This is a genomic window from Streptomyces sp. NPDC050546 (assembly GCF_044457425.1).
GTDB lineage: Bacteria > Actinomycetota > Actinomycetes > Streptomycetales > Streptomycetaceae > Streptomyces.
This window is the reverse complement of record NZ_JBITGX010000008.1, coordinates 282,326-337,973: the sequence shown is the minus strand read 5'-3', so window position 1 is coordinate 337,973 and position 55,648 is coordinate 282,326. Positions and strand designations below refer to the sequence as shown.

The 55,648-nt window shown below is 70.8% G+C and carries 50 protein-coding genes and 3 pseudogenes (1 of these 53 only partly in view); 21 read left to right on the top strand and 32 right to left on the bottom strand.

All coding sequences use genetic code 11. The features are described from left to right. From ACIBK5_RS21980 to ACIBK5_RS21950, 7 genes and pseudogenes are all read right to left on the bottom strand, one after another. Positions 1 to 52, bottom strand: partial view of a gas vesicle protein gene (locus ACIBK5_RS21980; protein ID WP_399021561.1) — the beginning only. It extends 311 nt beyond the left edge of the window; 52 of the gene's 363 nt are visible here — the first part of the coding sequence; its start codon is at positions 50 to 52; its stop codon lies off the left edge, out of view. Then, positions 49 to 300: a gas vesicle protein GvpG gene (locus ACIBK5_RS21975; RefSeq protein ID WP_399021560.1), complete on the bottom strand. Its 252-nt coding sequence runs from the start codon at positions 298 to 300 to the stop codon at positions 49 to 51. The genes ACIBK5_RS21980 and ACIBK5_RS21975 overlap by 4 nt, the downstream gene beginning before the upstream one ends. A gap of 11 nt (positions 301 to 311) precedes the next feature. After that, positions 312 to 1,031 carry a GvpL/GvpF family gas vesicle protein gene (locus ACIBK5_RS21970; RefSeq protein ID WP_399021559.1) on the bottom strand — a complete coding sequence of 240 codons (720 nt, stop codon included), beginning with the start codon at positions 1,029 to 1,031 and terminating at the stop codon, positions 312 to 314. Continuing rightward, entirely contained in the window at positions 1,028 to 1,411 is a 384-nt protein-coding gene (gene gvpJ / locus ACIBK5_RS21965) for a gas vesicle protein GvpJ (protein WP_221298611.1), read from the bottom strand. The genes ACIBK5_RS21970 and gvpJ overlap by 4 nt, the downstream gene beginning before the upstream one ends. A 135-nt stretch (positions 1,412 to 1,546) precedes the next feature. Further along, on the bottom strand, positions 1,547 to 1,843 hold the full coding sequence (locus tag ACIBK5_RS21960; RefSeq protein ID WP_399021558.1) for a gas vesicle protein: 297 nt from the start codon (positions 1,841 to 1,843) through the stop codon (positions 1,547 to 1,549). Positions 1,844 to 1,901: 58 nt separating this feature from the next. Continuing rightward, positions 1,902 to 2,009: pseudogene (locus tag ACIBK5_RS21955) on the bottom strand (DUF4440 domain-containing protein); the annotation flags it as partial. A gap of 73 nt (positions 2,010 to 2,082) precedes the next feature. Continuing rightward, positions 2,083 to 2,631 (bottom strand): DUF1697 domain-containing protein, encoded by a 549-nt coding sequence (locus ACIBK5_RS21950; protein ID WP_399021557.1) that lies wholly within the window; start codon positions 2,629 to 2,631, stop codon positions 2,083 to 2,085. 316 nt (positions 2,632 to 2,947) lie between these two features. On the opposite strand from ACIBK5_RS21950, the gene ACIBK5_RS21945 reads away from it, so the two are divergent. Continuing rightward, on the top strand, positions 2,948 to 5,200 hold the full coding sequence (locus ACIBK5_RS21945) for an MMPL family transporter (RefSeq protein WP_399021556.1): 2,253 nt from the start codon (positions 2,948 to 2,950) through the stop codon (positions 5,198 to 5,200). Between the two features lie 127 nt (positions 5,201 to 5,327). Here ACIBK5_RS21945 and mgt read toward each other — a convergent pair whose 3' ends face one another. From mgt to ACIBK5_RS21925, 4 genes are all read right to left on the bottom strand, one after another. Further along, a complete protein-coding gene (gene mgt, locus ACIBK5_RS21940; RefSeq protein ID WP_399021555.1) occupies positions 5,328 to 6,527 on the bottom strand; it encodes a macrolide-inactivating glycosyltransferase in 1,200 nt (399 codons plus the stop codon). A 68-nt stretch (positions 6,528 to 6,595) separates the two neighbouring features. Beyond that, on the bottom strand, positions 6,596 to 7,195 hold the full coding sequence (locus ACIBK5_RS21935; protein WP_399021554.1) for a hypothetical protein: 600 nt from the start codon (positions 7,193 to 7,195) through the stop codon (positions 6,596 to 6,598). After that, a complete protein-coding gene (locus ACIBK5_RS21930) occupies positions 7,192 to 8,898 on the bottom strand; it encodes a sensor histidine kinase (RefSeq protein WP_399021752.1) in 1,707 nt (568 codons plus the stop codon). Before ACIBK5_RS21930 ends, ACIBK5_RS21935 begins: the two co-directional genes overlap by 4 nt. Next, the gene (locus tag ACIBK5_RS21925) at positions 8,799 to 9,494 is read right to left on the bottom strand and encodes a response regulator (RefSeq protein ID WP_399021553.1); all 696 of its coding nucleotides are present in this window, start codon (positions 9,492 to 9,494) and stop codon (positions 8,799 to 8,801) included. The genes ACIBK5_RS21930 and ACIBK5_RS21925 overlap by 100 nt, the downstream gene beginning before the upstream one ends. Before the next feature lie 140 nt (positions 9,495 to 9,634). Between ACIBK5_RS21925 and ACIBK5_RS21920 the strand changes: the two genes are divergently transcribed. Further along, positions 9,635 to 10,525: a DUF3152 domain-containing protein gene (locus tag ACIBK5_RS21920; RefSeq protein ID WP_399021552.1), complete on the top strand. Its 891-nt coding sequence runs from the start codon at positions 9,635 to 9,637 to the stop codon at positions 10,523 to 10,525. A gap of 23 nt (positions 10,526 to 10,548) precedes the next feature. On the opposite strand, the gene ACIBK5_RS21915 is transcribed toward ACIBK5_RS21920, so the two are convergent. Genes ACIBK5_RS21915 through ACIBK5_RS21905 form a run of 3 tightly spaced genes read right to left on the bottom strand, consistent with a single transcriptional unit; the run spans position 10,549 to position 13,594 of the window. Next, positions 10,549 to 11,829: an ABC transporter substrate-binding protein gene (locus ACIBK5_RS21915; protein ID WP_399021551.1), complete on the bottom strand. Its 1,281-nt coding sequence runs from the start codon at positions 11,827 to 11,829 to the stop codon at positions 10,549 to 10,551. Continuing rightward, positions 11,829 to 12,662 carry a carbohydrate ABC transporter permease gene (locus ACIBK5_RS21910; RefSeq protein WP_399021550.1) on the bottom strand — a complete coding sequence of 278 codons (834 nt, stop codon included), beginning with the start codon at positions 12,660 to 12,662 and terminating at the stop codon, positions 11,829 to 11,831. The genes ACIBK5_RS21915 and ACIBK5_RS21910 overlap by 1 nt, the downstream gene beginning before the upstream one ends. Beyond that, positions 12,659 to 13,594, bottom strand: coding sequence for a carbohydrate ABC transporter permease (locus tag ACIBK5_RS21905; RefSeq protein WP_399021549.1), 936 nt, complete (start codon positions 13,592 to 13,594; stop codon positions 12,659 to 12,661). The genes ACIBK5_RS21910 and ACIBK5_RS21905 overlap by 4 nt, the downstream gene beginning before the upstream one ends. A gap of 168 nt (positions 13,595 to 13,762) precedes the next feature. Between ACIBK5_RS21905 and ACIBK5_RS21900 the strand changes: the two genes are divergently transcribed. Then, positions 13,763 to 14,626 carry a phosphotransferase enzyme family protein gene (locus ACIBK5_RS21900; RefSeq protein ID WP_399021548.1) on the top strand — a complete coding sequence of 288 codons (864 nt, stop codon included), beginning with the start codon at positions 13,763 to 13,765 and terminating at the stop codon, positions 14,624 to 14,626. A 19-nt stretch (positions 14,627 to 14,645) separates the two neighbouring features. On the opposite strand, the gene ACIBK5_RS21895 is transcribed toward ACIBK5_RS21900, so the two are convergent. From ACIBK5_RS21895 to ACIBK5_RS21880, 4 genes are all read right to left on the bottom strand, one after another. Further along, complete coding sequence (locus ACIBK5_RS21895) at positions 14,646 to 15,368, bottom strand: 3'-5' exonuclease (protein ID WP_399021547.1); 723 nt, start codon at positions 15,366 to 15,368, stop codon at positions 14,646 to 14,648. A 152-nt stretch (positions 15,369 to 15,520) separates the two neighbouring features. Then, positions 15,521 to 16,762 (bottom strand): SAV2148 family HEPN domain-containing protein, encoded by a 1,242-nt coding sequence (locus ACIBK5_RS21890; protein ID WP_399021546.1) that lies wholly within the window; start codon positions 16,760 to 16,762, stop codon positions 15,521 to 15,523. Between the two features lie 114 nt (positions 16,763 to 16,876). Next, positions 16,877 to 18,196, bottom strand: a complete 1,320-nt coding sequence (locus ACIBK5_RS21885; protein WP_399021545.1) for a copper amine oxidase — start codon at positions 18,194 to 18,196, stop codon at positions 16,877 to 16,879. A 40-nt stretch (positions 18,197 to 18,236) separates the two neighbouring features. Then, positions 18,237 to 19,049: a Tat pathway signal sequence domain protein gene (locus tag ACIBK5_RS21880; RefSeq protein WP_399021544.1), complete on the bottom strand. Its 813-nt coding sequence runs from the start codon at positions 19,047 to 19,049 to the stop codon at positions 18,237 to 18,239. Between the two features lie 182 nt (positions 19,050 to 19,231). On the opposite strand from ACIBK5_RS21880, the gene glgX reads away from it, so the two are divergent. Further along, entirely contained in the window at positions 19,232 to 21,391 is a 2,160-nt protein-coding gene (gene glgX, locus ACIBK5_RS21875) for a glycogen debranching protein GlgX (protein WP_399021543.1), read from the top strand. Between the two features lie 126 nt (positions 21,392 to 21,517). Continuing rightward, positions 21,518 to 23,887, top strand: a complete 2,370-nt coding sequence (gene treY / locus ACIBK5_RS21870; RefSeq protein ID WP_399021542.1) for a malto-oligosyltrehalose synthase — start codon at positions 21,518 to 21,520, stop codon at positions 23,885 to 23,887. A 267-nt stretch (positions 23,888 to 24,154) separates the two neighbouring features. Here the strand turns inward: treY and ACIBK5_RS21865 are convergent, their stop codons facing one another. Continuing rightward, complete coding sequence (locus ACIBK5_RS21865; protein ID WP_399021541.1) at positions 24,155 to 25,105, bottom strand: LysR family transcriptional regulator; 951 nt, start codon at positions 25,103 to 25,105, stop codon at positions 24,155 to 24,157. An 83-nt stretch (positions 25,106 to 25,188) separates the two neighbouring features. Here ACIBK5_RS21865 and lpdA point away from each other — a divergent pair, with 83 nt between their 5' ends. Together lpdA and ACIBK5_RS21855 are read left to right on the top strand one after the other, a co-directional pair. Beyond that, positions 25,189 to 26,655, top strand: coding sequence for a dihydrolipoyl dehydrogenase (lpdA, locus tag ACIBK5_RS21860; protein ID WP_399021540.1), 1,467 nt, complete (start codon positions 25,189 to 25,191; stop codon positions 26,653 to 26,655). A 174-nt stretch (positions 26,656 to 26,829) separates the two neighbouring features. After that, positions 26,830 to 28,080, top strand: a complete 1,251-nt coding sequence (locus ACIBK5_RS21855; protein WP_399021539.1) for a M14 family zinc carboxypeptidase — start codon at positions 26,830 to 26,832, stop codon at positions 28,078 to 28,080. Positions 28,081 to 28,093: 13 nt separating this feature from the next. Here ACIBK5_RS21855 and ACIBK5_RS21850 read toward each other — a convergent pair whose 3' ends face one another. Then, the gene (locus ACIBK5_RS21850; protein ID WP_399021750.1) at positions 28,094 to 29,422 is read right to left on the bottom strand and encodes a M14 family zinc carboxypeptidase; all 1,329 of its coding nucleotides are present in this window, start codon (positions 29,420 to 29,422) and stop codon (positions 28,094 to 28,096) included. Between the two features lie 175 nt (positions 29,423 to 29,597). Next, positions 29,598 to 30,164, bottom strand: coding sequence for an FHA domain-containing protein (locus ACIBK5_RS21845; protein WP_399021538.1), 567 nt, complete (start codon positions 30,162 to 30,164; stop codon positions 29,598 to 29,600). 173 nt (positions 30,165 to 30,337) lie between these two features. On the opposite strand from ACIBK5_RS21845, the gene treZ reads away from it, so the two are divergent. Further along, the gene (gene treZ, locus ACIBK5_RS21840; RefSeq protein ID WP_399021537.1) at positions 30,338 to 32,083 is read left to right on the top strand and encodes a malto-oligosyltrehalose trehalohydrolase; all 1,746 of its coding nucleotides are present in this window, start codon (positions 30,338 to 30,340) and stop codon (positions 32,081 to 32,083) included. A 21-nt stretch (positions 32,084 to 32,104) separates the two neighbouring features. On the opposite strand, the gene ACIBK5_RS21835 is transcribed toward treZ, so the two are convergent. Together ACIBK5_RS21835 and ACIBK5_RS21830 are read right to left on the bottom strand one after the other, a co-directional pair. After that, on the bottom strand, positions 32,105 to 33,061 hold the full coding sequence (locus tag ACIBK5_RS21835) for an aminoglycoside phosphotransferase family protein (protein ID WP_399021748.1): 957 nt from the start codon (positions 33,059 to 33,061) through the stop codon (positions 32,105 to 32,107). Positions 33,062 to 33,107: 46 nt separating this feature from the next. Then, a complete protein-coding gene (locus ACIBK5_RS21830) occupies positions 33,108 to 34,235 on the bottom strand; it encodes an aminopeptidase P family protein (protein WP_399021536.1) in 1,128 nt (375 codons plus the stop codon). A gap of 185 nt (positions 34,236 to 34,420) precedes the next feature. Between ACIBK5_RS21830 and ACIBK5_RS21825 the strand changes: the two genes are divergently transcribed. After that, complete coding sequence (locus ACIBK5_RS21825; protein ID WP_399021535.1) at positions 34,421 to 35,176, top strand: phosphodiesterase; 756 nt, start codon at positions 34,421 to 34,423, stop codon at positions 35,174 to 35,176. Here the strand turns inward: ACIBK5_RS21825 and ACIBK5_RS21820 are convergent. Both ACIBK5_RS21820 and ACIBK5_RS21815 read right to left on the bottom strand, forming a co-directional pair. Continuing rightward, the gene (locus tag ACIBK5_RS21820) at positions 35,169 to 35,729 is read right to left on the bottom strand and encodes a PDZ domain-containing protein (RefSeq protein ID WP_399021534.1); all 561 of its coding nucleotides are present in this window, start codon (positions 35,727 to 35,729) and stop codon (positions 35,169 to 35,171) included. The genes ACIBK5_RS21825 and ACIBK5_RS21820 overlap by 8 nt on opposite strands. A 163-nt stretch (positions 35,730 to 35,892) precedes the next feature. Further along, positions 35,893 to 37,221, bottom strand: a pseudogene (locus ACIBK5_RS21815) (multicopper oxidase domain-containing protein); the annotation flags it as partial. A gap of 101 nt (positions 37,222 to 37,322) precedes the next feature. Here ACIBK5_RS21815 and ACIBK5_RS21810 point away from each other — a divergent pair. The 10 genes from ACIBK5_RS21810 (at position 37,323) to ACIBK5_RS21765 (ending at position 44,024) form a co-directional block, all read left to right on the top strand. After that, positions 37,323 to 39,017: a recombinase family protein gene (locus ACIBK5_RS21810; RefSeq protein ID WP_399021533.1), complete on the top strand. Its 1,695-nt coding sequence runs from the start codon at positions 37,323 to 37,325 to the stop codon at positions 39,015 to 39,017. Between the two features lie 83 nt (positions 39,018 to 39,100). Next, entirely contained in the window at positions 39,101 to 39,310 is a 210-nt protein-coding gene (locus tag ACIBK5_RS21805; RefSeq protein ID WP_399021532.1) for a hypothetical protein, read from the top strand. 263 nt (positions 39,311 to 39,573) lie between these two features. Next, complete coding sequence (locus tag ACIBK5_RS21800) at positions 39,574 to 39,762, top strand: hypothetical protein (protein ID WP_399021531.1); 189 nt, start codon at positions 39,574 to 39,576, stop codon at positions 39,760 to 39,762. A 26-nt stretch (positions 39,763 to 39,788) separates the two neighbouring features. Then, positions 39,789 to 40,088, top strand: coding sequence for a hypothetical protein (locus ACIBK5_RS21795; protein WP_399021530.1), 300 nt, complete (start codon positions 39,789 to 39,791; stop codon positions 40,086 to 40,088). After that, positions 40,085 to 41,548: a phage/plasmid primase, P4 family gene (locus tag ACIBK5_RS21790; protein ID WP_399021529.1), complete on the top strand. Its 1,464-nt coding sequence runs from the start codon at positions 40,085 to 40,087 to the stop codon at positions 41,546 to 41,548. The genes ACIBK5_RS21795 and ACIBK5_RS21790 overlap by 4 nt, the downstream gene beginning before the upstream one ends. A 140-nt stretch (positions 41,549 to 41,688) precedes the next feature. Further along, on the top strand, positions 41,689 to 41,943 hold the full coding sequence (locus ACIBK5_RS21785; protein ID WP_399021528.1) for a hypothetical protein: 255 nt from the start codon (positions 41,689 to 41,691) through the stop codon (positions 41,941 to 41,943). After that, a complete protein-coding gene (locus ACIBK5_RS21780) occupies positions 41,943 to 42,185 on the top strand; it encodes a hypothetical protein (RefSeq protein ID WP_399021527.1) in 243 nt (80 codons plus the stop codon). Before ACIBK5_RS21785 ends, ACIBK5_RS21780 begins: the two co-directional genes overlap by 1 nt. Beyond that, positions 42,178 to 42,861 carry a hypothetical protein gene (locus ACIBK5_RS21775; RefSeq protein WP_399021526.1) on the top strand — a complete coding sequence of 228 codons (684 nt, stop codon included), beginning with the start codon at positions 42,178 to 42,180 and terminating at the stop codon, positions 42,859 to 42,861. The genes ACIBK5_RS21780 and ACIBK5_RS21775 overlap by 8 nt, the downstream gene beginning before the upstream one ends. Before the next feature lie 77 nt (positions 42,862 to 42,938). Then, on the top strand, positions 42,939 to 43,532 hold the full coding sequence (locus ACIBK5_RS21770; protein WP_399021525.1) for an HNH endonuclease: 594 nt from the start codon (positions 42,939 to 42,941) through the stop codon (positions 43,530 to 43,532). 141 nt (positions 43,533 to 43,673) lie between these two features. Next, the gene (locus ACIBK5_RS21765; protein ID WP_399021524.1) at positions 43,674 to 44,024 is read left to right on the top strand and encodes a hypothetical protein; all 351 of its coding nucleotides are present in this window, start codon (positions 43,674 to 43,676) and stop codon (positions 44,022 to 44,024) included. 822 nt (positions 44,025 to 44,846) lie between these two features. On the opposite strand, the gene ACIBK5_RS21760 is transcribed toward ACIBK5_RS21765, so the two are convergent. Continuing rightward, positions 44,847 to 45,860, bottom strand: a complete 1,014-nt coding sequence (locus ACIBK5_RS21760) for a helix-turn-helix domain-containing protein (protein WP_399021523.1) — start codon at positions 45,858 to 45,860, stop codon at positions 44,847 to 44,849. Positions 45,861 to 46,134: 274 nt separating this feature from the next. Here ACIBK5_RS21760 and ACIBK5_RS21755 point away from each other — a divergent pair, with 274 nt between their 5' ends. Beyond that, entirely contained in the window at positions 46,135 to 46,278 is a 144-nt protein-coding gene (locus tag ACIBK5_RS21755; protein ID WP_399021522.1) for a hypothetical protein, read from the top strand. 320 nt (positions 46,279 to 46,598) lie between these two features. Here ACIBK5_RS21755 and ACIBK5_RS21750 read toward each other — a convergent pair. The 5 genes and pseudogenes from ACIBK5_RS21750 to ACIBK5_RS21730 all read right to left on the bottom strand — a co-directional run. Next, positions 46,599 to 47,174: pseudogene (locus tag ACIBK5_RS21750) on the bottom strand (multicopper oxidase domain-containing protein); the annotation flags it as partial. Positions 47,175 to 47,290: 116 nt separating this feature from the next. Continuing rightward, positions 47,291 to 49,456, bottom strand: a complete 2,166-nt coding sequence (cyc2, locus tag ACIBK5_RS21745; RefSeq protein WP_399021521.1) for a germacradienol/geosmin synthase Cyc2 — start codon at positions 49,454 to 49,456, stop codon at positions 47,291 to 47,293. A 160-nt stretch (positions 49,457 to 49,616) separates the two neighbouring features. After that, a complete protein-coding gene (locus ACIBK5_RS21740; RefSeq protein ID WP_399021520.1) occupies positions 49,617 to 50,807 on the bottom strand; it encodes a damage-control phosphatase ARMT1 family protein in 1,191 nt (396 codons plus the stop codon). A 44-nt stretch (positions 50,808 to 50,851) separates the two neighbouring features. Continuing rightward, positions 50,852 to 51,499: a ScbR family autoregulator-binding transcription factor gene (locus ACIBK5_RS21735; RefSeq protein ID WP_399021519.1), complete on the bottom strand. Its 648-nt coding sequence runs from the start codon at positions 51,497 to 51,499 to the stop codon at positions 50,852 to 50,854. A gap of 257 nt (positions 51,500 to 51,756) precedes the next feature. Next, positions 51,757 to 53,556: a S8 family peptidase gene (locus ACIBK5_RS21730; protein ID WP_399021518.1), complete on the bottom strand. Its 1,800-nt coding sequence runs from the start codon at positions 53,554 to 53,556 to the stop codon at positions 51,757 to 51,759. A gap of 358 nt (positions 53,557 to 53,914) precedes the next feature. Here ACIBK5_RS21730 and ACIBK5_RS21725 point away from each other — a divergent pair, with 358 nt between their 5' ends. After that, positions 53,915 to 54,841 (top strand): lytic polysaccharide monooxygenase, encoded by a 927-nt coding sequence (locus ACIBK5_RS21725; protein ID WP_399021517.1) that lies wholly within the window; start codon positions 53,915 to 53,917, stop codon positions 54,839 to 54,841. 18 nt (positions 54,842 to 54,859) lie between these two features. Here the strand turns inward: ACIBK5_RS21725 and ACIBK5_RS21720 are convergent, their stop codons facing one another. Then, a complete protein-coding gene (locus ACIBK5_RS21720) occupies positions 54,860 to 55,501 on the bottom strand; it encodes a Tat pathway signal sequence domain protein (RefSeq protein WP_399021516.1) in 642 nt (213 codons plus the stop codon). Positions 55,502 to 55,648: the final 147 nt, after the last annotated feature.

The window sequence follows — 55,648 nt, the reverse complement described above, 5'->3', positions numbered from 1 at the left end:
GGGAGGGAAAGCGGGACGGTCCGGCGAGTCCGCCTGCTGCCGGGTGGGTCATGGTCGGGGGCCTCGTCTCCGGGCGTTGATCTCGTCGAGCCGGTCCAGCAGTTCGTCCTCGCGGCGGTCGTACTCGGCCTCGTCGATCCGCCCTTCCAGCAGGGCGCGTTCCAGGTCGACGAAGGCCTGCCGGACGGGGGCGGGGTCGTAGTACTGCGCCTCGGCGGCGGCCTGGAGCTGCTCGGCCGCCCAGAGGGTGGTGCGCAGGGGCGCGAGCGGGAGGGTGAGGATGCCGGTGAGCAGGCCCATGGGTGCTCCCGTCAGGCGGCGAAGCTGTAGGGGGGCAGCGGGCCGCGCAGCCGGAAGTCGTAGGCGTCGCCGTAGTCGTGGGCCAGGCCGCGGCCGGCCGCGGTGAACTCGTCGGCGCGGGCGCGTTCGACGAGGAAGGAGACGTTGAGGAAGTCGTCCTTGGACGGGTCGGCCACGACGCTGGCCCGGGCCAGCCCTGACAGTCGCCCGACGATGTCTTCGGCCTGCCGTCGCTGCCGGGCCTCGACCTGCCGGGCCACGAGTTCGCCGAGGGCGAGGCGGTCCTCGTAGGCGCCGCTGCCGTCGCGGGTGTGCCGGTTGAGCCGGCGGGCCTCCTCGGACTCGTCGAGCACCTCGCGCAGCAGGTCGTCCTGGGAGCGGGCGGCCTTGAGGTTGTACTCGGCGGTGCCGTGCAGTTCGCCGAGCCTTCGGGCGTACTCCTCGCCCTTGTGCTCCAGGGCGGCCTGGACGGCGGTGTCGTCGGGGGCGAGCAGCCCGAACCGCATGGGGAGGACCGATCCGTCGGCCATCAGGCGTTCTTGCAGTTCCTGGTGGGCCGCGAGGTCACGGCGTTTGGGACGTAGCCCCGGGGGCGCGGCGCTGACGACGGCGGCGAGCGGGCCGTGGACGAGTACGCGCGGCGGGTCGTCGGTCCCGCCGACGGTGCGCAGGCCGTCCAGCCGCAGGGGGTGGTCGGAGCGGGTGACGGCGTAGACGTAGACGCCGCTCACCGCTCCTCCTCGCGGTCCTTGTCGTCGCGGTCGAAGATGTCCCCGATCGCGTCGATGGCCCCGCCGATCGCGCCGCTGGTCTTGCCCCGGGCGCCGCTCTCGACGAGGTTGCCGACGATGTCGGTGAGTTTGTCGGGTGCCTTGCGGCCGGCTTCCAGGTCGAGGCGGTTGCAGGCCTCGGCGAACCGAAGGTAGGTGTCGACGCTGGCGATGACGATCCGTATGTCGATCTTCAGGATCTCGATGCCGACCAGTGAGACCCGGACGAACACGTCGATGACGAGCCCGCGGTCCAGGATCAGTTCGAGGATGTCGAAGAGTCCGGCGGAACCCGAACCGCTGGAGGTGGCGGCGGGTTGCATCCCGCCGGACTGCGTCATGACGGTCACGTGGGCGATTCCTCTCGCGAGAGTCCGTTCTCGTGCCGTCCGTAGGTACGGGGGTGGCGGCGGGCGTGTTCACGTGAACACGAAAAGACTTGTCGCGAGAGGGAGTTGAGAGGAGAGGGGTGGGTGCTAGCGCTGTCGGTCGAGCTGGCCGCGGGCGTAGCGGCGCACCCGCTCGTAGCCGAGCAGGTGCCCCTGCGGGTCGAGGGTGACCCGGTAGGTCGCCATGATGCTCATGGTGTCGGGGACCCGCTCCAGCTCCACGACCTCCACGTCCGCGCTCCAGCCGTCCGGGGTCGGGCGGACGGCTGTGACGGAGTCGGGCGTCTTGCCGAGCAGTTCGGCGAGCTGGCTCGCCGCGCCTCGCATGGCCTGGACGGCGGTCGTACGACCGGAGGGAGTCGTCTGATCATCGGTGCTCGTCATGGCCCTACGGTGCCAAGGCCCCGGGCCGCGCGGAGGCGATTCGGCCAAACGTCCGGTGTCAGCTTGCCTGTTCGGTGAACGGCGTCGCCTGGTGGAAGTAGAGCAGCCACCCGTTCCCCGTCCGCCGCCACAGCGAGCTGCGGTGGGCGCGCCTGCCGTCCCGTTCGGGTGAGCGGCGGACCTCCGGGGTGAGCAGCGCCAGTTCGCGATCGACGACGGACACGATGACGGAGTCGTGCTCAGGCACCGGTCATCTCCACCAGCTTCACCACGGTGTTCCAGTTGCGGCTCGTGGCGATCACGCCCTTGTTGATCCGCGGTTTCGACAGGTGTTCGGCCAGCTTGGAGCGGCCGAGGCCGTTCGGGGCGTAGAGGTACAGGGCGCGGTCGCCCAGGCGGAACTCCTCGGGGAGGTAGGCGGGCTGGTCGATCTCCGCGAAGCGGTCGGGGTCCACGGGCTCGGAGAAGTAGGTGACGTGGAGCTGCTTGGCCTCCAGCTCGGCGGCAGGGAAGGGGCAGGCGTCCGCGATCGCCTTCAGATAGGCGTGGTCGCGCACGATGACGTCGACGCCGAAGCCGAAGTGCCGCTCGATGGCGTGCGCGATCTCGGCCGCCAGGGACCGCTCGTCACCGTGGCCGGAAGTGAACACCGCCTGGCCGCTCTGCAGGTACGTGCGCACGCCCTCGTGGCCGAGGTTCTCCAGGAGGGTGCGCAGGTCCGCCATCGGGACCTTCCTGCTGCCGCCCACGTTGATGCCGCGCAGCAGTGCCGCGTACGTCGTCGTCATCCGCACACCTTAGGACGGCCTTCGTGCCCCGTGGGGGTGGGCACGACGGCCGTCGGCGGGCGGCTGCCCGGCCCCGTAAATTACTCATCGGTCACCGCGAGGCACAACCATCTGCTCAGGATCCACACAGTATGTGTAAGGGGCCACGGTCCCTCGCGGTCCTCCCCTGTGGGGAGAGGGCGAGGTCCATGGGGATGAGTTCCGGCCCCGTCACTTCACCGGGCAGCACGAGGAGATGGTTTTATCCGGCACATACCTTCGAAACGAAAGGGGGCGGCAGGGGGCCGCCACCGCTGCACGAGGGGGCGAGCCCGTCATGGGGAACGGAGAAGCGCGGGTGCGGGGCCTGGCCGCCCGGGCCGGCGGCTGGAGCGCCCGGCACCGATGGGCCGCCGTCGGCATCTGGGTGCTGTTCGTCGTCCTGGCGATGGGGCTCGGTTCGGCGGCGGGCCGGGTCGACGTCAAGGACAGCGACCAGCTCAAGGGGGAGACGCACACCGCCGCGCGGATCATCGAGGACGCCGGGATCGACGAGCCGGCCGGTGAGACGGTCCTGATCCAGGCCAGGGTCGGCGAACTCAAGGCCACGGACACCGAGTTCAGGGACGCCGTCACCGCGGTGGTCCGGGCCGTCGAGGGGACCGGCCGGGTCACCGACGTGACCTCGCCGTACGACACGAAGACGATCTCGAAGGACGGGCGCAGCGCGCTCGTGCAGTTCGACATGCGCGGCGAGGCGGACACCGCCGGCGAGCGGGTCGAGCCGGTGCTGAAGGCCGTCGAGGGCGTCCAGGAGGACCACGCGTCGCTGCGGATCGAGGAGATCGGCGGCGCGAGCATGATGAAGACGTTCGACGACGCGTTCGGGGACGACTTCAAGAAGGCCGAGTACTCCGCGGTGCCGGTGGCCCTCGGCATTCTGCTCATCGCCTTCGGGGCGCTGGTGGCGGCACTGGTACCGGTGGCGCTGGCGGTCACCGCGATCATGGCGACGATGGGCCTGATGGGCGTCGTCAGCCATGTCATGCCGATGAGCGACACCGCCAACTCCGTGATGCTGCTGGTGGGCATGGCGGTCGGCGTCGACTACTGCCTGTTCTATCTGCGCCGGGAGCGCGAGGAGCGCGAGGCCGGGCACGACGCGCAGACGGCGCTGCGGATCGCCGCCGCGACCAGTGGCCGCGCGATCGTCGTCTCCGGTGTCACGGTCTGCGTGGCCATGGCGGGCATGCTGTTCACGGGGCTCGCCGAGTTCGAGGCGATGGGCCTGGCCTCGCTGATGGTGGTGGCCGTGGCCATGGTGGGGTCCGTGACGGTGCTGCCCGCGCTGCTGTCGCTGCTGGGCGAGCGCGTGGAGAAGGGCCGCATTCCGTTCCTGCGCCGGCGCAAGCCGGGCGGCAGCCAGGACAGCCGGTTCTGGACGGCCGTACTGCGGCGTGTGCTCGCCCGGCCCGTGATCGCCGTGGCGGTGGCGGCCGGTGCGCTGCTGGCCATCACTGCTCCCGCGCTCGGCATGAAGACACAGCAGTTCACGCTGGACCAGGAGTTCGGCGACTCGCTGCCGATCGTGCAGACGTACAACCGGCTCAACGAGGCCTTCCCGGGCGGCTCGGAGCCGGCCGAGGTGGTCGTCAAGGCGGACGACATCAACGCGCCGGAGGTGAAGTCCGCGCTCGCCGACTTCCGCGACCGGGCGATCAGTTCGGGCGCCTCACGCGGCCCGGTGGAGATCAAGCTGCACGACGCGCAGAACGTCGCGTTCGTCTACGTCCCGCTGGTCGGCGGCTCCGACCAGGACAAGGCGGGCGAGAGCCTGGACAAGCTGCGTGACGAGGTGCGTCCGGCCACGCTCGGCAGGGTCGACGGGGTCGAGGCGCCGATCACCGGGCAGATCGCGGGGTCGAAGGACTTCAACGACCAGCTGGCCGGAGCCGTCGTCCCGGTCTTCGCGTTCGTCGTGGTCTTCGCCTTCGCGCTGATGCTGCTGTCGTTCCGCTCGCTGACGATCGCGCTCACGTCGATCGTGCTGAACCTGCTGTCGGTTGGTGCGGCGTACGGCATCCTCGTCGCGGTCTTCCAGCACGGCTGGGGCGCGTCCCTGGTGGGTGCGGAGGGCGTCGGCGCGATCATCACCTGGCTGCCGCTGTTCCTGTTCGTGATCCTGTTCGGCCTGTCGATGGACTACCACGTGTTCGTGGTCTCCCGGATACGGGAGGCGCGGCTGCGGGGTCTGGAGACGAAGGACGCGATCCGGCACGGCGTGGTCACCACGGCCGGGGTCGTCACCAGTGCCGCGGTCATCATGGTCGCCGTGTTCGCGATCTTCGGGACGCTGTCCATGCAGTCCATGAAGCAGATGGGCGTGGGGCTCGCGGCCGCGGTGCTCATCGACGCGACGATCATCCGGGGTGTGCTGCTGCCGGCGGTGATGGCGCTGCTCGGGGAGCGCAACTGGTATCTGCCGAAGTGGCTGCACCGGCTGCCGGACCTCACCCACGACGAGGCACCGCGGGCGGTCGTCGCGGGATCGGCGGCGCGGGACGACGAGGGCGAGCCTGTCAGGGTCTGAGTCCCGCCGCCGGGGCTGATCCCCGCCGCTGCCTGAAGGGCCCGTTGGTCGCCGGTGCGGCCAACGGGCCCTTTTCAGTGGCCCAAGGGGCACCTTTCATGGCACAAGGAGCAGAGGAGCGCCACGGCTAGCCCTGGCGAGCGGGCAGTTCCGCCTCGATGAGGTCGGCCGCGCGGTGGGTGCCGCCCTCGTCGAGCAGCTCAGCCTGGGTCTTCAGGCGGCGGGCGACCTCGGGGTCGTCGACGAGGGCGAGGGCGGCCTCGCGCAGGGCCTCGCCGGTCGCCTCCTCCGTGGCGAGGCACCGGGCGACGCCGAGGTTCCGGAGCATGTCCGCGTTGCCGAACTGGTCCACGGCCTGCGGTACGGCGATCATCGGCGTGGCGGTGGCCAGGCCCTCCTGGCTGCCGCCCGCGCCCGCGTGCGTCACGAACAGGTCGGCCTGCTTCAGGATCGCCAGCTGCGGCACCCAGGAGCGCACCTCGACGTTCGCGGGGACGTCCCCGAGGTCGGCCGGGTCGACGTGTTTGCCGACCGACAGCACCAGATGCCAGCCGGGCAGGTCGCCGAACGCCTTGACGCACTCCCGGTAGAAGCCGGCCTGCTTGGTGAAGGCGGACCCGAGGGAGACGAGTGCGACCTTCTCGGCACCAGCGGGCCGCTGCCAGCCGCCCTCGGCGGGGCGCTCGCCCTGGCAGGATCCCACGAAGGAGTGCACGGTCTCGTCGACGCGGTCCGCGTTCGGCTGGAGCGCCCTGGGGATCAGGACGATCGAGCGGTCGGGGCGGCCCACGAACGGATCGGGGTGCCGGGTGATCCCGTTCTCCTCCAGCCAGGCGTGGAAGCGGGCGTAGTAGGCGCGGCCACGCTCGGTCTTCTTCGGCTCCTCCCACATGGGCTCGGCGACCTCCTCCTCGTACCCGTCCCAGGCGACCAGGTTCGGCGACAGGGAGATCGCGGGGACACCCCAGCGGTGGGCGAGGACGCGGGCCGGGTAGGAGGAGATGTCGTGCAGCACGAGGTCCGGCTGGTCGCCCTCGTAGGCCTCGATCAGCTGCGGCAGGGCCTGGATCGCGTCGTCGAGGAACGGCTCCACGTTGTCCAGCAGTGTGCTCCCCCACGCCTCGGGGTCGTCGTCGGGCGAGGGCAGCGTGGAGTTCCAGGGCTTCACCTCGGCACCGGTGTCCGCGACCTTCTCCGCGAAGACCGGCGGGATCGCGTAGGTCACCCGGTGGCCGCGCGTCACGAGCTCGCGGATCACCTCGAGGCTCGGGTTCACGTGGCCGTGGGCGGCGATGGAGAACATGGCGATGTGCGCGCGACTGGTCATGGGCCGACCTTAAGCGAGACGATACGTCTCGTGCAACCTCATGACCGGACGCGGGCCGGACGCGCCGGTCACCCGTCGGGGCAGCGCGCCGCCGTGCCCTCGATACGGCGGCCGTCCTCTCCGGCGACCGCGGCCGTCACCTCCTCCTCACCGGGGGCGGCGACGCGGTGGGCCTCGACGGCGGTGCAGATCAGCTGGGTCACCGCGAGGCCGGGCATGTAGTGGGCGGAGGACAGGGACAGTTCGATGGACACCCGGTTGTCCCGCGTCGTGACCTTCGCGAAGTCCTCGGCCTCGGCCGCCCGCGGGGCCTTGGTGGCCGGCGCCCTCGAAGCCTCCGTGGCCGACGGCCGGCCGGGATCGGCCGGGACGGCCGACGGCAGGTCCGTGCCCGTCCGCGGCAGCAACGACTCCAGCCCGGCGGCCCGTTCCTCCGCCGTGGGCCCTTGCAGCAGCACCTCCACGGCCGACGCGGCGCCGATCGGGGTGACGGCCCTGCGCGGGACGGGCGCGGGCCTGCCGTCCGCCACGAAGTAGACCCGCACCGTCGGCACGACCCCGCCGGCGGGACCGCCCGCCTCCACCACGCCGGTGGGCGGTATGCCGCAGGAGGTGAGCCCACACAGCGCCGGGACGACCAGCAGCGCGGCTCGGCGCCGGGCCGTCACAGGTGCTCCCCGCGGGCCGGTTCGTCCCGCCGCAGCGGGAGTTCGACGGTGAACACCGCGCCGCCCTCCGGCCGGTTGGCCGCCCGGACGCTGCCGCCGTGCACCCGGACGTTCTCCGCGGTGATGGCGAGACCCAGGCCGCTGCCCTCGGTCCGGGTGCGGGCGGTGTCCGACTTGTAGAAGCGCTCGAAGACATGCGGCAGGACGTCCTCGGGGATGCCCGGACCACTGTCCCGCACCTCGATGACCGCCGACCGCTCGCCGTCCGCGCGCAGGCTCAGCCGGACCGGCCGGGCTCCGTGCCGGAGCGCGTTGCCGACCAGGTTCGCCACCACGACGTCGAGCCGGCGCGGGTCGACGCGGCCGCGCACGGCGTCCGGCGGCGGCAGGTCGGCGTCCACCAGGTCCGCCCAGGCACGGTCGGCGAGGGTGCGGCGCAGCGACTCGGCGAGGTCGATCTCGTCCAGGTGCAGCACCGCGGCGCCCGCGTCGAAGCGGGAGATCTCCATCAGGTCGTCCACGAGACGGGCCAGTTTCACGGTCTCCTCGCTGATCAGCCGGACCGCGGTGGCGGTGTCCGGGTCGAGACGGGCGGCGTCCTCGTCGAGGACGTCGGTGACCGCCGCCATCGCGGCCAGCGGCGTGCGCAGTTCGTGCGAGACATCCGCGGCGAACCGGCGGGCCCGGGCCTCCATGCCGCGCAGTTCGGCCACCGACTCCTCCAGGGCGGCGGCCGTCTCGTTGAACGTGTGGGACAGATCGGCGAGTTCGTCGGAGCCGTTGACCGCGAGCCGGGTGTCCAGCCGCCCTTCGGCGATGCTGCGGGTGGCGTGCCGCAGGGCGCGCACCGGCCGCAGCACCCCGCGCGCGGCGAGCAGCGCGAGCAGCACGGCGACGCCCAGCGCGGGCACGGTGGCCCGCTCAACGGCGGTGACCAGGGCGTCCACGTACCGCTGTTCGGTGGCCTGCGGCACCGTGAGGAAGACCTGGACCCCCGACGCGATCCCACGGTTCTCGTCGCCGGCGAAGGTGACCGACATGCCGACGACGAGTGAGGTGTGGTCACCGGTGTTCACCCGCTGGAAGACGGTGGCCAGGCTGGAGTCCACGGCCTCGCGCAGATCGGGCGTCAGCTCGTCGAACGGGTCGCCGGGGCGGGAGGTGGCGCTCAGATCCTCGTAGCCGACCAGTACCCGCCAGCTTCCCGAGGGCTCGGCGCGGGCCACATCAGCGGCGAAGCGCCGCAGTTCGGCCTCGGCCGGAGGGAAGGAGAGCTGCGGGGCGAGCCGGTCGACCTGGGTGCGCAGCAGCTTGATCACGGTGTCCTGGCTCTGCTGGAGCACACCCGTGCGCGCCTCCCGGAAGCTCAGGGCGCCGGTGGTCGCCGCGGTGAGCGCCGCGACGAGCGCGAACGCCACCACCAGGCGCGTGCGCAGGCCGCGCAGACGGGGGAACAGTCCGCGCAGGCGTGAGAGGAGTCCGCGCAGGCGGAGGAAGGGGCCGCGCAGGCGGGGGAGCAGAGGGTTCCTCGCGGAGGGGTTCCTCGCGGAGGGTTTTCTCGCGGAGGGTTTTCTCGCGGAGGGGTTCCTCGCGGACGGGTTCCTCACGGGGACACGAACCGGTAGCCGAAGCCGCGCACGGTCTGGATGTACCGCGGCTCGCGCGAGGGCTCGCCCATCTTGGCCCGCAGCCGTCTGACGCAGGCGTCCACCAGGCGCGCGTCGCCGTGGTAGCTGTGTTCCCAGACCGCTTCCAGGAGTTGCTGCCGGCTGAACACCTGGCCGGGCGCGGCGGACAGCGTCAGCAGCAGCCGCAGTTCGGACGGGGCGAGCGGGACCGGGGCGCCCTGCCAGGTGACCGAGTGCCCGGCGCGGTCGATGGCCAGCTCGCCGTAGGTGTCGATCTTCGGTATGCCGCCGTCGGCCGCCGCCACGGCCGTCGCCCGGCGCAGGACGGCCCGGATGCGTGCCTCGAGGACCCGGGCCCGCACGGGCTTGACGACGTAGTCGTCGGCCCCGGCCTCCAGGCCTACGACGATGTCCACGTCGTCGCCGCGCGCGGTCGCCATGAGGATCGGCAGCGTCTGGTCCAGGGCACGCATGGCGCGGCACACGTCGAGGCCCGGCATGCCGGGCAGCATCAGGTCGAGCACCACGACGTCCGGCCGGAAGGACCGCAGCCGCTCCAGCCCCTCCTCCCCCGTCTCGGCGGCGGCGACGTCGTGCCCCTGGCGGCGCAGGGCGAGGGCGACTCCTTCACGAACGGCGCGGTCGTCTTCGATCAGCAGAACTCGTGGCATGGGCTCAGTATCCGCAGGCCCGCGCACGGTCCGGGCTCCTGTTACCGGATGATCACACAGGCCTCCCGGTATATCTTCGTAATCTTTCCGTTATCATTCGCGCCATGTTCGATCACATGACCCTCGCAATCTGAACGACCATGACCGCGCACTCCACACCTCCGTCCCGCAGCCGCCGCAGGAACGGCGGACCTTCGCACTCCGCCGGGCGGCGCGGCCGAAAGGGCCCGCTGTTAGCGGGCCTGTCCGCGCTGGCGCTGCTCGGAGCAGCCGGAATCGCGGCGCTGGAATGGACGTCGGCGAAGCCCGGAGGAACGGCGGCGGAGTCCGGCGCGGGCCCCGCGACCGAACCCGCGCCTGACTCCCCGGCCACCACCACCCCGGCCAGGCCCCTCACGCCCTCGGACCCGTCCTCCCCGACCGCCTCGCCCTCCCCCTCCGCCTCCCCCTCCGTACGGCCGGAGATCCCGGCCACGGGCCCCGGCACCTTCACCGTCGCCCCCGGCTCGGGCACCGGGGCGGGGCAGGGCAGGACCCTGCGCTACCGGGTCGAGGTCGAGGACGGCATCGACCTGTCCGCCCCGGACGTCGCCGAGCAGGTGGAGGACGTCCTGGCCGACCGGCGTGGCTGGACGGCGGACGGCCGTTCGGCGTTCCGGCGGGTGTCGAGCGGGCCGACCGACTTCGTCGTGAAGGTCGCCACCGCCGGGACCGTGGACAAGATCTGCGGACAGTTCGGCCTGGACACCGGCGGCGAGGTCAACTGCAACGTCGCCAAGAACGTCATGGTCAACCTCAAGCGCTGGCTCCTGGCGACTCCCGTCTACGCCAAGGACGTCAAGGCCTACCGGGCCCTCATCATCAACCACGAGGTCGGCCACTTCCTCGGCCACGGCCATGTCGGCTGCCCCGGCCCCGGCAAGCCGGCCCCCGCGATGATGCAGCAGATCAAGGGCATGCGCGGCTGCGCGCCCAACGTCTGGCCCTACGACGAGCAGGGCCGGTACCTCACGGGCCCCGCCGTGCCTTGAACGGAGCCGGACCGGCGACGCCGTCAGCGCTGATAGCGGGCCAGCACCAGGTTGCCGTCCTCCTCCAGCCGTTCGCGCAGCTCGCCGAGTCCGATGGCTCCGCTGTAGTACTCCTGCAGGGCCGGGGTCGCCACCTTGTCCTTCCACTCGGGGTAGCCCCGCACCGTCTGCGCGGGCGCCGGACGCAGCTGCCCGGCGAGGGCGGTACCGGTGGCCCAGCCGTGCTCGGACGACCGCAGGGCCGGGTCGCCCAGCGCCTTGACGCCGGTGGGCAGCATCCAGTCGCCGAGGGCGAGACGGACCATGTTGGGCGGTCTGAGGAGGAAGTCGATGAAGGCGGCGGCCTCCTTCTTGTGCGGGCAGTCCTCGGCGACCGAGAGGGTCTGCGGGCTGACGCCCTGGGTGAGCCCACCGGCACCGGCCGGGGCGGGCAGCACCTGCCATTCGAAGCCCTTCGGCGCCTGCTGCACGATCTGCTGACGGTAGGAGAAGCCGAGCGGGACCATCGCGTATCTCCCGCCGAAGAAGCCGGGCAGGGTGTCGGAGCCACCGCTGCCCAGGGTCGTGGGCGAGGCGCTGCGGTCGGTGCCGACCTGCCTCTCGATGGTGCGCGGCACCACCTGGTCGGCCTCCCCGAACCGGACCGTCACCTTGCCGTCCGCCCCGCGGTGGAAGAGCTGTCCGCCCGCCGACAGGGAGAGGTTGAGCGTGGCGGAGACGGGCTCCTTCAGCGGCCAGGCGATGCCGTACTTCCCCCGGCCGCTGAGGCGTTCGGTGACCCGGCGGAACTCGGCCCAGCTCCACGGCTTCTCCGGGCTGGGGATCCGCACCCCGGACTGCCGGAGCCACTTCGCGTTGGCGATCAGCACCCGTGGCTCCTGGAGGAACGGCACGCCGTAGATGCCGTCCCCGAAGGTGGTCGTCTCCCAGCTGCGCCGCGGGATGTCCGACTTCAGCCGCGCGGGCAGCAGGCCGGTGAGATCGGCCAGGTAGCCGCCGTAGGCGAAGTCCGCCAGGTCGTCGGAGGCGTCGTGGATGATGTCGGGTGCCTCGCCGCCCTCGAAGGCGGTGAGGAGCTGGTCGTGGACGCTGTCCCAGGAGCCCTGGACGTACTCGACCCGGACGTCCGGGTGCGTGGCGTTCCACTCCTTCACCAGCGCCTTGTTGGCCTCGACGGACTCCTCCTGCCAGGCCAGGGACTGGAAGCGCAGGGTGATCCGGCCGTCGTCGCGGGTGCCCCCGGAGGAGCAGCCGGCGAGGAGCAGCAGCAGGGCCAGGATCAGGGCCGGCGGACGGGCGCGCATCAGCTCTTCACCGCCCCGGTGAGCATGCCGCCGGTGATCCGCCGCTGGATGAGGGCGAAGACGACCAGCGAGGGCAGCGTCGCGAGGAACGCGGCGGCCGCGAGCGGGCCGAGGTCGGCGACGCCCTCGGCCCCGATGAAGTGGGTGAGCACCACCGGCAGGGTCTGTTTCTCCGGGGTCTTGAGCAGCACCAGCGCGAAGAAGAACTCGTTCCACGCGGTGATGAACGCGAACAGGCCCGTCGCCACGATGCCCGGCGCGAGCAGCGGCGCCGTCACCGACACCAGCGTCCGCATCCGGCCGGCCCCGTCGACCGCGGCGGCCTCCTCCAACTCGGGCGGCACGGCGCGCACATACCCGGCGAGCATCCACAGCGCGAAGGGCAGCGCCCACACCACGTACACCAGCACGAGACCCGGCACGGAGTTGATCATTCGGAGGTTCTTCAGCACGAGGAACAGCGGGATGATCAGCAGCACGAACGGGAACGCCTGGCTGACCACCACCCAGCCCGTCACCGCCTTCGCCAGCCGGGTGCGCCGCCGGGCGACGACATACGCCATGGGCGTCGCGATCAGTACGGCGATGACCGCCGCCGCGAGCGCGGCGACGAGGGAGTTGAGGGCGGCGTGCAGCAGCGGCTGTTCGTCGAAGGCCTGCCGGAAGTTGGCGAGGGTGGGGTCCTCCGGGATCCACGTCGGATGCAGACTGCCCAGCTCGCGCGGCGGCTTGAACGCGGTGGAGACCAGCCAGAGGAACGGGAAGGCGAGGAAGACGAGGTAGGCGAGCAGCGCGGTGTACTGGCCGACGCGGGCCGGAGCGGAGGTCCTCACGCGTCGTCACCTCCCCTGAGGCGGCCGGCGAGGAAGACGGCCAGCGCGATCGAGATCACGGCCACCATCACGCAGCCCATCGCCGCCGCGTAGCCGAACTGCCCGTAACGGAAGGCCTCTTCGTAGGCGAAGAGCATCGGCAGTCGGGTCCGGCCGCCGGGGCCGCCGTTGGTGAGTACGTAGACCAGGGCGAACGAGTTGAAGTTCCAGATCAGGTTGAGCGCGGTGATGGCGAGGGCGATCGGTCTGAGGGCGGGCCAGGTGACCGTGCGGAAGCGGCGCCAGGCACTCGCCCCGTCGACCGCCGCCGCCTCGTGCAGTTCGCGCGGGGTGTTCTGCAGCCCGGCGAGCAGCGCCACCGTCGTCTGCGGCATGCCCGCCCAGACGCCGACGAGGATCACGGCGGGCAGGGCGGTCGCCAGCCCGCTGAGCCAGTCGCGGCCGTCGCCCAGGCCGACATCGCGCAGGGTCTCGTTGAGGATGCCCGCGTCCGGGTTGTAGACGAGCCGCCACATGATGCCGACGACGACCTCGGGCATGGCCCACGGGATGATCGCCAGGGCACGGGCCAGCCAGCGCAACCGCAGGTCCTGGTTGAGCAGCAGGGCGAGGCCCAGCGCGAGCAGGAACTGCGGCACGGTCACCCCGACCGCCCACACCAGCCCGATCCGGAACGACTCCCAGAACAGCGTGTCGTGCAGCAGGTCCCGGAAGTTGAGGCCGCCGATCCACTGCGTGGGCTCGGTACGGCCCGACTGGGCGTCGGTGAAGGCCAGCAGGATCCCGTACAGCAGCGGGCCGACGCTGAGGACGAGGATGGGGATCAGGGCGGGCAGCACCAGGAACCAGGCGCCGTGGTCCACGGCCCGGCGGGGCCGGGCCCGGCCCGGTGCCGGATCGGCCGGCTTCCTCACCTCGGTCACCGACGTCACGGCATCAGCCCCTTCGCACAGCTCGGACGGGCCAGGTCATGGTCGTGAAGGCGGCTCGCCTCGTCAAGGCACCGCGCACACGGTCCCACCTGTGCGAATGGGAGACTGGCGGGCGGATGGCCGGAACCCGACGGCGACGCGCAAGGACCTGGACGGCGGAGGCGGACGATGGACGAGGCACGGGCGCGGGACGTACTGGCCGCGGCGGACGTGCCGGGCGGCGCGGCCCGCGAGGCGCGGCTGCTGGCGCTGGGCGAGAACGCGGTGTTCGCCGCCGGCGACCTGGTCGTCAAGGTCGGCCGTGACGCCGAGCTCCTCGACCGGGCGCGCCGCGAACTGGACGTCGCGGTGTGGCTCGCGGAGGCGGGCGTGCCCGCGGTGCGGGCGGCCGAGCCGAAGGCGCTGCTGGTCGAGGGGCACCCGGTGACGGTGTGGCACCGGCTGCCCGATGCCGTACGGCCCGCCGAGCCGCGGGATCTGGCCGAACTGCTGCGGGTCGTGCACGCCACGCCTCTTCCTCCTTTCGAACTGCCGGCCCGCGATCTGCTGGGCGGTGTGGAACGCTGGCTGCGGCTCGCCGGCGATGCGGTCGACCCCGCGGACGCGGCGTATCTGCGCGAGCGGCGGGACGGCTTCGCCGCGGCGGCCGCCGCACTGACGCCGCGGCTGCCGCCCGGGCCGATCCACGGCGACGCGCTGCCCCGCAATGTGCATGTCGGCCCGGACGGGCCGGTTCTGGTCGACCTGGAGACGGTCTCGTCCGACCTGCGCGAGCACGATCTGGTGGTGATGGCGCTGTCCCATGACCGGTACGGGCTCGCGGACGAGGCGTACGGGTCCTTCACCGCGACGTACGGGTGGGACGTCCGGGAGTGGGACGGATGCACGGTGCTGCGCGGCGCCCGCGAGACGGCCAGTTGTGCGTGGGTGGCCCAGCACGCGCCGGTCAACCCGAAGGCGCTGGCCGAGTTCGAGCGGCGGGTGGCGTCGTTGCGGGAGGGCGACGAGACGGTGCGGTGGTATCCGTTCTGAGGGCCGGGGGCCCGCCGGGTCAGACCGGCTCGTCCGCCAGCTCCCGCAGAGGCCATGCCCCGTCCACCACGGCGGTCGCGTCACCCTTGCCACGCAGGAAGTTCTGGAAGTCCGCCGCCCATTCCGCGTACCACTCGATCTGCCGGTGGTGCAGGTCCGCCGGGCCCAGGCTCGCGATCTTGGGGTGGCGGTCGGCTATCGCACCGGCCAGCCGGGCCGCGGCCAGGGCGTCGGCCGTGGCGTCGTGGGCGGAGTCGAGGACCACGCCGTACTCCGAGCAGACCGCTTGGAGGTTGCGCTTGCCGCGGCGGTAGCGGTCGACCCAGCGGTCGATGGTGTACGGGTCGATGACCGGGGCGGGATCCACGCCGCCCAGGCGGTCGCGCAGGGACGGCAGTCCGTACCGCAGCAACTCGGCGGAGAGCAGGGTCAGGTCGAAGGCCGCGTTGTAGGCGACGACCGGCACGCCCGACTTCCAGTAGGAGGTGAGGACGTCGGCGAGGGCGTCCGCCACCTGGTCGGCCGGTCTGCCCTCGGCCGCCGCGCGTTCATTGCTGATGCCGTGCACCGCCACCGCGTCCTCGGGGATGGGCACCCCCGGGTCGGCCAGCCACTCCCGGCGCCCCAGCGGCTCCCCGTCCCTGACCTCGATCACGGCCCCCGTGACGATGCGCGCCTCGCGCGGATCGGTGCCCGTCGTCTCCAGGTCGAAGCCGATCAGCAGCTCCCGGTGCCAGCCCATGGGCGGTCCCCCTTCTTGTGGTGCGTCCCCCGGTGGTGTCCCCCAGTGGTCTCCACCTTCGCATGCACCACTGACAATCCGAGGAGCGCGTTCCGCTTACGCCCGGCGGCGGCCGGGTGAACCGGCACAACCGCCCCACAGCGGGGCACCGTTCACGACACCGGCCGCGAATCCGCCCACATCACCTCGAACTCCTCGCGGTAGGTGGGAAAGAGGCCGCTTTCGTCGATCTCGCCCGGCTTGACCGTCTTGCTGCCGTTGCGCAGCACGAACACCGGCGCCTCCATGCCGCGGGTCCGGCGCAGATAGTTCTGCACGACCGCGATGCCGTCCGCCCCGTCGCCGTCGACCAGATACGCCGTGAAGCGGGGCGTCTCGTCGAAGACCTGGATCTCGAAGGCGCCCGGGTCACGCAGCCGGGCGCGCACCCGGCGCATGTGCAGGATGTTCATCTCGACGGCCCGGCTGAGCTCGCCGCGCTTGATGCCCAGTTCGCGCTCGCGCCGCTTGACCGCGCTGGAGGCCGGGTTGAGGAACAGCAGCCGCACCCGGCAGCCCGACTCGGCCAGCCGCACCAGCCGGCGGCCGGAGAAGTTCTGCACGAGCAGGTTGAGGCCTATGCCGATGGCGTCGAGGCGGCGGGCGCCGCCGAAGATGTCCTCGGCCGGGAACTGGCGCATCAGCCGCACCCGGTCCGGGTGGACGGCGACCACGTCGGCGTACCGGTCGCCGACCAGGTCCTCGACGGCGTCGACGGGCAGCCGGCGTGCCGACGGCACGTCACCGTCCGCGCCGAGCATCTCCAGCAGCCGGGCCGAGGCGCGCTCGGCCTGGTTCAGGACGGCCTCGGACAGGGCCCGGTTGCGGGAGACGACGTTCCGGGTGACCTCCAGCTCGTCCAGGGCGAGCTCGACGTCCCGGCGGTCGTCGAAGTAGGGCTCGAAGCAGGGCCAGTGCTGCACCATCAGCTCGCGCAGCTGCGGCAGGGTGAGGAAGGACAGGACGTTGTCGTCGGCCGGGTCGAGCAGATAGCCCTTGCGGCGGCTGACCTCGCGTACGGCGACGGCGCGCTGCACCCATTCCTGCCCGGCGGGCCCGGCGGCGGCCACCACCCAGTCGTCGCCGTGGACGGGTTCGTAGATGGGCCGCAGTACGGCGGCGACGACAGCGCGCAGCCGCTGTTCGACGAGGTTCAGCCAGATGTAGGCGCGGCCGGCCCGCTGGGCGCGGGTGCGCACCTCGCGCCAGGCGTCGGCGCCCCAGTCCAGTTCCGGGCCGATCGAACCCGTCGCGTCCATCGGCCGCGCCAGGGACACGGCACCGGTCGGGACGTCTGTGGAGTTCCCCTCGTGACCCTCGTCACCAGGGGGCAGCTCCAGCCCTCCCGAGCCCACCCGCGCACCGCCTTCCGCTCCCCCGAGCCTCCCGAGGGGCCTGGCCCCACCCAACGATCAAGGAAGGGTACTCCGGGAGCGGTCGGCGGTGCAGCCGGATGGACAGGCTGATTCTCAACTACGCGGCTGCCAGTGCCCGTTCTGCCAGCCGAGCTCGGCCGGAGTGAGCGGATTCATGGCCGTGACGTCGCGCGGGGCGATGGAGAAGCCCTGCCAGTGGACGGGCATGGGCTGCTGGTCCTCGTCCCGGGCTATGTGGTGGAAGCCGATGTTCGTCCAGACCACCGGGTGCTTGAGTGCCTGCCCGTTCACCCACTTGTCGACGGAGTCACCGGCTCCGGCACCGCAGTCGCCGGGGTTGTGGCTGGCGAACAGCTCGCACTTGTTGTACTGGGTGAAGTACACGTCGTGCTTGGTGTAGCTGCGGCCCGGGTACTTGGTCGTCGGGCCGGGGACGATCTCGTAGGAGCGCGGGTGCCCGTCCTTGTTCTTGCCGGTCGCGCTGACCACACGCCACCAGCGGTAGTTCTTGCTGTCCCCGGCGAGTTCCTTGGTGACCTTGGTGCGGGTCGTCCTGGTGCTCGGGGCGCGCTGGCCGGCGGCCGGGGCGGTGACGGTCGAGTCGTACTGCTCGATCTTGTTGGCGGTGGAGCCGTCGAGGGCGAAGTCGAGCCGCCAGAAGGCGTTGTGGCTGTGGCTGGTGGCCTTGGCGGCGGCACCCTTGCCGATCGGCCAGCCGCGGCCGTCCCCGGCGTCGTAGTCGTCCCACGACAGGCTGCCGGTGGCGCCGACGTTCATGGTGATCGTGCCGTCGTCCTGGAAGCGCCACTCGGTCATGTACTCGTACCAGCCGACCTGGTTCACGGTATAGACGAGCAGGTCCTTGCCCTGGGCCTGGTAGACCTTGTTCGCGGTGTCGCCCTGCATACGGTAGGCGTGGCCGCGGGAGCGGGTGGTGGTGCACAGCCCCTTGACGTTCGGGTCCTCGTTCCAGGAGTCCGGGACCTTGACCGTCTTGATGGTGCCGCCGGGGCACTCGCCGGGCGCCAGGTTCATCAGGCCCTGGGCGAAGTCGAACCCGGTCAGGTCGTCGTACTCGATGTTGCCGTCGTCGTACGGGACGTGGATCTGGCCGAGCCTGGCGCTGTTGAGGACCTTGATCGGCTTGGTTTCGCCCTTGGGCTGGTACGAGATGTTCTCCAGGACGAGGCCGGCCTTGCCGTCGTAGCGCCAGCACATCCGCCAGGTCGTGCCGGAGGAGAGCTTCTGCTCGATGCGGTGGGCGGCGCCGCAGTAGGGCGCTGCCGCCGCCGGGGCGGCCTTCGGCTGGGCGGTGGCGGGTCCGGCGCCCGCCGTGAGGCCGGCGGCGAGCGTGGCCACGGTCAGGCCCACTGCGGCCCGGGTGCGGACCTTGCTGTGTCTGTTCACGAGCATGACGAGATGACTCCCTGACAGTGAGAGCGAGGAGGGCGGGTCAGCGGTCGAGCCGGGCGGCCTTGCGGGCGCTCAGGTCGATCACGATCGACCTCGCGTCGACCCAGGGCCCGTTCTTGATCTTCGGGAACAGCCGGACGCAGCGGTGCTCGCCACAGCGGTCGAGCACGGCGGGCTGGGCGTCCGGCGCGGCCCGGTAGACGGCGCCGCTGAGCTGCAGCTGGTCCGGGGAGGTGAGCTCCTTGCCGGTGGCGTCCCGGTAGTCGGCCTTCAGGCCCGCGCCCAGCGGGTCGGCGATCAGCAGCCTGGCCGCCTCGGCCTTCTCGTCGCCGCTCAGGGGCGGCTGGACACCGCGCTGGGTACTGGTCCGTACCACCTTGCCGGTACCGAGGTCGACGGTCCTGGTGACGAGGGTGTCGTCCCGGTAGTCGTAGAACGTCACGTCGGCGCGCCGCGGCGCGTTCGGGTCGCCGACCTCGTCGGCCTCCGGTTCGGCGAGATCGACGCCGAGACGCTGCGGGCCGCGCTCCCCGTCGACGCCCTCACTGTCCTGGAGCAGCTGCCGGTTCAGGGCGATCTTCGCGACCCGCTCCGTCTCGTCGTCGGTCAGCGGGTCGCGGCCCGTGCCCTTCTCCCCTTCGGCGGGCGCCTCCTCCACCACCCCCGGCGCCACGGCCCGGTCCGCGCCGGACGCCTGCTGTCCGGACCGCCCCGCCTGTGCCGCACTGGTTCCCGTGTCGTCCGCCCCTGCCGTGCCCGGCAGCGTGATCCCCACCATCACGGCGGTCCCGGCCACGGCGATGGCCGTACCGGCCACCAGCTTGCCTAAATGACGGTGCACTGTCTTGCGCACATCATCCCCTTACTCCCCCCAACAGCCCCGGGAGTATCTTTTTGCCCCACTGATTCGGCATACCGCGTATGCACTGGTCATTCGGTAAGAGGGACATAAGTCATAGGAGGTTCCCTCACTTTCGGGGAGACTCGGGGCCAAGGCGTCCCCACCGGCGCCGCACACCTGAAAGAGTCGTATCCATGCAGGTCTGGCCTGGAGAGGCGTATCCACTCGGTGCCACGTACGACGGCGCCGGTACCAACTTCGCGGTCTTCACGGAGGCCGCGGACCGAGTAGAGCTGTGTCTGCTGCACGACGACGGCTCGGAGACGGCGATCGAGCTCCGGGAGAGCGACGCGTTCGTACGGCACGCGTACGTGCCGGGCATCATGCCGGGACAGCGGTACGGGTTCCGGGTGCACGGCCCGTACGCCCCGGAGCGCGGGCTGCGCTGCAACTCGGCGAAGCTGCTGCTCGACCCGTACGCGCGCGCGATCAGCGGTTCGATCGGCTGGGGCGAGGAGGTGTACGGCTACCACTTCGACGAGCCCGACCGGCGCAACGACCTGGACTCGGCACCGCACACGATGACGTCGGTCGTGGTCAACCCGTACTTCGACTGGGGCGACGACCGGCTCCCGCGCACCGGGTACCACCACACGGTGATCTACGAGGCCCATGTCAAGGGCCTCACCATGCGGCACCCGGGCCTGCCGGAGGAGCTGCGCGGCACCTACGCGGCCCTCGCCCACCCGGCGGTCATCGAGCATCTCACCGAGCTCGGGGTCACGGCCCTGGAGCTGATGCCCGTACACCAGTTCGTGAACGATCACCGCCTGGTCGACATGGGCCTGAACAACTACTGGGGCTACAACACGATCGGCTTCTTCGCCCCGCACAACGCCTACGCGTCCTGGGGCGACCGGGGCCAGCAGGTCCTGGAGTTCAAGTCGGCGGTGAAGGCGCTGCACGAGGCCGGGATCGAGGTGATCCTCGACGTGGTCTACAACCACACCGCCGAGGGGAACCACCTGGGCCCGACGCTGTCCTTCAAGGGCCTGGACAACTCGCGCTACTACCGGCTCACCGACGACCCCCGCTACTACATGGACACGACAGGGACAGGGAACTCCCTGCTCATGCGGTCCCCGCACGTGCTCCAGCTGATCATGGACTCGCTGCGGTACTGGGTCACGGAGATGCATGTCGACGGGTTCCGCTTCGACCTCGCCGCGACGCTGGCCCGGCAGTTCCACGAGGTGGACCGGCTGTCGTCGTTCTTCGACCTGGTGCAGCAGGACCCGGTGGTCTCGCAGGTGAAGCTGATCGCCGAGCCGTGGGACGTGGGCGAGGGCGGCTACCAGGTGGGGAACTTCCCGCCGCTGTGGACCGAGTGGAACGGCAAGTACCGGGACACCGTGCGCGACCTGTGGCGGGGCGAGCAGCGCACCCTCGCGGAGTTCGCCTCACGGCTGACCGGCTCGTCCGACCTGTACCAGGACGACGGCCGGCGCCCGCTGGCCTCCATCAACTTCGTGACCTGCCACGACGGCTTCACGATGCACGACCTGGTGGCCTACAACGACAAGCACAACCACGCCAACGGCGAGGACAACCGGGACGGCGAGAGCCACAACCGGTCCTGGAACTGCGGGGCCGAGGGCGAGACCGACGACCCGGACGTGCGGCGGCTGCGGGCCCGGCAGATGCGGAACTTCATCGCGACGCTGATGCTGTCCCAGGGCGTGCCCATGATCAGCCACGGCGACGAGTTCGCCCGCACCCAGCGCGGCAACAACAACGCGTACTGCCAGGACAACGAACTGGCCTGGGTCGAGTGGCCGGAGGAGGACGAGGCCGGTGAGGACGGTGAGGACGGTGAGGTCTCCGAGGGGAGCCTGAGCCGGCAGCTGCTGGCCTTCACACGCGCGATGGTGTGGCTGCGCCGGGACCACCCGGTCTTCCGCAGACGGCGCTTCTTCCACGGCCGGCCCGTGGAGGGCACGCACGACGACCTGTCCGACATCGCCTGGTTCACTCCTGAGGGCCGGGAGATGACCCAGCGGGACTGGGACTCGGCGCGGGCGTCGGCGCTGACGGTGTTCCTCAACGGCAACGCGATCTCCGAGCCGGGCGCGCGCGGGGAGCGCATCTCCGACGACTCGTTCCTGCTGATGTTCAACGCCTCGCCGAAGACGCTGGAATTCGTGGTGCCGGTCGACCACGGGCGGCAGTGGCAGGTCGTGGTCGACACGGCCCGCGCCGACGGTGTGCCGCCGGACACCGGCGAGAAGGTGCAGGCCGGGGACCGGCTGACCCTGACGGACCGGAGCCTCACGGTGCTCCAGCGGCCTGTGTAGCCGCCCGCGCGGCCTCGCCTCGCGAGGGCGGCGCGTCGTCCGGGAAGAGCCACTCGTCCGGGCGACGCGCGGCGCACCCGGCGTGGGCGATGACACGAACGGCGGCGGGGCGGGTACGTACGGGTCATGACACCTGAGCGTCCTGACCCGGTGGTACCCACGGCCACGTACCGGCTGCAGTTGCAGCCCGACTTCCCCTTCGGGGCCGCGGCGGCCGTGGTGCCGTACCTGGCCTCGCTCGGCGTCTCGCATCTGCATCTGTCCCCCGTCCTGGAGGCCGTGCCGGGATCGACGCACGGCTACGACGTCGTCGACCACGCGCGCGTGCGGGCGGAGCTGGGCGGCGAGGAGGGGCTGCGGGCACTGTCCCGCACGGCGCGTGAGCACGGGCTCGGCCTGGTGGCGGACATCGTCCCGAACCACATGGCCATGGCCCCGCGCCACAACCGCGCCCTGTGGGAGGTGCTGCGCGAGGGCCCCAAGTCGCCGTACGCGCGCTGGTTCGACATCGACTGGGAGGCACAGGACGGCCAGGTGCTGCTGCCGGTGCTCGGCGGGCCGCTGGGCGAGGTGCTCGGGGAACTGCGTGTCGACGGTGACGTCCTGCGCTACTACGACCATGTGTTCCCGCTGCGCGACGGCACCGAGGACCTGCCGCTGCCGCAGCTGCTGGACGCGCAGTGGTACCGCCCGGTGTGGTGGCGGCTGGCCCGGACCGAGCTCAACTACCGGCGGTTCTTCAGCATCTCGGAGCTGATCGGGGTGCGGGTGGAGGACCCGGAGGTGTTCGAGGCCACCCACGGCAAGATCCTCCAGTTGCTGCACGAGAGTGTGATCGAGGGGCTGCGCGTCGACCACCCCGACGGTCTCGCCGACCCCGACGGCTACCTCAGGCGGCTGCACGAGGCGACCGGCGGCCGCTGGACGGTCGTGGAGAAGATCCTGGCCGACGGTGAGCACCTGCCGGCGTCCTGGCCCGTCGCGGGGACCACCGGCTACGACGCCCTGCGGCACGTGGACGGGCTCTTCACGGACCCGGCCGGGTTCGGGGACCTCCTGGGGCAGTACCGGCGGTTCGCGGCCCCGCAGACGGACCGGGGCGGGCAGTGGGAGGCGACGGTGCGGCGGGCGGCGTACAAGGTCCTCACGCACGAGCTGGCCACGGAGATGGACCGGCTGACCCGGGTGGCGGGCCGGCTGTGCGCGACCTCGCCGGAGCCCGCCCTGCGCGACCGCGCGCCCTGGGCGCTGCGCACGGCGCTCCAGGAGCTCCTGGTGCGCATGGACGTCTACCGGCCCTACGAGTCGGGCGACGCCGCGTCCGTGGTCACCGAGGCGGCCGCGGCCGAGGCCCGGCAGGCCTTCGCGGTGCCCGAGGAGGCGGGCGCGGTGGACGTCGTACGGGACCTGGTGCTGGGGCGGTACGGCGACGGGCCCGCGCAGGTGGAGTTCCGGACCCGGTTCGCGCAGACCTCGTCGGCGCTGCGGGCGAAGTCCGTGGAGGACACGGCGTTCTACCGGTACGTGCCGCTGCTGTCGGCGACCGAGGTGGGCGGGAATCCGGGCGCTCCCGCGCTGTCGCCGGAGGAGTTCCACGCCTACTGCGCGCGCGTGCAGCGCGACTGGCCGGTGGGCGGGACGGTCGCCTCGACGCACGACACCAAGCGCAGCGGCGATGTCCGGGCGGCGCTGAACGTGCTCACCGAGTGCCCCGACCGCTGGGCGGACGTCCTCGCCGAGGTGACGCGCACCGGCGAGGGCGTGCCGGACGCGCAACTGGCGTGGGCGGCCTGGCAGACGGTGTTCGGTCTTGGCCCGGAGCCGGGGCCGCCGGAGCGGGTGCAGGGGGCGTTGCTGAAGCATGTGCGCGAGGCGGGCCTGTACACGAGCTGGACCGAGCAGGAGCCGCCGTACGAGGAGGCGGTGGCGCGGTTCGTGGCGGCCGGGCCGTGCGGGGCGCCCGCCGAGCGGGTGGCGGCCTTCCGGGAGGCGCTGGAGCCGCACATCCGGGCGAACGTGCTGGGCGCGGCCCTGGTCCAGCTGACGATGCCGGGCGTTCCGGACGTCTACCAGGGGACGGAGGCCGAGTACCGGGCGCTGGTCGACCCCGACAACCGGCGGGCGGTGGGTTTCCCGCCCGAGGAGTCCGGCGGGATCTCCGGGCAGAAGGCCGCGGTGACCCGCGCGGCCCTGGCGCTGCGGGGACGGCGGCCCGACGCCTTCGGCGACACGGCGACGTACGCGCCGCTGACCGCCGAGGGCCCCGCGGCGGCCCACTGCACGGCGTTCGTCCGCTCCGGCGAGGTGCTCACGGCCGTGACGCGGCTGTCGCTACGGCTGGCCGAGGCGGGCGGCTGGCGGGACACCCGGCTGCCGCTGCCGCCGGGACGCTGGGCGGATGTGCTGGAACCGGGGCGCGAGTTCACGGGCCACGCACGCGGGGAGGAGCTCTTCGCGGTGCTGCCGGTGGCTTTGCTGGAACGGGTCGGCGAGTGAGGCGGGGCTGACCGCGGCGGGGCATGGCAGGCGGGCGCGCCGGGCAGGGCAAGCGAGCGTGGCTGGGCGCGGCAGGGCAGGGCACGCGCGCGTGGTGGGACACCGGGGCGGCTCCGGACACGCGCTGATGGCGTGGCGCCGCACGCGTGCGTGGTGGGCCATCCGGGGCCGTGCCGCCGCGCGGCAAGGTCACCCCGGCCCGCGGACGTGCCCTCGCATGCCCCGCGCCCCGCGCCCGGCGCCCGGCGCCCGGCGCCCGGCGCGCGCTCAGGCGACCACCGGGCCGGCCTCGGGGCAGTCCTCGTACGCGCGCAGCGGTGCGGTGGGAGCCGGTCGCGGGTGGGGCCATGCCGTGCGCAGCAGGTCGATGAAGGCCGCTGCCGCGCCCGTCGGGGGCACGCGGGCGAAGACCGTCAGCGTGCGCTTCCAGGGCGGTTCATGGGCCAGGACGACACAGTCCTCACCGACCGCGTCGCGTACGAGGTGGGAGGGCACGGCGCAGACACCGACCCCGGCGGCCGCCATCCGTACCGCCGTGGAGCTGTGCTCGGTGAACACGGCGGTACGCGGCGTGAAACCGGCCCGGCCGCAGGCCCAGTCGAGGAACCGTTCGCCCTGGACGACGGGTTCCATGGCGCAGCGCACCCAGGGCCGGTCGGCGAGCTCGGGCAGCGTCACCGTCGTCCGGCCGGCGAAGCGGTCGTCGAAGGGCACGACCAGGACGATGTCCTCCTCGCCGACCGCCACGACGGTGCCGGGCCAGCCGGCGGGTGCCGGGCCGACGGCGAGGTCGGCGGTGCCCCGCTCGACCTGTTCCTCCAGGGCCTCGGAGGAGGCGTACTCGTGCAGGTGCAGCAGGACGCGCGGGTGGGCGGCGCGCCAGCGGGCGAACACCTCCGGGAGGACGCCGACCGCTACGGAGTGGACGGCGGCGATGTGCAGTTCGCCGCCCTCGGCGCCGGCTGCGGCGCGGGCCGCGCGGCGGGCCTGGGCGGCGCTGCGCACGGCGAGCTCGGCGTGCGGCAGGAAGGCCCGCCCCATCGGGGTCAGGCGCACGCCGCGTGGCAGGCGCTCCAGGAGCGCACCGCCGACCGAGCGTTCCAGGGCCTTGATCTGGTGGGAGAGCGCGGGCTGCGAGACATGCAGAACCTCCGCCGCTCGGGTGAAGGAGGCCTCCTCGACGACCGTCACGAAGTACTCCATCTGCCGCAGGCTCAAGACCCCTCCCATAAACGCCCTGCATCGGTTCCACAAGAACATTGCCTTGGACTCATGACAAGGGGCGGGCAGAGGCTGAGGGCATGAACTCATCGGACGTCAACCCATGGGACGTCAACCCGTCGGACGTCAACTCGCCGGACGTCATCGTCATAGGCGGCGGCACCGGCGGTTACAGCACCGCCCTGCGTGCCGCCGCTCTCGGTCTCGACGTCGTGCTCGTCGAGCGGGACAAGGTCGGCGGGACGTGTCTGCACCGCGGCTGTATCCCGAGCAAGGCGATGCTGCACGCGGCCGAACTCGTCGACGGCATCGCGGAGGCGCGTGAGCGCTGGGGGGTGAAGGCGACCCTGGACGCCGTCGACTGGCCGGCGCTGGTGGCCACGCGCGACGACATCGTGGCCCGCAACCACCGGGGCGTGGAGGCCCATCTCGCCCATGCGGGCGTGCGGGTGGTGAGGGGCAGCGCCCGGCTGACGGGGCCGCGTTCCGTGCGGGTGGAGGACGCTGCCGCCGGCCAGGGCGCGTGGGGCTTCACCGCCCGCCGCGGCATCGTGCTCGCTACCGGCTCACGCCCGCGCGCGCTCCCGGGGCTCGAGCCGGACGGCCGGCGCGTGGTGACCAGCGACGACGCCCTCTTCGCGCCCGGCCTCCCGGCGTCCGTGCTGGTGCTCGGGGGCGGCGCGATCGGCGTGGAGTACGCCTCGTTCCACCGTTCTCTGGGCGCGGAGGTCACCCTGGTCGAGGCCGCCGAACGGATCGTCCCGCTGGAGGACGCCGACGTGAGCCGTCATCTGACCCGCGGTCTGAAGAAGCGCGGCATCGACGTCCGGCCCGGCGCCGGGCTCCTGGACGCCGAGGTCCTCGACGACGGCGTACGCGCACGGGTGCGCACCGCCCGGGGCGAGACGGTGACGGTCGAGGCGGAGCGGCTGCTGGTGGCGGTCGGGCGGGCCCCGGTCACCGACGGCCTGGACGTGGCCGCCGCGGGCCTCACCACGGACGAGCGGGGTTTCGTCGTGCCGGCCGACTGGGACCGGCTGGAGACGGCCGTGCCCGGGATCCACGTCGTGGGCGACCTGCTGCCGCCGCCATCGCTCGGACTGGCCCACGCGTCCTTCGCGGAAGGGCTGCTGGTGGCGGAGACCCTGGCAGGAGTGCCGTCCCCGCCCGTGGACTACGCGGCCGTGCCCCGTGTCACGTACTCGTCGCCGCAGACCGCGGCCGTGGGGCTGAGCGAGGCCGAGGCACGCGCGCGTGGCCACGACGTGGTGGCGAACAGCATGCCGCTGACCGCCGTCGCGAAGGGCATGGTGCACGGCCGGGGCGGGATCGTGAAGGTCGTCACCGAGGCGGGCGGCGAGCGCGTGCTGGGCGTGCACCTGGTGGGCCCGCACGTGTCGGAGATGATCGCCGAGAGTCAGCTGATCGTCGGCTGGGACGCCGAACCCTCCGACGTGGCCCGGCACGTCCACGCGCACCCGACCCTGTCCGAGGCGGTCGGCGAGGTGTTCCTGACCCTGGCCGGACGCGGGCTCCACCAGCAGTGACACCACGCGGGTGACGCCACGCCCTCAGCAGGGGCCACACACCGTTCACGGCGCCCGCCGCACACCCGCCGTCGGTGCTTCCGGGCGCCCCCTGGAGGCTCCCCGGCCAGGCCCTTGACACCGCACCATGGCCGTGGGGTACTGCGACTGCGAACTCGGGCGGATGTGACGGGGGTGAGTGTCCTGCCGGAGCTGCGCTACCCGACGGTGACCGAACTGGTCTCTGCTGCCCGGGCGTTGGCCGCCCACCGCCCCGGAGTGTGCACCCTGCGGCAGGTGGGTGCCTCGCGGGCCGGCAGACCTCTGCACCTGCTGTCCGTGGGCCGCGCCCGCCGAGCCGTACTGGTGGTCGCCGGCGCCCACGCCAACGAGCCGACCGGCTCCTGCACGCTGCTCGCGCTCGCCCGGCGGGTGCTGGCCGAGCGGGAGTTGCGGGACGGCATGTCCTGGCACTTCCTGCTGTGCGCGGACCCCGACGGGGCGAGCCTGCATGTGACGCCGGCGCCGCGCAGCCTGTTCGACTACCACCTCGGTTTCTTCCGTCCCGCGGGCCCGGAGCAGCCGGAGTGGGCGCCGTCCGTGCTGCCGCCCGACCGGCTGCCGCCCGAGACCCTGGCCCTGACCGGCGTCATCGACGAGCTGCGGCCCTACCTCCAGGTGACCCTGCACGGCACGGACCTGGGCGGCAGCTGGGTGCAGCTGACGAAGGACGTGCCCGGTCTCGCAGAGCCGTTCGCCAAGTCCGCTGCGGAGCTGCACATCCCGGTGGAGACCGGTGCCTCGGACGCCGCGGGCTGGCCGGCCTCCGGTCCGGGGGTGCATGTGATGCCCGCGCCCGGGATCGGCCCCGCGTACCCGAGCCTGCCCGACGACGCGCGGCACAGCACCTGGTTCCACGCCCATCGGTACGGCGGTCTGACCGCGGTGGTCGAGGTGCCGATGTGGGCGAGCGATCTGGTGGACGACCCGCATCCGCATCCGGCTCCGGCGGCGGCGATCGGCCGGCTGGCACGGCGGTTGCAGCGCGACGCGCTGGAGGTGACGCGTGTGCTCGACGGCGCGCTGCCCCGGCTGGCGGACCTGGACGGGCCGCTGCTGCGGGCCGCCAAGTGGGGTCTGGAGCTGGTGCCCGGGCTGGCCGCCGACCTGGTGCACACCCCGCCCGCCGACCGCACCATGGCGTACGTCGGCAGTGTGGACGCGTTCGTGCGGCGGGTTCCGCTGCGGGCGGCGGCCATGCTGCTGCGGGTGCTGCGCGGGACCGACGACCGGGCGGCCAAGCAGCTCGAGGAACTCGTCGCGACCTGGAGCGACGCTTTCGCGGAACGTTTCCGCGCCCGCTGGGTGCCCTTGGAGCACCAGGTCGAGCACCAGTCCCGCACGGTGGTCGCGGCGGCGCTGCACGCGCGCGAGGGGGCGTCGTAGGCCCCTGCGGCGTTCAGTCGCGCCGCGTCGGCACCGCCGCCCCGGGCTCCCGAACACCTGTGTGCCGCGCGGCCAGCTCGAAGGCGGAGAGCACCACGCGTGTCTGGTACTCCGCCTGGCGTGCCACCGGGATCCAGCGCGCCCCACAGCCGTCGCGGTAGTCGGCGCACCACTCGTCGATCAGCCGGTCCAGCTCCGGCAGGGCCCCGGCCGGGTCGCGGCCCGCCGCCCGCACGAGCTGATGCAGCAGCCCCGCGGTGCGCAGCACCAGCCGTCGCCCGGAGATGCGCAGGGCCGCCAGGTGGGCGGTGGTCAGGGGCGGGAGGGGGCGGGCCGCGCCGTGGCCGGTCTCGGGATCCCAGGCGTCGGCCAGGCCGGGGCAGACCAGTAAATAGTCGTCGACCGGGGCGAGCAGACGCGCCGCTTCGGGCACGACGGCCAGGTGCGGGCGGATCCGGGCCAGCAGCTGCCGCAGCAGCCCCGTGTCATGGCGCAGGGCGCGGCTGACGGCCCGTAGCACCGCGTCCTGGCCGGCGGGCGGGGAGCCGTCCGACACGGCCGCCACGCCCCACATGGGCGCCTCGACGACCGCGGTGACGGTGCCGTGCCCGTGCGGGTGGAACCACGTCGACTCGACGGCCGCCTCCGTGATGGCCGCGGCGAGGCCGGCCCGGCGCGGCGGCGGGATGCGGTAGACGGCGGGTCCGAGCCCCGGCCAGTACAGGGCGTCGTACGCACCTAGTTCGCGGGGGATGCCGAGCCGGGCGGCGATGTGGGCGAGGCGCGGGGCGAGGCCGGGCAGGTCGCGGGTGAGCTCGACGAAGCCGCCGCCGATGTCCACGCCGTGCAGCGAGCACTGGAGGAACGGGCGCAGCTCGTCCTGGACGGCGAGCAGCGCACGGGTCTCGGGCAGGGCGGCGCCGGCCGCGCCGTCGGGCAGCCATTCGGGCTGTTCCAGGAAGCCGGGCCGGAAGAAGTTCCGGAAGTACTGGCCGAGGGTGTACGGGCCGGTGAGCCAGCCCTCGTTGCGGCGCAGCCCGTCCGGGTCGAGGCAGAGCAGCAGGTTCCAGGTGGCGTCGGCGCCCTCGGTGAGCCGCGCGTCGGCCAGGGCACGCTCGGCCAGGCGCAGCACGGTGGCACCGCCCACGGGTTCGTTGGCGTGCGGGCCGGCGACGACGAGGGCCTGGCGGCTGCCGTGGCCGACGGAGAGCAGCCACAGGGGGGTGCCCGCGCGGGACGTGCCGATCCGGCGCAGCCGGGCGTCACGGGGATGGCGGGCGACGAGGGCGGCGGCCCGTGCGCCCAGTTCGTCGACGGTCGGATAGCGCGGGAGGGGCGGCAGGGCACACCTCCCCCATGCGATGCCGTCGGTTCACCAGGTGTAGATGGCGTACGCACAGTGAGTCACGACTTCAGGGGTACGTCAACAGCACGGACGGCAACGGGATTTGAGCCACCCTGGCGGACCGGCAGCCGACAACTCCCAGGCCGGCGGCCAGGAGTGCCTCGATTTCAGGTCAGCCGGAGGCCGGCCGGACTCCGGTCAGCCGGAACGTCATCTGTCCGAAGCCGACCTGGTCGCCCTCGCGGACGAGGGCCGCGCCGACGACCCGCCGGCCGTTCACGGTCGTGCCGTTGGTGGAGCCGAGGTCGCGCAGGACCCACATGCCGCCGTGGTGGTGGAGTTCGGCGTGCACGCGGGAGACGGTCTCGTGGTTGAGGCGCAGCCCGCTGGCGGGGTCGCGGCCGATGCGCAGCGGATGGCCCTGCGCCGGGTGCGGCAGCAGCAGCTTGGGCAGCCGCTCGGCCTGCCAGGCCCTGCGCAGCCGCACGGTGAACCCGGAGACCGCCTCGACGGTGCCGAACACCATCCGGGAGAACCGGCTCTCCGTGGGCAGGTCGGCGGTGAGCACGGCGAGCTCGTCCGGGCGGCGGGCGGTCAGCGCCAGTTCCATGCGACGGACGAACGTGTCGTGGGACAGGCGGCCCATGGCGGCGCCGTCACGGAGCACCTTCAGCGCCCTTTCGCGCTCCACGTCGGAGAGCCGCGCGGGGTACGTGTTGAACTCGAAGGACGACGTCACGCTGGTGATTGTCGGGCAGCGCGGCCGGGCTGTCCAGAAAACGGGAGAACGGCCGCCACGGGCGCGTACCCGGCGACACCCGCCGCAAAAGGGAGGATGCGCCAGCGGATTGATCTCTTTTGACGCACCATGGACGGGCTACATCACGGTGAGCAGACGAAGGGGAACCGTCCGTGCAGTTCGAGGTGTGGGCACCACAGGCCGGCCGGGTGACGCTCCGGTGCGACGACGTCACGCGCGCGTTGGAGCGCGATCCGGAACGGCCGGGGTGGTGGCGGGGCGAGGCAGAGGCGCGCGACGGGTCCCGGTACGGCTTCGCGCTGGACGACGGGCCCGTGCTGCCCGATCCGCGCTCGCGGCGGCAGCCGGACGGCCCGGACGGACTGAGCGCGGTCGTCGACCACGAGCGGCACGCGTGGCGTGCGGAGTGGCCGGGGCGGCCGCTGCCCGGTGCGGTGCTGTACGAGCTGCACGTGGGGACGTACACGCGCGAAGGCACCCTGGACGCCGCGGCCGAGCGGCTCGGCCATCTCGCCGAACTGGGCGTCACCCACGTGCAGCTCATGCCGTTGTGCCCCTTCCCGGGCACGCACGGCTGGGGGTACGAGGGCGTGTCACTGTGGGCGGTGCACGAGCCGTACGGCGGGCCCGAGGCGCTGAAACGCTTCGTCGACCGAGCCCACGAACTCGGCCTGGGCGTGGTCCTCGACGTGGTGCACAACCACTTCGGCCCGTCCGGCAACTACCTGCCCGTCTTCGGGCCGTACCTCACGGACACGCACCACACGCCGTGGGGCGCCGCGGTCAATCTGGACGCGCCCGGGTCGGACGAGGTGCGCGCGTTCCTCGTCGGCAGCGCGCTGGCGTGGCTGCGCGACTACCGGATCGACGGGCTGCGCCTGGACGCGGTGCACGCGCTGGTGGACACGCGGGCGCGCCATTTCCTGGAGGAACTGTCGTCGGCCGTGGACGCCTTGGCCGCCGAGGTGGACCGGCCGCTGTTCCTGGTCGCCGAGTCGGATCTGAACGACCCACGGCTCATCACCTCCCGCGCCGGGGGCGGCCTCGGGCTGCACGCGCAGTGGAACGACGACTTCCACCACGCCCTGCACACCACGCTGACGGGCGAGTCGCAGGGCTACTACGCCGACTTCGCGCGCGCCGGGCTCGGCGGGCTCGCCAAGACCCTCAGCGGCGGCTGGTTCCACGACGGCACCTACTCGACCTTCCGCGAGCGGCACCACGGACGCCCCCTGGACCGCACGCGTGTGGCCGGTCACCGGCTGCTCGGCTACAGCCAGACCCACGACCAGGTCGGCAACCGCGCCCAGGGGGACCGGCTTTCGGCCCTGCTCTCCCCCGGGCTGCTCGCCTGTGCGGCGACGCTGACGCTGACGGCGCCGTTCACGCCGATGCTCTTCATGGGCGAGGAGTGGGCGGCCGGCACGCCCTGGCAGTTCTTCACCGACCACACCGACCCGGAGCTCGCCGACGCCGTACGGCGGGGCAGGCGGCGGGAGTTCGCCGCGCACGGCTGGAAGGAGGAGGACGTGCCCGACCCGCAGGATCCGGCGACCCGGGACCGCTCCTGCCTCGACTGGTCCGAGCCGGAACGCGAGCCGCACGCGCGCGTGCTGGCCTGGTACCGGCTGCTCCTCGCCCTGCGCCAGGAGCAGCCGGATCTGACCGACCCGGACCTCGCCGACACCAAGGTGGCCTGCGACGAGCAGCGCCGCTGGATCGCCTTCCGGCGCGGGGACGTCCTCGTGGCGGTGAACCTGGCGCGGGAACCGGCGGCGCTGTCGCTCGGTGTACCGCACGCGCGTGTGCTGGCCGCGTGGGAGCCCGTCGAGACGCCCGGGGCCGACGGGGTGGTGCGGCTGCCCGGGGAGTCGGGCGTGGTGCTGTTGCAGGAGTGAGCCGCCTGCGACGGTGCCCGGCTACAGGGCGTCGTCGTCCGTCTCGCGCAGGTCCGTCACGCGTTCCAGCAGGATTGGCTCCCAGGCGTGGCGCAGCCGCGTCCGCGACCGGGCGAGCAGGCCCGCGTCCCCGCCCGTGAGGGCCTCGGCGAGGTGGACGACGGTGTCGCAGCGGGCGAGCCACAGGCCGCGCAGACAGGGCCGGGCGCCGTAGCCGGCGAGGGTGGCGGCGCGTACGGCGGCGGGTGAGCCGACTGCGAGCGCGAGTCCCGCGATGTCCTCGGCCGGGTCGCCGACGACCGCGCCGGCCCAGCCGAGGACGCCGCGCACCCGGCCGTCGGCGCTGACCACGAGGTGGCCGCCGGTGAGGGCGTGGTGGGTGAGGACCGCCGAGCCGGACTGGGCGGCGAGCTGGGCCGCGGCGGCCTGGGTGAGCTGGTGCAGGCGTGCGGCGTCGAACTCGTCGGCGGCGGCGCAGTGTTCGGCGGCGCGTACGGCGGCCCGCCGCAGCGCCTCCAGGGAGCGCGGCGCGGCGCGCGGCACACCGAGGGTCTCGGCCTGCCGGACCGGCACCTCACGCAGCCCGGTGAGCAGTCCGGCGAGGTCGGCCTCGCCGACTGCGGACACGTCGTGCTCCTCCCCCGAGCCGCCCGGCACCTTGGTGTCGAGCGTGTAGGTCAGCCCGGCCGCCCACTCGCCGTGCGCCACGCTGCCCGGCACCGCCACCGGGATGTGCGGGCGGACCAGGTCGCGCAGGCGCAGTTCGCGGCGCTGGCGCACGGTGGCCTCGCGGTCGGGGGCGAGGCGCAGCACATGGCGGGTGCCGACCCACCAGGTGGCGGGTTCGGCGCCCTGGGTGGCGGGCCGGACGTCGGGGCCGGTGCCTTCCCTCCCCTGCTTGGTCTCCTTGCCGTCCTTGAGGAGGGAACGGACCAGCCGGCGGACGGTGTCCGCGGTGGGTGTCGGTGCCTGGGTCATGGTCGCGCCGCTGCCGTTCGGGAGGCGTGTTGGGGACATGGTGGCGTCACTCCACTATGACCAGCTCGCGGGTGGTGGTGTTCAGGCGCCGCCCGCCGTCCTCGGTGACGGTCACGATGTCCTCGATGCGCACCCCGAACCGGCCCGGCAGGTAGATGCCGGGTTCCACCGAGAAGCACATGCCGGGCACGAGCGGCTGAAGCTCGCCCTCGATCATGTACGGCGGTTCGTGGGTGGTGACGCCGATGCCGTGTCCGGTGCGGTGGATGAAGTACTCGCCGTAGCCGGCGTCGGCGATGACCGCGCGGGCGGCCCGGTCGACGTCCTGGCAGGTGGCGCCCGGTTGCACGGCGCGGAAGCCGGCCTCCTGGGCCGCGCGCACGATGTCGTGCACGCGGCGTTCCTCGTCGGAGGGTTCGCCGACGTGGACCGTGCGGGAGGTGTCGGAGCCGTAGCCGTCCCGCAGGCCGCCGAAGTCGAGGACGACCATGTCGCCGCGTTCGATGACGCGGTCGCCCGCCTCGTGGTGCGGGTTGGCGCCGTTCGGGCCTGAGGCGACGATGGTGAAGTCGACCTGCTCGTGTCCGTGCCGGCGCAGGTGCCGGTCGAGGTCCGCCGCCACCTCGGCTTCCCGGCGGCCGGCGAACGGGACGTTCCGGATCTCCTCGAACGTCGCGTCGGCGGCGGCTCCCGCGGCCGCCATGAGCTCCAGTTCGGCCGCGTCCTTGACGGCGCGCAGCATCGGCAGGGCCTCGGTGAGCGAGGCGTGGGAACTGGCGGGCATGGCCTGCCGCAGCGCCAGCAGGTGCAGGGCCCAGGCGTTGTCGCTGATGCCGAAGCGGCCCGCGGGGTCGAGGAGGGCGGCGGTGGCGGCGTAGGGATCCTTGCCGTCGGTCCAGTCGCGCAGGGTCAGGGCGGGCGCGCCGGCCGCCTTGTGCACGTCCGGGGCCTCCAGGGCCGGGACGACGAGCACGGGGTCCTGTCCGGCGGCGAGGACCAGCAGGGTGAGCCGTTCGGTGACCGCGGGGGGCGTGTAGCCGGTGAGCCAGACCAGGTCCGGTCCCGGGGCCACCAGCAGGCCCGCCAGACCCGCCTCGGCGGCCGTGAGCGCGGCGCGCTCCATGCGGGCCCTGTAGTCGTCGGCGGTGAAGGTCGCGGCCGTGCTTCCGGTCATCCGGGCCTCCCAGGACGGGCGAAGGGGCTACGGGCAGACATCCTGCCCGGCCGGAGGGGGCGGCGCGAGCCGTCTGCGGACATCATCCGAACATCACCGCTAACGGCAGATGATTGCTCAGGCATTAGCCCTAATGCTTATATTCACTGCATCCATTAGTCGCTCGAACGAGGGGACGTACGGCCGTGCTCGTACTCGCACACATCAGCGATCTGCATCTGGACAGAAGCGCTCGGGCGACGGAGCGCGCCGAGCGCGTCCGCGACCGGTTGTGGGAACTGCCCGGTCAGGTCGACGCGCTGCTGGTGACCGGGGACATCGCGGACCACGGCACGGAGCCCGAGTACGAGGAGGCGGCCCGCCTGCTCGGGCTGCGCGACGGCGACGCCCCGTTCCCCGTGCTGACCTGCCCTGGCAACCACGACAGCCGCGCGCCCTATCGCAAGGCGCTGCTGGGCCTGACCGGGGCCGAGGGGCCGGTCAACAGCGTTCAGGTCTTCGACGACGGCGCCGTGCTGATGTGCGACTCCAGCGTCCCGGGGAGCGACGACGGGGAGCTGGACGAGGAGACGTACGCCTGGATCGAGTCGACCCTCGACGAACTCGACGGCGGCCTCCCGGCCCTGCTCGCCTTCCACCACCCGCCGGTGGCGCTGCACCACCCCCTGCCCGACTCCTGCCGGCTGCGGCACGCCGACCGGCTGGCCGCGTTGCTGGCGCGCCGGCCCGAGATCGCCGGTCTGATCACCGGCCACGCCCACACCCCCGCCGCCACCTCGTTCGCGGGGCGGCCATTGGTCACCGGCCCCGGTGTGACGTGGACGCTGCGGCTGCCCTGGGAGGGCGATCAGGTCGCGGACCGGGACGCGCCGCCCGGACTCGCCTTCCACGTCCTGGACGACACGGGCCGGCTCACGAGCCACTTCCGGGTGGTCACGTGACGACGGCCGGTACGACCGTCAGCTGCTCGTAGCCACCGCTGCGGTGCCGCACCGTCAGCCGGACCTCGGAACCCGGCCGGGCACGGGCGACGGCCCGGGCCAGGTCGGCGGCCGTGTCGATGCGGGTCCTGCCGAAGACGAGGAGCAGGTCGCCGCGCTCCAGACCCGCCGCGTGACCCGGGCCGGGGACATGGATCCCGACGACCACGGCTCCCGGCTTCCCGGCGTCCATGACCTGCACGCCGAGGGTCACGGCGGTGGGCACGGACGCGGCGGTGGACGGCGAGGGGCCGGGGGCCGTCGGCTTGCGCCACCCCCGCGGGTCGAGGACTCCGCCCGTGCCGGTCATCGTGACGCCCACCGCCCCGAGGCCGATCCCGGAGAGGACGAGGACCGCGCCGAGGAAGGCGGCGAACAGCGCGTTGACGAGCCGCCGGCCGCGCCGCCGGGCGGTGCGCGGGCGCGGCCGGGCCGGACCGGCCTCGGTGGCCGCCGCCGTCGCGTCGGGTTCCTGACCGGGCATCGGCTTGGGTCGCAGCGCGGTCTGTTCCATGGCTCGCCTCCGGGTGGTGCCGATCGCCTCCGGCGGATGCGGAACGATCACGGCTGGTGCTCTACCCGGCACCTCGGCACACGACGAGCCACGAACGAGTGAGACTGACCGGCGCCGGACGGGGCCATGGAGTCCTGTCAGGGAGGCCGGAACGGGGATCGGATCAGCCCGTGTGGCCTTCCCCGTGGCCGCCGTGGGCGCCGCCGTGGTCGAACTTCAGCACCTCGGCGGGCATCACGACGAAGGGCCGCATCATGCCCATGTCCTCGTGCTCCAGCAGATGGCAGTGGTACATGAACCGGCCGTGCGCGCCGTCGAACTTCCCCATGACACGCAGCATCTGGTTGCCGGGCACCCGGAAGACGTCCTTCCAGCCATGCTCGTTGGGCGCGAGCGGGATGCTTGTGCCCGCGTCGTACCGGATGGGCGTCCGTGTGCCGCCCACCTGTGGGTCGAAGCCCGAGACGTCGTAGGCGTCGCGGCCGAGCAGTTGGAAGTCGGCCAGGTGGATGTGCATGGGATGGACGATGGGCGCGAGGTTGAGGAAGCTCCACTGCTCGTGGCTGCCCTCGGCGATGGTGTAGCCGAGGGCGTCGTTGAACGTCCGTGCCGTGCGCCGGTAGGTCCTGGTCTTGTCGTCCGGGCCTGTGATCTGGATGACGCCGTCCGTGGGGACCTGGATGTCGCCGGGGTGCTTGACCTCCACCATCTCCCACATCTCGGGGTGGCCGCCCGCCCCCTTCGTGGCGGGCGGGGTGAGGACGACCAGGCGGTGGCCGTGCCCGACGTCGTGGGTGAGACGGCGGAAGGATCCGGAGAGCACCGTGGGCAGTTCGAAGGTGTCCGGCTCGCAGGTCTCCCCGACCCGGAACTCCATGACGGCCGGATACGGCACGTCACCCGCCGGGTCCGGCACGCCGGGCGGCTGGTTGCGGCCCTTGTTGACGAGGCGCAGCGTCCTTCCCTCCAGGCCCCGGAAGTCGGCCAGCAGGTCGAACCGCTCGGCCGGGGCCGCCGTCAGCGTCGGCAGGGTCCGGTCGAAGTCGACCGGGACGGGGCGCGGCAGCAGCCCGCCGTCGCTGCCGATCTGGTGGAGCACGCCCGGGACCGGGTTGTTCTCCTCGTCGACGAGGACGAGGTCGTAGATGCGCGCGTTCGAGGCGTTGACCAGCCGGAACCGGTACCAGCCCGCGTCGACTCCGGCGTACGGCCAGATCCGGCCGTTGACCGTGGTGTACGGGCCGGTGAACGGGATGGACACCGGCTTGCCCGTCTCCGGGTTCTTGTCCTGGACGATGACCGTCTTGTGCAGCAGCCTGCCGTTGAGGCGGCCGTCCTCGTCCGTGTCGAGGTTGCGGTCGGCGAGCAGCAGCGGGATCTCCCGCTCCCCGGACGGGAGATGAAGGGCGTCCTCCTCGTCGTCACGGACGAGGTAGGTGCCGTACAGGCCCGTCATCACGTTCCACCGGGTGATGTTCATGGCGTGGTCGTGGCCGAAGGGTGCAACCCGCTCTGACCTGCGGAAACGAGCCGATAGGAAACCGACTCGCTAACAGCAGCGCAGCAGCGGACACCTACGGCGGACGGACAGCAATGGAACGGCAAGACCTGCCCAACCTGCGCGCGCTGGGATTCAGCGACGACGAGATCAAAGAACTAGGGCTCTGGGACCCAGCGACCGGCGACCCGACTGCACTGGCTGAGGCGTACATCAGGCGCTCAAAGAAGAAAGACACACTCACCGCTCTGCGTGGCCATCTGCGCGACCTCTGCCGACGGGCGCGGGAAGAGGGCAAGCGAATTCGGCACGTCTGGTTCGAGCAGAAAAGCGCCAGCAAGGCTCACGTCCGGCGCGAGGAGTTCGACAGCGCGTGTGAGGCGGTACTGCAAGGGCTGTCCAAGACCCTGTATGTCTGGCGCACGGACCGGCTGTCACGACGAGGAATGGGCGCTGTCGACCGGCTGATTGACGATTTCGATCGAAAGCAGCGCGCCCGAATCGTCTCGGTCAGTGAAGGGCTCGACTCCTCACAGCCTGGTATGCGGATCGTCTTTGGCATCCTCGCTGACCGTGCGCGGGAAGAGGCCAAATCCATCACTGAGCGCACGCAGTCCAGCTCTGACGAATTCAAGCGTGAGGGCAACTGGCACGGCGGAGTGACCCCGTTCGGACTGTACTCGCCCAAGGGGTCGAAAAAACTCAAACAGCTTGCCTCTGAGTACCCACTGGCTCGCCGAATCGCTGAGTACCTTCTCAGCGGCAAGGTTCCCCAGTGGATCGCTCAGACCCTTAACAGCGAAAGCAAGCGCACCCGTAAGGGCAAGCTCTGGCGCGCGCAGACAATCATCCACCTTGCGCACTCTCCTGCATGGGCCGGCCTAGTGCCAGACCGTGAGCGCGTGTTTGATCAGCACGGCAACCCGCTGGATAAGTGGGTCAAGCGCGCTGAGCCACTGCTCAACGAGAAGGGCGTACCGGTGAGTTGCGGCGAAGGGGTCGTGACGTATGCCGAGTGGCTGAAGATTCAGCGCATCTTTGCGGGCCGCACCGGCAGCGAGCGCGGAAAGGGGCGCAGCAAGGGCACAGGGCGAGGTGTACGCCAACACAAGACAGTCGCCGGGTGGATTCTCCGCTGTCCGCGCTGTAACGGCCCGATGAGCAACGGGGGAACCAATTATCGGTGCGACACCCGAGTCACTCAGGGCAAGGCAGCATGTGAGGGAACCGTAACCGGACGCGCACGAGTAGATGAAGCCGTGGCTGTGCTCTGGGTGAACCACATCCTCGCCCTGTCGCCGGAATCACCGACCATTCACGCCATTGCCCGGCGCTGGCTGGCGTACCAAAGCCCAGAAAAGGAGGCACACAAGCAGCAGGTGACAGCGCAGTATGACGCAGCGATCGAACGGCAGGCCAAACTGCGGAAAGAGTTCTTCGTGCTCGGGCGCATGGATGAGTCCACGTTCGAGGACCTACGGCAGCAGCAGGATGAGCTTGTTGCGGAACTCAAGAGGGAGCTTGATGAGCTGTCCGTCCACAGCGACCTCACCCCGCTGATGGATCCGTTCGCGCTGGCAGCCATCTGGGAATCGGAAGGGATCGAAGGGCGGCGAGAGCTATTCAAGGCAGCGTGTAAGCGGCTGACGATCGCTCTGCCGACCAAGCCTGGGGACAGAACTCCGATCCTCGACCGGCTAGAGGCTGAGTGGCATGACGAGAGCGTAAATCCGGCCGTAGAAGCGGCCTGGGACGCCTGGGAAGCGCGCCGTACGGCAGCGACAGCCTGACGCAGAGAGACTCAATGAGACCAGCCCGGCCGGATCTTGGCGGATAGACCGGGCTGGTTTCCTCACAGAGGAGGACCCAGTCTATGACGCGCGAACAGTTCGTGTTGCAGTGCGAGGAAGAAAAAGCAGCATGGGAACGTGAGTTCGAATTTCGGACGATATCCCGGCAGCTCGACGGAATGTACGCAGCGCAAGCCCGTGGCGACCGCAGCGCGTATCTGGCCCAACGAATAGACCGGCTAGAGCGCGTCCTGATGTGCCTCATGGGACAGCCTCAGATGTTGGCTGGCTAGCCGTCTGAGCGCCCCTCTCAGCCCCGTTCGGGCGCCCCTAGTGGGATTGCTCGGGCGGGGCTTCGCTGTGCGCACACACAGGCGCCTGGCGCTGGTAGTGACCATCGCTGGTAACCGACTCGCTAGCTATATGGCGTAGGGCAGCGAACAGCGCCCCAACAGACTTCCCCCTGTCGGCGGGGAACGCATCAAACCTCGGTCACAGCGACCGGGGTTTTTTGCGCCCTGCTGACTGAACCACGTCCCTTTAGGAGGTACACCCCATGGACGAGATCACAGCGCAGGTACGAGCAGTAGGCGCGCGGCGAAAGCGACTGCGCGACGAACTCAGCATCGCCGATCGTGAGCTTCGCGAACTCATGCCCAGCGCAAAGGCCGTGATGACTCAAGAGGAAATCCGGGCGCACACGGGCCTGTCGATACCGACCATTCGCACCTACACCGCCCGCTGAGGGCACCCCGCCGACACGGAGGAAGCATGAACGGAATTGACCACTACAAGCGCGCTGAAAAGCTGCTGGCCGACGCACACGAACCAGGAATCACGCAGCCTGTCACGGGGGAAGTGCTGAGCTACAAGCATGGCCACGACGAACGGGCGCACATGATTCGTTCTGCCCACGTTCACGCGCTGCTCGCCAATACCGCTGCTCTCGCTGACACCCCGCGATTTCAGGAAGACCTCTACGCCGGCAATGGCGAGGAACCCCCAGTGAGGGAAGCGCGAAAGCGCCGGGCCGCTGACAAGAGCCGTGACGCTGCGGAGGACTACCTGTGACCAACTTCGATGACGCCTACTGGACGCGCACAGCCAAAGCCATCAACGTTGACCGGGAAATCCGGCACGCCAATTTCGCTGCGTTCATCGCTGACCATGGCGCCGACCGACTCAAGTACGTTGAAGGAATCGGCTGGTATCGCTGGACGGGTAAGGTCTGGGCGCCGACCGGCGATGATGGTGCGGCGCTACAGGCCATCACAGACGCGTCTGAGGTACTCATACGGCGCATGCAGACCAGCGAGGATGACCGGGCCTGGGCGGGCGCTGCTGTCGGCAAGATGCTGAACGGTCGCGAGCGCACTGTGATCGTCAAGGAAATGGCAGCACGCCCCGAATTCCGATCCACAGTCGATGAGTTCGACACAGCGCGCCACTTGCTGAGCTTCGCAAACGGCACGGTCGACCTGCGCAGCGGAGAAATGCACGCGCACAGCCCGGCAGACATGCTCACCCAATGTGCCCCGGTTTCCTACCGGCCGGATTCCAAGGCGCCACGCTGGGAACAGTTCATCGCCGAAATCTTCCCGGGCAAGCTGGAGTTGCAGGCCTACTATCAGCGGTTCCTAGGGCTCTGCATTACCGGCGAAGTGCGCGACCACGTTCTAGGCGTCTGGTACGGCGCGCAGGGGCGTAACGGCAAGGGGACCACCGTCCGGACCATGCTCGCTGCGTTCGGCCCTCAGATCATCCGTGAGGTCGATTTCGGGCTGTACGAGGGTGGCCGGGGGCGTGACCCCCACACCGAACAGCTTGCCGCGCTGCGGGGCGCCCGGATGGTCGTTGCCCAAGAGGGCGAGGCCGAGGTGCCGATGAACACAGCGAGGCTGAAGAAACACACGGGCGGCGATCGCATTCAGGCACGTCATCTGTACGGCAAGGAATTCACGTTCGCGCCTACGTTCACGCTGGTTCTGGCGACTAACCACCTGCCGGAGTTCAGCGCCGGCGGAGCCGCTCTCTGGGCCAGGGCGAAAGCCATCCTGTTCGGCGAGAGCTTCACGGGCGATCGAGTCGACCCGGACCTAGAGCCGACCATCCAAGGGCCGGAACTTGAGGGCGTTGCAGCGTGGGTAGTCCGGGGCGCTATGGCGTACTACTCAGCGGGCAGGCTCGCCGATATCCCCGAAATCACGCAGGCGACTGAGATGCACAAGCAGGAAGTTGACCCCCTGCGTGCGCTGGTCGGTGAGCTGTTCGAGTACGACGACGGAGCAGAGGTCAAGCGCAGCGATTTCAACCGGCGCCTGAAGGAATGGCGAGACGACAACGGCGACAAGTCGGCGCGCTACTCGCCAGGCAACGTCAAGCGGCAACTTATGAACCAGGGCGTGACGGAGCGTCAGAAAAAGGGCGAGGGATGGATGCTTGTCGGCGTCCGATTCCCCGAGGACAAGCCCAGCGCGAGCACAGCGCCCTCTGAACCCACCGATATCTTCGGCCAGTCGCAGAGCGCGTAGCGCAGGACACAGCGGAAGCGGGGAGGTCACAGAAAAAGTGTGACCGGTAGAAACCTCCTATACGCGTTAGAAGGTTTTCACCGGTAGCAAGAAATCTGTGACCCTTCCCGCTTCGCGCCTGCCCGCTGAAAGGAAACACCATGAGCGCTAACGCAGCCGGCCCGGCCCGCCTGTCTGCCATTTACGATGCCCTGCGCGCTGTCACTGTCGACGACGCTGAGGGCTGGACGACCCTAGGGCTGATGTACGCCGCCGTGAATGGCTGGCTAACCGGCGCGGGGCGCGAGGCCATCCCGTTTCGTGCGCTGGAGCCCGCCCTTAAGCGCGCTGGATATCGCGTGAGCGATGGGCGCGTGACTGGCCTGGTTCTGCCCTGGTGGAAGGGTCGCCGCTGATGGGCAATCGCCGCAAGTCTCGCACGTCGCATCTCCGCTGGGTCGCCCACATCATCGCCACCGCAGTACTCAGCCGCGAGCCCCGTGACCTATCCGCCCGTGAAGCGCAGGAAACTGCCTACTACGCCATATGGGAAATGCTCGATATTCCCGCCGACTTGACCTCCGACCAACTACAGCGCATCGGCGATTCCCTCTGGGGCGCCGTTCAGCGCATAGCCGAAAGGGACGCACATGTCTGACAGCCTCACGATCACCTACACCGCCGCCGATATCGACCTGATCCCGCGCGGCTTGACCCTGCCCGATGCGCTGGAAAAGGCCATAGTCGCCCGGGACAAGGCTTTCGATGCCTACGGCGAAGCCCTGGTCGAGTTCGATGATGTGCTGCGCACGGACTACGTGAAGGCTGCTCAAGAGCGTGACGCCGCTAATGCTCGCGCCGCTGTTGCCTCTGGCGCTGATCCGGATGAACTGCGCAGCGAGGTCGAGCGCGTAACTACTCAGCGGGGTAAGGCCGTTGGGGTCGTCAATGGTCTCGCTGACCGTGTCCGCCACTGTGACGCCGAGATCTACCGCCAGTGGGTTGACGCGCTGCCTCAGATTGAGGGCGAACTGAGCGAAGCGCACAGCAAGGCTGAGGATGCCTACCGGCGCGCTGAGGACGCCTACAGGGCCGCGCGCAGCAACGTCACGTCGATCGTGAACACGCTGGCTTACGCGAGCCTCATGCGGCGGGGTGTGGTCCGTTCCAAGGCTGACATGCCGCTGTATTCGACGAACCGCGACGCTGATCTGATCGAGCACTCGCGACTGTGGCTCACGAATCTGGGTGTCGGCACCGGCGAGGCCGTGGAAACCGTGCGGGTCTTCGATAACGGCATCCCGCAGACGGTAATTCGACCCAAGCAGTCTTAGCCGCTGAGGTGGGGGCCGGAGTCACGTCACGTACGAAAGTTCGTAACTGCTCCGGCCCTCTCTGCCGAGGAGTTCCCATGATTCAACTACGCGTTGGCTTTGGCCGTCAGTTCGTTTATGGCGGGGTGCAGCGCTCCAGCGGCGAGGATTTCGAGGGGCCTGCCGCGCTGCTGGCTACCGGCCTTGTGGTGCCCGCTGATGGTGACTGGCGAGGAATTGCGCCTGGCGCCCCCACAAAGCCGCCTGAGGCCCCTACAGAGCCGCCCAGCGTGCATGAGCCGTGCGACCCTGGGCCGAAGCCTGCCAAGCATCGCGGAGCTATGCAGGTATGTCCCGTGGCCGGTTGCCCCTGCCTCACGTGGTCTGGCAAATGCCCAGCGCACGCGCGCAGTAATAGCCGTGGGCAGCGCTACCGGGATAGTTACGCGGCCACAAATTCCCGCCTCACTCGCTGGTCCCACCTGAGTAGGGCATTCCTGAGGGCCCATCAGACGTGCGAGTCAGCGGAGTGCGCTGCTATTCCTGCGCCATTGCGTCCGGCCGCTACCGAGACAGACCACATCGATGGGCTAGGCCTACAGGGGCCACGCTGGGATGACCCGGCCAACTGGCAGGCGCTGTGCAAGCCGTGTCACTCACGGAAGACAGCAAGCGAATCGTTCGGCCGTTAGCGCTGGCGACTACTCACAGTGCCCCCACCCCCCTGGGGGATGCACCCGGGCCCCCCTGGGGGATTCAGCGCGGGGGAGATCGCTCGGGAGTGCGAGCACTAAACGTCACTTTTTTCAGACCAAAACCACGGAGGGTTAACCATGTCTGAAACAGCAGGATCACTGTTCGTGGCCACCATGACCACCGCCTATGACTTTGAGCCGCACGAACACGCGCTCATTGTAGCTGCCGCATCCACGCTGGACGAGATCGAGCAAATGGAGGCAGCGCTAGCCAAGGCAGGCCCGGTTATCAAGGGAAGCACCGGTCAGGACCGCGTTAATCCGCTCATTCCCGCGCTGGCAAACCATCGGCTGACGCTGCTGCGGATTCTCAAGCAGCTAGGCATTGAGGATGAGCCAGCGACGCAGCCTACGGCCGATCAGAGAGCAGCCAGCGCAAAGGCCAGTCACGCCGCCCGTGTGCGCTGGGGGGTGCAGCGGGGTGCGTAGAAAGGACAAGCCTGCCGATCCTAATTCCGCTGTCGAGCGCCCCGAATTTGGCCCCTGGAACGAACGCGATAGCTCGGGCTGGACCATTTGCGGGCGTCGCAACTTCGGCGTTCAGCCCGGCACTTCCTGTCTGCGCTGTCGTCTGGAAGCGCTCAATAACTGACGGGGTGTCAGATGACCTTCAACAGAGATCTACTCGGCACACTCGCGCTGCTCGCTGCCCTGATTGCAACGGCCAGTGCCGAGTATCAGCTAGCGCGTGCAGTCGGATTCGGCGAGTTCACTGCGGGGTGCATTCCGGCTGCACTCGACGTCTACGCCCTGCGAAGCTTCGCTGTCCGGCGCGACGTTCCCGCTGTAGTCGGCGCACTCATCCTGGTGAATGCATTGGCGCACTTGGTGAGTTCGGGCATGCTCGCTGTGTCCGTCCCACTGGTCATCGCTGTCAGCGCGATCGCCCCGCTGGTCCTCTGGCGCATCAAGGCACTGGAGCCTCCCAGTACCCCTCTGCGCGCCCCTGAGGCAATGCCAGTAGTCCCGGAACCGCTGACGCCCGAAAGGGCCGCAGAGAGGCCTACAGCACTTCCGCCGAGTGCCCCTGAGCCGAAGCCAGCGGCGAAGCATGACCCGCTGCTTGCATCTGCCCGCGCATTCGACGCTGAGGTGCGCAGCACTACGGGCAAGGCGCCAAGCCTGCGTGCACTCCAATCGCATCTGAGCATCGGACAGGCGCGAGCACAGCGCATCCGGTCCGCACTCGCTGCCACATAGCCAGAGTCCCGATCCTGAGCCGTAATGGCCCGGGGTCGGGGCTTTCTGCATTTACGCTGCCTCAAGCGCCTTACTGAGCGCTGCTTTGTGCTCCCAGGACCAGGGCGCATCCCGCAGTTCATCGGGCAGTCCAGCGAGACCCGTTCTCAGATGGTCGGCAGCCTCGCTGTAGCGCCCCAGCGCAAGAGTGCAGAGGCCCATATTCAGCCGGTTAAAGGAAGGCGTCAGCCAGTAGGCCGTTTCAGGCGGAGGCAGCGCGGCAGCCTTATCGGTCAGCCTCTCCGCATCCTCGACCAGACGCAGGGCTTCGTCTCGCTGGTCCAGCGTCGCCATTCCTGCCGCTGCTTGCAGGTAGTCCCCGATTCGCTGTGCAGGGTGCGCACCAGGCGTATTCGCTGCCGCAGCAAACCAGCGGGCAATGCCCTGAGGTCGCCCCTGCTGTCGGGCAATGTAGCCCTTGAAATTAAGCGCTTGAGCCGCAAGGGTCCCGTTCCCGATTTCGTCGGCGAGTTCTAAAGCGTCGTTGAGGAGTCGTACCGCATCAGCATCCTTACGGGTCTGAGCCAGCATCCATCCGGCGAACTGCACCCATTCCGAAGCCACTTCAGCGAGCCGGCCACGGTGTGGTCCCCGAGCACCCCGGAGCATGCGCGTGACTTCCTGCATCTGTTTCATGGTCGCCGGGATCACTGTCTTTGGCGCCGCCGTGTCGTCCAGTCGACGGTAGGCAGCCAATACCCCAGCGAGAGCATCAACGGTGCCAGCGTCAAGGCGCGAAGGGTTGGCTGCGCTCCGCTGCACTCGTCCGCTGTCGTCCTCGTCCAACACTGTTGCTGCCAGCGCACCATCAGCCCCGAGGAGTCTGTCCAGCGATGACGCAAGCTTCGCCGACGGTTTCTGTTTCCTGCTGAGCACGCGCGACAGATACGCAGGGTCGTAATTCATCTCGCGCGCGGCAGCCTTCATCGAGTACCCGCTGTCACTCAGTGCTCTGCGCGCAAGATCAGCAAAGTCGCTCACTGTGAACCTCTGGGGGTTGACTGGTCGTACTTCCAGAATAGTCACCGCCAGTCAACTCCCCTACCGGTGCGCTGAATCGGTTAGGTCGACAGACACAGAAAACCCCCGAGCCACACGGCGGCGTGACCCGGGGGCGTGGACCACCTGATGGGAGCAGGCAGCCATGACAGAGACTACGTCGCGCGAAGTTGACAGCGGAACAGCGCGGAGAAGCGAAAAGATCACAGCAGCTACGCCCTTGCCGAAAGGGTGGGGGTCGTTCTGCTCGACACCGGACAGCCGTCATCGGTCGCACTGGTACGCGACAGCGCCATGGGACGTGTTCGCGCTGAAGGAGGAATTCAACGAGGGGGCGGAGTACCTCTCTCAGATGGTGGATGCGCCGACCTGGGCTGAGCTGCACAAGGAAGTGGCGGCCCAGGTGACCATCCGCGAGTCGCTGATCCGTGGCGACGACTGCTGAGCCGTATCACCCGAAGCCACGCGCCGGACGCACACCAGGCGAGGCCCCCTGGACACTGTGGAAGCACGGCGACCTCTGCGGATGCTGCGCTGGCCACGGCGAAATCTGGTGTGACGGCTGCTGCGGGTTCGGTGGCTGCCAGCGCTGTGGATGGACCGAGAGGGTCCCCTGCCCCGTGTGCGCTGGCGGTGACACGGAACCTGTCCGCTGGTGAGACTGCCCCGCCTGTGACTCTCCCCCGGGTCATGGGCGGGGCTTGCTTGTGTCTGGCTATAGCCGCTGGTCAGACGCCCGGGGTAACCTGTTGTTCCCTTCAGTCACGCGTGGTCGTGGTACCACCACTGCACCGCCTGGTGGTCGTTCGGGTACTCGGAGAGCTGGGCGTCGCCGTGGGCGACCGCGTTGTCGGCCCAGCCGTCGTTGCCGCCGCCCGTCTGGGCGCCGTGCAGATGGGTCACGGACCAGGCGGGCAGGGCCGCGACGTCCTTGTTCGGCTCGGCTCCGTCGCGTCCGGGTTCGGTGCTCGACTGCGGGCGGCCGTCCCGGCGCAGCTTCACCTCGACGGAGGTCACCGGGTACTCGCCGTCCCGGGGAATGCGGTTGGTCCAGGCGATGCGCACGCGCTGCCCGCGCCGGACCTCGATGGTCGGGCCCGGCACCCGGCCGTCGTAGCCCCACATCAGGGTCGGCGGGAGCTGCGGGTGCAGGCGCACCCAGGTCGGGCGCAGGGCGATCTCCGTCTCGCGCAGTACGTCGCCGGAGGCGGGACGCAGGACGGGCGGGACGGGCAGCGGCGCGACGTACGGCGCCAGTTCGGCGGGTGCGGGCGCCTGTGCCTGTGCCTGCTCACCCGTCTGCCCGGTGATGTCGGTCGGCTTTTCGATGATGTCGGTCAAGGTGGAAACCCCCGTGTGGTGCGTTGTCCGTTCACCTCACACAGGAAGACCCCCGGCGCGCCGCCGGGGGTTCCGTGATGCCCCGTTCCGAGTCGATCTGGCCTGAAATCGCTGCCTCAGCCGAGAGCGGGCACGGGCACGGCGGGGGCCCGGCCCGGGAGGAACCCGTGGGCGCGCCGGGCCAGCCAGGCGGCCTTGTAGCGGTCCACTTCCCGGTGCCAGTGCAGGATGCCCGCCATCCAGTTCTGGAGATCCGTCACGTACTCGCCCATGATGGCGCGCGCCTCGTCCGTGAGCTGGAAGTCCTCGTACAGGACGGGCAGTTCGTGCTCGACCACGTGCTCGAACTGCCGCATGCGCTGGTTCATCAGGTCGTGCACGATGCCGAGCGCGGCCGGGTAGTCGCAGCCGAAGAAGGACTGCACGACGAGGATCGCGTTGTGGATCTCCCCCTCGTACTCGATCTCCTTCTGGTACGAGAAGACGTCGTTGGTCAGGCACGCGAAGTCGATCGCGGCGTTCTCCAGGGAGCGGACCGGGCCGCTGCGGTAGACCTCGGGCGGGACGGCCGGGCCGTGCCCCATCCGGCACAGACTGAGGGTGAGGTCGGAGCCGAAGGTCGCGCGGCGCATCTCCAGGTAGTCGACCGGGTCGGGGACGCGGTTCTGCGTCTGGTTGGACAGCTCCCATACCCAGCTCTCGGTCATGACGTTCACCGAGTCCTTCAGGGTGCGCCGCGCGTCGGGCGTCATCTCCGCCGTGGTGCGCAGCCACAGGTCGACGAGGCCCCGCTCCATGGCGTTGACCGGGACCGGCGGTGCCTCACCGTCGACCGGCATGCAGTCGGACAGGCGGGCCGTGGTCAGCCGGGCGGCGGCCAGGTCACGCCGGTGGCCGTAGACCAGCGGGTAGTAGTCGTCGCCGTAGGTGCCCCAGGCGAGCCACTGCGCGCTGAGGTCGAGGGCCTCGGGTGTGGCGTCGGGGTCGAGGCCCGCCGAGCAGAGCGCGAGGTCGTAGGCCCTGAGCTTGTCCTCGTCCCAGACGCCCTCGGAGAGGATGCCCATGCGGTCCACCCAGTGGCGCAGGTTCCGGCGGGCGTTGTCGAGGTGCGGGCTCAGCCCCAGCGGGAACGGCATGCGGATGTCGGGGATCCGGGACGGCCCGACCTTCTGGTACGGCACGTGCGTGTAGGAGCGCAGGCGCTCCACGCCGGCCGAGGCGAGCAGGGCGCGGACGTCGGCGGCGGAGGTGCCCATGCCGCTGCAGCCCGGCCATGGACTGCCGCCGCGTGCGGCGTTCTCGTTCATGTAGCGGCTGGAGCGCATGTGCCACTCATGGCCGCCGGACTGCCAGTCCTGGAGTCCCTTGGTGTACGACGCGACGGCCGCCACCTCGTCCGGGGTGAGGCCCTTGTCCAGTGCCACCGCGGGCACTTCGGTGAACGCCGTGTGCTCGAACTGGTGGAGGCGGGAGGTGAGGACGTCGTTGACGGTGTCGGCGGCCTCCTGGGTGGTGCAGCCGAAGAAGGTCTCCAGGACGAGCACGCCGTTGCTGAGCTCGCCCTCGTCCTCGACCTCCCGCTGGTAGGAGAACAGGTCGTTGCGTAGGTGCACGGCGTCGGAGAACGTCTCCATCAGCACCCTCAGCGGCCTCGACCCGGCGACGGCGGCGGGCACCTCGGCGGTCGCGTACTCCACGAGCCCCGCCGACCAGGGGGCGCCGCCCACCTTGCGGCGCATCTCGATGTACTCGACGGGGTTGGAGATCCGCCCCTCGTTGATGTTGGACAGCTCCCACATGGACTCGTTCAGCAGGTGCTCGGTGGCCACGGCGAAGCGGCGGCGCCAGTCCTCCGACATCGTCGGCACGGTGCGCGCCCAGAGATCGGCGAGGCCCGCCTCGACGGGGTTCTCCGGTTCCGGTACGGGGGTCGAGAGGTCCAGCGGCATGAACAGGGGCAGCCGGTCCAGATGGGCCTTGCCGGCGAGGCGGTCCTGGCTGCGCTTGTACATCTCCAGGAAGTGGTCGTCGAAGAAGAAGACCCACACGTACCAGTCGGTGACGAGGGAGAGGGCCGGGCCGTCGCAGTCGGGGTGGGTGTAGGCGCAGAGCAGGCCGTAGTCGTGCGCGTCGAGGTCGGTCTGCTCCCAGACGCCGGATCCCTCCAGCATGCCCATCTCGCGCGCCCACTCCGTCGAGTGGGCGCGGGCCTCTTCGAGATGGGGGTTCAGCCGCGCGGGGTGCGGCAGGTAGAAGTGCGGGAGTTCGAACGGCTGCGTCATGGCCGGGGCCCTACCCGGCGCCCCGCGGCGGCATCCGCGGGGCGGGACATGATCACACCATCGCGTGAATCGACCGTGAACGCAGGTGGTTTGAAGGCGTCCTGACCTATTCGGAGGTGGCCCGACTTCAGAGGTGGCCCGACTTCAGAGGTGGCCTGACCTAGCCGGGGATCCTCACCTGGATCAGCGCGTGTGTGCCGCTGGTGCGCCAGCGCTGGTCCTCCGCCGCGACCAGTTCGGTCTCCGTGCGGCTGTCGAGGCCGGTGATCACGTCGGACTTCAGGGTGCGCAGGGCGGCGACCGGGCCCGGGAAGTACGCGGTGACGTCCGTGAAGGGCGTCGTCGGGGACCAGAGCCGGTCGCCCACCAGGCGGCGGTAGTTGAGGTCGCCCTTGAAGATCGTGAGCGTGGCCGAGGCGAACTCGGCGCGCAGGTCGGCGGGCATCTCCTGGTACGGCAGCGGGGCGCTGGAGAAGGGGTGGGCGCGCAGGGTGAGGCGGCCGTCGGCCAGGGCCGACCACAGCTGCCGTCCGTGGTCGGCGGCCGCTCCCCCGGCTCCGGTCAGCCGGCGCAGTGCGTCGACGACATCGGCGGTGGTGGCGTCGGAGACGTAGTAGGGGTACGGCTTGACGTGCAGCACCGCCCGTCCGATCCGGCCGTGGGCGAGGAGGTGGGCGATGAGCAGCAGGTCGGGCACGAGTTCACGGCCCGCGTTGTCGGCGACCAGGCACAGGGTGCCGGTTCCGGTGCCGGTGCCGCCGAGCGCGGACCACAGCCCCTCGCTGTCGTCGGCCACGAGACCGGGCGCGGCGTCCGCGTCCCGCGCTCCCTCGGCGGAGAGGCGGAAGCCGAGGTCGGCCCGGTTGCCCCAGAGGGAGCCGTGCAGCAGGGCCTGTGCCTGTTCGCCGGCGGGCCGGTTCGCGAGGTCGTCGAGCGCCGCCAGTTCCTCGTCGGTCTCGGCGGAGTCCAGTTCGGCCAGTTTGAAGGGGCGGAAGGGGTCGACACCCTGCCAGGGGCCCGGCCCGAACCAGCCGACGGCCTGGAGCAGCCGGCGGTAGAACCAGCTCTCGGACCACAGCCACGGCACGTCGAACCAGGAGCGGCCGGTGTACTCGCCGAGCCCCCAGGTCTCCCAGAGGTCCCGGTCGTGTGCGTCGTCGGGGAGCGGTTCGATCCCGCCCTTGGTGCAGTTCTCCAGCAGATCGTCGAGCGCGCGGTGCTGGCCGGGTTCGTAGGGGAAGGCCTCGCGGACCTGGCGGATGATCGCGGGGTGCCGCTCGGCCAGCACGCTGTGGGGGAACGAGCCCGGCTGGTTGCCGAGGAGCACGGGCGGGGTGGGGGTGTCGGGCATGCGGCTCACCGTAGCGCGCGGGCCCCATGCCCGGGTCGGGCCGGTCAGACCGGGGCGATCTCCCGCTCCAGGCGGGCCGCCAGGCTCAGATAGCGGGCGCGGCGGGTCACCGGGACCAGACTGCGGATGAGTATGTTCCACATCTCGGCCGTCCTGCGGGGCTGCCGCGCGACGGGCTCGCGGGAGCGGCCCACGACCCGGGTGCCGACGAAGAAGCAGACCAGGGAGTGGGCCACGACATCCACATCGATGTCCGGGTGGACGTCGGATTCCTTGACCGCGCCGACGAGCCGGCTGGTGACGATGTCGAGCCACTCCGTGAAGGGGTGGCTCAGCGGCGGCCGCGGCTGGATCCCGCCGGTGGCGAGCCGTAGGCCGGCCCGCAGGACCGGGTCCTCGACGGACATGCGGGTGATGCCGAACGTGAGGCGCATCAGCGCCTCCAGTGAGGTGTGGCCGCGTTTGTCGGTCTCCGTCGCCAGGCGGTTGGCGGTGTGCGACTGGAGTTCGAGGATCGCGTGGGCGAGATCCTCCTTCGCCGCGAAGTGGAAGTACAGGGCACCCTTGGTGACCTGAGCGTGCTCCACGATGTCGCTGAGACTGGTCGATTCGTAGCCGCGACGGTCGAACAGGTCAGCGGCGGCCGTGATGATCGTCGAGCGGGTCTGCTCGGCTCGCAACTGCCTCGCCATCGGCTGAACTCTCCCGGGACGGAAATGAACGGGTCATGCCGTTTGTTTTTACCCCCCGTACACAGTAACTCACCCTCAGACGGCGCTCATCACACCAGTGTGCCGGAGTGCGGGTGCACATCCGGCAAAACAATCGCAACTGGTGAAAGAAAACAGCGCGTTCGGTATCTAACTGTGGGGGTTGTGCGGGCAGACGTAAAGGCGGGCCGGCCGGTGCCCCATCCGCACCGGCCGACCCGCCCGCTGGTGAACGCGAATCAGAAGGTCAGCTTCCAGCTGTTCAGCGTGCCCGTGTCCTGCGCCGCGGTGTCCTGGACGCGCAGCTTCCAGGTGCCGTTGGCGGTCTCGCTCGACGCGTTCACCGTGTAGGTGGTGTTCACGTTGGCGGCGGAGTCCGACGCGGCGGACTTCAGACGGTACGTCGAACCGTCCGGTGCGACGAGGTCGATGACGAGGTCACCGCGGTAGGTGTGGGTGATGTCGACGCCGACCTGGAGGGCCGAGGGGGCGTTGCCGCTGCGGCCGGTGACGCTGATCGGCGACTCGATCGCCGCGCCGTTGTCCGGGACGGCGACGGCGGCGGTGCTGGAGAAGGTCGTGCCGGTGGACGTACCGCCCTTGACGGCCTGGACCGTCTTGGCGGCGTCCGCGAGACCGGCGCCGCAGCCGCCGGAGCAGGTGCCGGGCAGGGCCCGGGCGTTGGCCTTGATGGCCGACTCGATCTGCGCCGGAGTGAGGGCGGAGTTCGCCGACTTCATCAGCGCGGCGAGGCCCGCGACATGCGGGGTGGCCATGCTGGTGCCCTGGTAGTAGGCGTAGTTCTCGCTCGACGGCGTCTTCGTGCCGGAGTTCAGCGTGGAGAGGATGCCGTTGGCGGTGGTGGTGCGGGTCTCGCCGCCCGGGGCCGCGATGTCGACGATCGAGCCGTAGTTGGAGTACGAGGCCCGGCTGCCGGCGCGGTTGGTCGCGGCGACGGTGATGACGTTGCCGCAGTTCGCCGGGGAGGAGCCGGAGGCGTTCGTGTTCTCGTTGCCGGCCGCGACGACGACCGAGGTGCCGCGGTTCACGGCACCGGTGATGGCGCTCTGGGTGGCGGTGGAGCAGGCGCCGCCCCCGCCGAGGCTCATGTTGATGACCTTGGCGACGTTGGTGTTGGCGGGGACGCCGGAGACGGTGCCGCCGGAGGCCCAGGTGATGGCGTCGATGATGTCGGAGTCGTAGCCGCCGCACTTGCCGAGGACGCGGACCGGGGAGATCTTCGCGCCGTAGGCGATGCCGGCGACGCCCTTGCCGTTGTTGGTGGCGGCGGCGATGGTGCCGGCGACGTGGGTGCCGTGCCAGGAGGAGCTGGAGGCCGGGATGCCCTGGCCGCACTCGTTGGCGTTGTACCAGTCGCCCGGGTCGGCCGGGTTGCTGTCACGGCCGTTGCCGTCGACGGAGACGGCGGTGTCGGAGATGAAGTCGTAGCCGCCGACGATGTTCGCGGCCAGGTCGGAGTGGGTGACGTAGCCGGTGTCGATGACGGCGACGGTGACGCCGCTGCCGGTGGTCGTGTCCCAGGCGGCCGGGACGTTCATGCCCGCGGTGGACTCGAACAGGTCCCACTGCTTGCCGTAGTCGGTGTCGTTCGGGGTGACGGCCGTCGGCTTGTTCAGACGGTCCGGAACGACGTAGGCGACCTGCGGGTCGGCCTGGTACTGGGCGACGACGTCGGCGACGGACGCCCGGGTGGTCTTCGCGCCCAGCTCGACGAGGGCCGCACCGGTGCCGAGGCGGCGCTGGAAGTCGACGTCCTCGCCCGTCTTCTCGGCCTTGGTGGCGGCGTCGGCGGCAGCGGCCTTGTTGGACTTGGCCTCGGCGGCGCCGGACTTGTAGCCGACGATGAGGCGCTCGGCCGGGGCGCCGGGGGCGGCCTCGGTCTGCGCGGCCGGGACGGCGGCGGGCCGGGGGGCGGATTCCTGGGCGACGGCGACCGAGGCGGGGGCGGCGGTCAGCAGCGCGGCGGAGACGGCGGCGACGGATATCAGCTTCCGTCTGAGCTCTGGGGAGATACGCACGGTCGATGCCTTTCGTGGCCGGACTCCGGGCTGGGCGGAGCGGCGGTGGAGTCGCTTCTTCCTCGAAGCGGAGGGGGGTGGTTCGAAAAGCGAAGAGCGACGCGATGGCCGGCCAGGCGCGAGTGGGGTGCGGACCCGTTCGGGGTTACCTGTGGGTCAGCAGTGCTCGAACGATAGGCAAAGGGAAGGTCATCGGGATACGGGGGAAACCCTCGATCAGGCCGGAAACCCACCCTCTATGGCGGGCAGTTGGGCGCCAATGACCCTTTTCGAACGCACCGAGCGCGGTGAACGCGCCGGGACGGATTCCCGTACTGCACTACCGACGTTGCCGCCCCGGCCGAGGAGACGCAGAGGGATGCCTCGTACGACCGCACACCGCACCGCACTGGCGGCCGCCCTCGTGACCCCGCTGCTGCTGCCGCTGTGGGCCGCCGGACCGGCCGGGGCGCACGGTGCGCCGACGGATCCGGTGAGCCGGGTGGTGGCCTGCTCCCCCGAGGGCGGCGATCGCGCCGGCTCGGCGGCGTGCCGCGCGGCCGTCGCCGCGAACGGCGCGCCCTTCACGGCGTGGGACAACCTGCGGCTGGCGAACGTGAACGGCCGGGACCGGCAGGTCGTCCCCGACGGGAAGCTGTGCAGCGGGGGCCTGCCCGCCTACCGGGGTCTCGACCTCGCCCGCGCCGACTGGCCCTCGACCCGGATGACCCCCGGCGCGACGCTGACCATGCGGTACGTCTCGACGATCCCGCACACCGGCACGTTCCGGATGTACCTGACGAAGCCCGGCTACGACCCGGCCGGGCCGCTGTCCTGGTCCGACCTGCCCGAGAAGCCGTTCGCGGAGGTGACGGACCCGGCCCTGACGGACGGCGCCTACCGCCTCGAGGCGACCCTGCCGTCCGACCGGACCGGGCGGCACGTGCTGTACACCGTGTGGCAGAACAGCAGTACGCCGGACACCTATTACTCGTGCTCGGACGTGGTGTTCCCGGAGAAGGACGCGGCGGTTCCGCAGAAGGAGTCGGCGGCTCCGGAAAAGAAGGAGAGCGAGAAGTCGGAGGCGGAGAAGGAGGAGGAGCCGGGAGAGAACGCCGCCGCCTCGCAGCAGCCGCCGCCGCAGCAACAGCAACAGCAACAGCCGCCACAGGGTGGGCACACCCCGGTCGCCGCCACCTCCGGCCCCGGCTCGGGCCCCTCCACGCCCATGCTGGCGGGCGGCGCCGCGGCGGTGCTGTTGCTCACCGGCGGCGCCGCCCTGGCCGTACGACTACGGCGACGCTGAACTAGCTTCGCCAGAAGCTCAGTTGACGTTGATCGCCACGCCGCCCTTTGTCACCGGGGCGTACTTGGCGGTGAAGAAGGCGTTGCCGAAGCAGAGCGACGAACCGGAGACCTTCGTGAACTGCTGGTTGGTGAAGGAGATGCTGTGGTCGGCGTTGCTCGCCGTGCCGGTCAGGCTGGGGGCCTGGTATACGCAGGTGATGGAGCCGAGCAGGGTGCGCAGCTTGACCGTGGACTGGATGGCGGAGCTCGCGCCCGGGGTCACCGAGACGGTGCCGTCGGAGGACACGCTGGCGGTGTAGGGCAGATTGTCGACGGTGATGCTGTTGACGCCGAGCGAACCGACGACGTTGGTGGTACAGCCGCTGGTGTCGAAGGTGTGCGAGGCCAGGGACTCGGTGGCGGTGCCCGGGGCGGCCGGGTTGGCGGTGACCTCGGCGGAGAACGCCGACGTCTTGCACGAGATACCGCTGGTGCCGGTCGCGCTGGAGTAGAAGGTGGCGGCGGTGCCGCTCGCCAGGGACGCGTCGAGAACGTCGCCGACCGCGACGGCCGCGCCGTCGGTCGTGGTCAGGACCGGGGTGTCGGCCGCCGAGGCGGGGGCGGCGAGACCCAGGGCGGCGACGGCGGCGGTGAGGGCGAGCAGGGTGCGAGTACGCATGCGGGTGTACCTCTTTCGGAAGCGGGGGGTGAGGGGGCGCGCATAGGCGTCCGCCGTTGCCGGTCCGTCACGCCTTCTCCGTACGTGACGGACCGGCAACGCCGGACCGGCCCCCGCCCGCGGCACCCCCCGGGCCCCGACCACCCC

What these genes read in the sequence shown, in the direction of transcription:
- ACIBK5_RS21895 (WP_399021547.1), bottom strand. Translation starts at nt 15,368, where the DNA reads ATGGGCTGGCACCGGGAGCTGCTGATCGGCTTCGACCTGGAGACGACG.
- ACIBK5_RS21775 (WP_399021526.1), top strand. Translation starts at nt 42,178, where the DNA reads ATGTCTGACAGCCTCACGATCACCTACACCGCCGCCGATATCGACCTG.
- ACIBK5_RS21800 (WP_399021531.1), top strand. Translation starts at nt 39,574, where the DNA reads ATGGACGAGATCACAGCGCAGGTACGAGCAGTAGGCGCGCGGCGAAAG.
- ACIBK5_RS21765 (WP_399021524.1), top strand. Translation starts at nt 43,674, where the DNA reads ATGTCTGAAACAGCAGGATCACTGTTCGTGGCCACCATGACCACCGCC.
- ACIBK5_RS21885 (WP_399021545.1), bottom strand. Translation starts at nt 18,196, where the DNA reads ATGCTCGTGAACAGACACAGCAAGGTCCGCACCCGGGCCGCAGTGGGC.
- ACIBK5_RS21770 (WP_399021525.1), top strand. Translation starts at nt 42,939, where the DNA reads ATGATTCAACTACGCGTTGGCTTTGGCCGTCAGTTCGTTTATGGCGGG.
- gvpJ (WP_221298611.1), bottom strand. Translation starts at nt 1,411, where the DNA reads ATGACGCAGTCCGGCGGGATGCAACCCGCCGCCACCTCCAGCGGTTCG.
- ACIBK5_RS21740 (WP_399021520.1), bottom strand. Translation starts at nt 50,807, where the DNA reads ATGCCCGACACCCCCACCCCGCCCGTGCTCCTCGGCAACCAGCCGGGC.
- ACIBK5_RS21975 (WP_399021560.1), bottom strand. Translation starts at nt 300, where the DNA reads ATGGGCCTGCTCACCGGCATCCTCACCCTCCCGCTCGCGCCCCTGCGC.
- ACIBK5_RS21915 (WP_399021551.1), bottom strand. Translation starts at nt 11,829, where the DNA reads ATGCGCGCCCGTCCGCCGGCCCTGATCCTGGCCCTGCTGCTGCTCCTC.
- ACIBK5_RS21805 (WP_399021532.1), top strand. Translation starts at nt 39,101, where the DNA reads ATGACGCGCGAACAGTTCGTGTTGCAGTGCGAGGAAGAAAAAGCAGCA.
- ACIBK5_RS21925 (WP_399021553.1), bottom strand. Translation starts at nt 9,494, where the DNA reads ATGCCACGAGTTCTGCTGATCGAAGACGACCGCGCCGTTCGTGAAGGA.
- lpdA (WP_399021540.1), top strand. Translation starts at nt 25,189, where the DNA reads ATGAACTCATCGGACGTCAACCCATGGGACGTCAACCCGTCGGACGTC.
- mgt (WP_399021555.1), bottom strand. Translation starts at nt 6,527, where the DNA reads ATGACCAGTCGCGCGCACATCGCCATGTTCTCCATCGCCGCCCACGGC.
- glgX (WP_399021543.1), top strand. Translation starts at nt 19,232, where the DNA reads ATGCAGGTCTGGCCTGGAGAGGCGTATCCACTCGGTGCCACGTACGAC.
- cyc2 (WP_399021521.1), bottom strand. Translation starts at nt 49,456, where the DNA reads ATGACGCAGCCGTTCGAACTCCCGCACTTCTACCTGCCGCACCCCGCG.
- ACIBK5_RS21830 (WP_399021536.1), bottom strand. Translation starts at nt 34,235, where the DNA reads ATGACCGGAAGCACGGCCGCGACCTTCACCGCCGACGACTACAGGGCC.
- ACIBK5_RS21810 (WP_399021533.1), top strand. Translation starts at nt 37,323, where the DNA reads ATGGAACGGCAAGACCTGCCCAACCTGCGCGCGCTGGGATTCAGCGAC.
- ACIBK5_RS21820 (WP_399021534.1), bottom strand. Translation starts at nt 35,729, where the DNA reads ATGGAACAGACCGCGCTGCGACCCAAGCCGATGCCCGGTCAGGAACCC.
- ACIBK5_RS21720 (WP_399021516.1), bottom strand. Translation starts at nt 55,501, where the DNA reads ATGCGTACTCGCACCCTGCTCGCCCTCACCGCCGCCGTCGCCGCCCTG.
- ACIBK5_RS21920 (WP_399021552.1), top strand. Translation starts at nt 9,635, where the DNA reads ATGACCGCGCACTCCACACCTCCGTCCCGCAGCCGCCGCAGGAACGGC.
- ACIBK5_RS21780 (WP_399021527.1), top strand. Translation starts at nt 41,943, where the DNA reads ATGGGCAATCGCCGCAAGTCTCGCACGTCGCATCTCCGCTGGGTCGCC.
- ACIBK5_RS21950 (WP_399021557.1), bottom strand. Translation starts at nt 2,631, where the DNA reads ATGACGACGACGTACGCGGCACTGCTGCGCGGCATCAACGTGGGCGGC.
- ACIBK5_RS21960 (WP_399021558.1), bottom strand. Translation starts at nt 1,843, where the DNA reads ATGACGAGCACCGATGATCAGACGACTCCCTCCGGTCGTACGACCGCC.
- ACIBK5_RS21725 (WP_399021517.1), top strand. Translation starts at nt 53,915, where the DNA reads ATGCCTCGTACGACCGCACACCGCACCGCACTGGCGGCCGCCCTCGTG.
- treY (WP_399021542.1), top strand. Translation starts at nt 21,518, where the DNA reads ATGACACCTGAGCGTCCTGACCCGGTGGTACCCACGGCCACGTACCGG.
- ACIBK5_RS21795 (WP_399021530.1), top strand. Translation starts at nt 39,789, where the DNA reads ATGAACGGAATTGACCACTACAAGCGCGCTGAAAAGCTGCTGGCCGAC.
- ACIBK5_RS21735 (WP_399021519.1), bottom strand. Translation starts at nt 51,499, where the DNA reads ATGGCGAGGCAGTTGCGAGCCGAGCAGACCCGCTCGACGATCATCACG.
- ACIBK5_RS21835 (WP_399021748.1), bottom strand. Translation starts at nt 33,061, where the DNA reads ATGACCCAGGCACCGACACCCACCGCGGACACCGTCCGCCGGCTGGTC.
- ACIBK5_RS21945 (WP_399021556.1), top strand. Translation starts at nt 2,948, where the DNA reads ATGGGGAACGGAGAAGCGCGGGTGCGGGGCCTGGCCGCCCGGGCCGGC.
- ACIBK5_RS21900 (WP_399021548.1), top strand. Translation starts at nt 13,763, where the DNA reads ATGGACGAGGCACGGGCGCGGGACGTACTGGCCGCGGCGGACGTGCCG.
- ACIBK5_RS21785 (WP_399021528.1), top strand. Translation starts at nt 41,689, where the DNA reads ATGAGCGCTAACGCAGCCGGCCCGGCCCGCCTGTCTGCCATTTACGAT.